At 71.9% G+C, this 57,671-nt stretch carries 45 protein-coding genes, 3 tRNA genes and 1 pseudogene (2 of these 49 only partly in view); 19 read left to right on the top strand and 30 right to left on the bottom strand.

Annotated elements, in window-relative coordinates:
- Positions 1-187 carry the end of a pyruvate, phosphate dikinase gene (gene ppdK / locus ACWD5F_RS13060; RefSeq protein ID WP_451253814.1) on the top strand. The gene continues 2,534 nt to the left of window position 1, outside the view, so only the last 187 of its 2,721 coding nucleotides appear in the window; its start codon lies off the left edge, out of view; its stop codon occupies positions 185-187.
- A 189-nt stretch (positions 188-376) separates the two neighbouring features.
- Here the strand turns inward: ppdK and ACWD5F_RS13055 are convergent, their stop codons facing one another.
- The 4 genes from ACWD5F_RS13055 to nirB all read right to left on the bottom strand — a co-directional run bounded on the left by ACWD5F_RS13055 (position 377) and on the right by nirB (position 4,844).
- Positions 377-1,165, bottom strand: a complete 789-nt coding sequence (locus ACWD5F_RS13055) for an SDR family NAD(P)-dependent oxidoreductase (protein ID WP_451253812.1) — start codon at positions 1,163-1,165, stop codon at positions 377-379.
- Between the two features lie 81 nt (positions 1,166-1,246).
- The gene (locus ACWD5F_RS13050) at positions 1,247-1,831 is read right to left on the bottom strand and encodes a TetR/AcrR family transcriptional regulator (protein WP_451253810.1); all 585 of its coding nucleotides are present in this window, start codon (positions 1,829-1,831) and stop codon (positions 1,247-1,249) included.
- Positions 1,832-1,899: 68 nt separating this feature from the next.
- Positions 1,900-2,250, bottom strand: a complete 351-nt coding sequence (gene nirD, locus ACWD5F_RS13045; RefSeq protein ID WP_451253808.1) for a nitrite reductase small subunit NirD — start codon at positions 2,248-2,250, stop codon at positions 1,900-1,902.
- The gene (gene nirB / locus ACWD5F_RS13040) at positions 2,247-4,844 is read right to left on the bottom strand and encodes a nitrite reductase large subunit NirB (protein ID WP_451253806.1); all 2,598 of its coding nucleotides are present in this window, start codon (positions 4,842-4,844) and stop codon (positions 2,247-2,249) included. The genes nirD and nirB overlap by 4 nt, the downstream gene beginning before the upstream one ends.
- 224 nt (positions 4,845-5,068) lie before the next feature.
- Between nirB and ACWD5F_RS13035 the strand changes: the two genes are divergently transcribed.
- From ACWD5F_RS13035 to ACWD5F_RS13025, 3 genes are all read left to right on the top strand, one after another.
- Entirely contained in the window at positions 5,069-5,611 is a 543-nt protein-coding gene (locus ACWD5F_RS13035; RefSeq protein WP_451253804.1) for a hypothetical protein, read from the top strand.
- A gap of 10 nt (positions 5,612-5,621) precedes the next feature.
- The gene (locus ACWD5F_RS13030) at positions 5,622-6,938 is read left to right on the top strand and encodes a sensor histidine kinase (protein WP_451253803.1); all 1,317 of its coding nucleotides are present in this window, start codon (positions 5,622-5,624) and stop codon (positions 6,936-6,938) included.
- A 64-nt stretch (positions 6,939-7,002) separates the two neighbouring features.
- A complete protein-coding gene (locus ACWD5F_RS13025) occupies positions 7,003-7,650 on the top strand; it encodes a LuxR C-terminal-related transcriptional regulator (RefSeq protein WP_451253801.1) in 648 nt (215 codons plus the stop codon).
- 50 nt (positions 7,651-7,700) lie between these two features.
- Here ACWD5F_RS13025 and ACWD5F_RS13020 read toward each other — a convergent pair whose 3' ends face one another.
- Together ACWD5F_RS13020 and ACWD5F_RS13015 are read right to left on the bottom strand one after the other, a co-directional pair.
- The gene (locus ACWD5F_RS13020; RefSeq protein ID WP_451253799.1) at positions 7,701-8,333 is read right to left on the bottom strand and encodes a class F sortase; all 633 of its coding nucleotides are present in this window, start codon (positions 8,331-8,333) and stop codon (positions 7,701-7,703) included.
- Between the two features lie 199 nt (positions 8,334-8,532).
- Positions 8,533-9,054, bottom strand: a complete 522-nt coding sequence (locus tag ACWD5F_RS13015) for a hypothetical protein (RefSeq protein WP_401729900.1) — start codon at positions 9,052-9,054, stop codon at positions 8,533-8,535.
- 290 nt (positions 9,055-9,344) lie between these two features.
- On the opposite strand from ACWD5F_RS13015, the gene ACWD5F_RS13010 reads away from it, so the two are divergent.
- On the top strand, positions 9,345-9,974 hold the full coding sequence (locus tag ACWD5F_RS13010) for an NADPH-dependent FMN reductase (protein WP_451253797.1): 630 nt from the start codon (positions 9,345-9,347) through the stop codon (positions 9,972-9,974).
- 90 nt (positions 9,975-10,064) lie between these two features.
- Here the strand turns inward: ACWD5F_RS13010 and ACWD5F_RS13005 are convergent, their stop codons facing one another.
- Entirely contained in the window at positions 10,065-11,714 is a 1,650-nt protein-coding gene (locus ACWD5F_RS13005; protein WP_451253795.1) for a M4 family metallopeptidase, read from the bottom strand.
- A gap of 145 nt (positions 11,715-11,859) precedes the next feature.
- Here ACWD5F_RS13005 and ACWD5F_RS13000 point away from each other — a divergent pair, with 145 nt between their 5' ends.
- On the top strand, positions 11,860-12,279 hold the full coding sequence (locus tag ACWD5F_RS13000) for a gamma-glutamylcyclotransferase family protein (protein WP_451253793.1): 420 nt from the start codon (positions 11,860-11,862) through the stop codon (positions 12,277-12,279).
- Here ACWD5F_RS13000 and ACWD5F_RS12995 read toward each other — a convergent pair.
- On the bottom strand, positions 12,272-14,383 hold the full coding sequence (locus ACWD5F_RS12995; RefSeq protein ID WP_451253791.1) for a glycoside hydrolase family 36 protein: 2,112 nt from the start codon (positions 14,381-14,383) through the stop codon (positions 12,272-12,274). The two genes, ACWD5F_RS13000 and ACWD5F_RS12995, sit on opposite strands and share 8 nt — an antisense overlap.
- Before the next feature lie 22 nt (positions 14,384-14,405).
- Positions 14,406-15,092 carry a SanA/YdcF family protein gene (locus ACWD5F_RS12990; protein WP_451253789.1) on the bottom strand — a complete coding sequence of 229 codons (687 nt, stop codon included), beginning with the start codon at positions 15,090-15,092 and terminating at the stop codon, positions 14,406-14,408.
- A 212-nt stretch (positions 15,093-15,304) separates the two neighbouring features.
- Here ACWD5F_RS12990 and ACWD5F_RS12985 point away from each other — a divergent pair, with 212 nt between their 5' ends.
- The 4 genes from ACWD5F_RS12985 to dnaG all read left to right on the top strand — a co-directional run bounded on the left by ACWD5F_RS12985 (position 15,305) and on the right by dnaG (position 20,902).
- A complete protein-coding gene (locus ACWD5F_RS12985; RefSeq protein ID WP_451253787.1) occupies positions 15,305-16,222 on the top strand; it encodes a sirohydrochlorin chelatase in 918 nt (305 codons plus the stop codon).
- Between the two features lie 61 nt (positions 16,223-16,283).
- On the top strand, positions 16,284-17,573 hold the full coding sequence (locus ACWD5F_RS12980; RefSeq protein ID WP_451253786.1) for a deoxyguanosinetriphosphate triphosphohydrolase: 1,290 nt from the start codon (positions 16,284-16,286) through the stop codon (positions 17,571-17,573).
- Between the two features lie 129 nt (positions 17,574-17,702).
- Positions 17,703-18,968, top strand: coding sequence for an NAD(P)/FAD-dependent oxidoreductase (locus ACWD5F_RS12975; protein WP_451253784.1), 1,266 nt, complete (start codon positions 17,703-17,705; stop codon positions 18,966-18,968).
- Between the two features lie 29 nt (positions 18,969-18,997).
- Complete coding sequence (gene dnaG / locus ACWD5F_RS12970; RefSeq protein ID WP_451253782.1) at positions 18,998-20,902, top strand: DNA primase; 1,905 nt, start codon at positions 18,998-19,000, stop codon at positions 20,900-20,902.
- Here the strand turns inward: dnaG and ACWD5F_RS12965 are convergent.
- Together ACWD5F_RS12965 and ACWD5F_RS12960 are read right to left on the bottom strand one after the other, a co-directional pair.
- Positions 20,873-21,895, bottom strand: a complete 1,023-nt coding sequence (locus tag ACWD5F_RS12965; RefSeq protein ID WP_451253780.1) for a nucleotidyl transferase AbiEii/AbiGii toxin family protein — start codon at positions 21,893-21,895, stop codon at positions 20,873-20,875. The two genes, dnaG and ACWD5F_RS12965, sit on opposite strands and share 30 nt — an antisense overlap.
- Positions 21,892-22,524: a hypothetical protein gene (locus ACWD5F_RS12960; protein ID WP_451253778.1), complete on the bottom strand. Its 633-nt coding sequence runs from the start codon at positions 22,522-22,524 to the stop codon at positions 21,892-21,894. Before ACWD5F_RS12960 ends, ACWD5F_RS12965 begins: the two co-directional genes overlap by 4 nt.
- 138 nt (positions 22,525-22,662) lie before the next feature.
- Between ACWD5F_RS12960 and ACWD5F_RS12955 the strand changes: the two genes are divergently transcribed.
- Positions 22,663-23,961, top strand: a complete 1,299-nt coding sequence (locus ACWD5F_RS12955) for an RNA polymerase sigma factor (protein WP_451253776.1) — start codon at positions 22,663-22,665, stop codon at positions 23,959-23,961.
- Positions 23,962-24,001: 40 nt separating this feature from the next.
- On the opposite strand, the gene ACWD5F_RS12950 is transcribed toward ACWD5F_RS12955, so the two are convergent.
- The 4 genes from ACWD5F_RS12950 to ACWD5F_RS12935 all read right to left on the bottom strand — a co-directional run bounded on the left by ACWD5F_RS12950 (position 24,002) and on the right by ACWD5F_RS12935 (position 29,722).
- Positions 24,002-25,930: an ABC transporter ATP-binding protein gene (locus ACWD5F_RS12950; RefSeq protein WP_451253774.1), complete on the bottom strand. Its 1,929-nt coding sequence runs from the start codon at positions 25,928-25,930 to the stop codon at positions 24,002-24,004.
- Positions 25,930-27,663 (bottom strand): ABC transporter ATP-binding protein, encoded by a 1,734-nt coding sequence (locus ACWD5F_RS12945; RefSeq protein WP_451253773.1) that lies wholly within the window; start codon positions 27,661-27,663, stop codon positions 25,930-25,932. Before ACWD5F_RS12945 ends, ACWD5F_RS12950 begins: the two co-directional genes overlap by 1 nt.
- A 152-nt stretch (positions 27,664-27,815) precedes the next feature.
- Positions 27,816-29,267, bottom strand: coding sequence for an FGGY family carbohydrate kinase (locus ACWD5F_RS12940; RefSeq protein WP_401729922.1), 1,452 nt, complete (start codon positions 29,265-29,267; stop codon positions 27,816-27,818).
- Positions 29,268-29,416: 149 nt separating this feature from the next.
- Positions 29,417-29,722 (bottom strand): YtxH domain-containing protein, encoded by a 306-nt coding sequence (locus ACWD5F_RS12935; RefSeq protein ID WP_401729924.1) that lies wholly within the window; start codon positions 29,720-29,722, stop codon positions 29,417-29,419.
- A gap of 158 nt (positions 29,723-29,880) precedes the next feature.
- Between ACWD5F_RS12935 and ACWD5F_RS12930 the strand changes: the two genes are divergently transcribed.
- The 3 genes from ACWD5F_RS12930 (at position 29,881) to ACWD5F_RS12920 (ending at position 30,288) form a co-directional block, all read left to right on the top strand.
- Positions 29,881-29,953: transfer RNA gene (locus tag ACWD5F_RS12930), tRNA-Asn, on the top strand.
- 6 nt (positions 29,954-29,959) lie between these two features.
- Positions 29,960-30,035, top strand: a tRNA-Asn gene (locus tag ACWD5F_RS12925).
- Between the two features lie 176 nt (positions 30,036-30,211).
- Positions 30,212-30,288, top strand: a tRNA-Ile gene (locus ACWD5F_RS12920).
- Between the two features lie 76 nt (positions 30,289-30,364).
- Here the strand turns inward: ACWD5F_RS12920 and ACWD5F_RS12915 are convergent.
- Positions 30,365-31,213, bottom strand: a complete 849-nt coding sequence (locus tag ACWD5F_RS12915; RefSeq protein WP_451253770.1) for a tetratricopeptide repeat protein — start codon at positions 31,211-31,213, stop codon at positions 30,365-30,367.
- A gap of 127 nt (positions 31,214-31,340) precedes the next feature.
- Positions 31,341-32,384, bottom strand: coding sequence for an NAD(P)-dependent alcohol dehydrogenase (locus ACWD5F_RS12910; protein ID WP_451253768.1), 1,044 nt, complete (start codon positions 32,382-32,384; stop codon positions 31,341-31,343).
- A 148-nt stretch (positions 32,385-32,532) separates the two neighbouring features.
- Here ACWD5F_RS12910 and ACWD5F_RS12905 point away from each other — a divergent pair, with 148 nt between their 5' ends.
- On the top strand, positions 32,533-33,201 hold the full coding sequence (locus ACWD5F_RS12905) for a TetR/AcrR family transcriptional regulator (protein WP_451253766.1): 669 nt from the start codon (positions 32,533-32,535) through the stop codon (positions 33,199-33,201).
- Here the strand turns inward: ACWD5F_RS12905 and ACWD5F_RS12900 are convergent.
- The 3 genes from ACWD5F_RS12900 to ACWD5F_RS12890 form a co-directional block, all read right to left on the bottom strand.
- On the bottom strand, positions 33,173-34,339 hold the full coding sequence (locus ACWD5F_RS12900; RefSeq protein WP_451253764.1) for a PucR family transcriptional regulator: 1,167 nt from the start codon (positions 34,337-34,339) through the stop codon (positions 33,173-33,175). The two genes, ACWD5F_RS12905 and ACWD5F_RS12900, sit on opposite strands and share 29 nt — an antisense overlap.
- An 88-nt stretch (positions 34,340-34,427) precedes the next feature.
- Entirely contained in the window at positions 34,428-34,880 is a 453-nt protein-coding gene (locus tag ACWD5F_RS12895; RefSeq protein ID WP_451253762.1) for a hypothetical protein, read from the bottom strand.
- Between the two features lie 52 nt (positions 34,881-34,932).
- The gene (locus ACWD5F_RS12890; protein ID WP_451253761.1) at positions 34,933-36,474 is read right to left on the bottom strand and encodes a carotenoid oxygenase family protein; all 1,542 of its coding nucleotides are present in this window, start codon (positions 36,472-36,474) and stop codon (positions 34,933-34,935) included.
- 205 nt (positions 36,475-36,679) lie between these two features.
- Here ACWD5F_RS12890 and ACWD5F_RS12885 point away from each other — a divergent pair, with 205 nt between their 5' ends.
- Positions 36,680-36,808, top strand: coding sequence for a hypothetical protein (locus tag ACWD5F_RS12885; protein ID WP_280876486.1), 129 nt, complete (start codon positions 36,680-36,682; stop codon positions 36,806-36,808).
- Between the two features lie 70 nt (positions 36,809-36,878).
- Here ACWD5F_RS12885 and ACWD5F_RS12880 read toward each other — a convergent pair.
- Positions 36,879-37,154 (bottom strand): annotated as a pseudogene (locus ACWD5F_RS12880) (ANTAR domain-containing protein); the annotation flags it as partial.
- Positions 37,155-37,430: 276 nt separating this feature from the next.
- Here ACWD5F_RS12880 and ACWD5F_RS12875 point away from each other — a divergent pair.
- Positions 37,431-38,426 (top strand): anti-sigma factor RsbA family regulatory protein, encoded by a 996-nt coding sequence (locus ACWD5F_RS12875; protein ID WP_451253759.1) that lies wholly within the window; start codon positions 37,431-37,433, stop codon positions 38,424-38,426.
- Positions 38,427-38,465: 39 nt separating this feature from the next.
- Here the strand turns inward: ACWD5F_RS12875 and ACWD5F_RS12870 are convergent, their stop codons facing one another.
- From ACWD5F_RS12870 to ACWD5F_RS12845, 6 genes are all read right to left on the bottom strand, one after another.
- Positions 38,466-39,878: a GAF domain-containing protein gene (locus tag ACWD5F_RS12870; protein WP_451253757.1), complete on the bottom strand. Its 1,413-nt coding sequence runs from the start codon at positions 39,876-39,878 to the stop codon at positions 38,466-38,468.
- A 48-nt stretch (positions 39,879-39,926) separates the two neighbouring features.
- Positions 39,927-40,964, bottom strand: a complete 1,038-nt coding sequence (locus ACWD5F_RS12865; RefSeq protein WP_123999669.1) for a rod shape-determining protein — start codon at positions 40,962-40,964, stop codon at positions 39,927-39,929.
- 206 nt (positions 40,965-41,170) lie between these two features.
- Positions 41,171-45,853 carry an SAV_2336 N-terminal domain-related protein gene (locus ACWD5F_RS12860; protein WP_451253755.1) on the bottom strand — a complete coding sequence of 1,561 codons (4,683 nt, stop codon included), beginning with the start codon at positions 45,851-45,853 and terminating at the stop codon, positions 41,171-41,173.
- Entirely contained in the window at positions 45,843-46,862 is a 1,020-nt protein-coding gene (locus ACWD5F_RS12855; RefSeq protein ID WP_451253753.1) for an AAA family ATPase, read from the bottom strand. The genes ACWD5F_RS12860 and ACWD5F_RS12855 overlap by 11 nt, the downstream gene beginning before the upstream one ends.
- A gap of 69 nt (positions 46,863-46,931) precedes the next feature.
- On the bottom strand, positions 46,932-48,896 hold the full coding sequence (locus tag ACWD5F_RS12850) for a VMAP-C domain-containing protein (protein WP_451253751.1): 1,965 nt from the start codon (positions 48,894-48,896) through the stop codon (positions 46,932-46,934).
- A complete protein-coding gene (locus ACWD5F_RS12845; RefSeq protein WP_401727826.1) occupies positions 48,794-49,201 on the bottom strand; it encodes a CU044_2847 family protein in 408 nt (135 codons plus the stop codon). The genes ACWD5F_RS12850 and ACWD5F_RS12845 overlap by 103 nt, the downstream gene beginning before the upstream one ends.
- Before the next feature lie 217 nt (positions 49,202-49,418).
- Between ACWD5F_RS12845 and ACWD5F_RS12840 the strand changes: the two genes are divergently transcribed.
- Positions 49,419-53,045 carry a S8 family serine peptidase gene (locus tag ACWD5F_RS12840; protein ID WP_451253749.1) on the top strand — a complete coding sequence of 1,209 codons (3,627 nt, stop codon included), beginning with the start codon at positions 49,419-49,421 and terminating at the stop codon, positions 53,043-53,045.
- Positions 53,046-53,062: 17 nt separating this feature from the next.
- On the opposite strand, the gene ACWD5F_RS12835 is transcribed toward ACWD5F_RS12840, so the two are convergent.
- From ACWD5F_RS12835 to ACWD5F_RS12825, 3 genes are read right to left on the bottom strand one after another with little or no spacing between them, the layout of a single operon-like run.
- Positions 53,063-54,409, bottom strand: coding sequence for a carboxyl transferase domain-containing protein (locus ACWD5F_RS12835; RefSeq protein ID WP_451253747.1), 1,347 nt, complete (start codon positions 54,407-54,409; stop codon positions 53,063-53,065).
- Positions 54,402-55,871 carry an acyl-CoA synthetase gene (locus ACWD5F_RS12830; RefSeq protein WP_451253745.1) on the bottom strand — a complete coding sequence of 490 codons (1,470 nt, stop codon included), beginning with the start codon at positions 55,869-55,871 and terminating at the stop codon, positions 54,402-54,404. The genes ACWD5F_RS12835 and ACWD5F_RS12830 overlap by 8 nt, the downstream gene beginning before the upstream one ends.
- Before the next feature lie 40 nt (positions 55,872-55,911).
- Positions 55,912-56,973, bottom strand: a complete 1,062-nt coding sequence (locus ACWD5F_RS12825; protein WP_451254124.1) for a MerR family transcriptional regulator — start codon at positions 56,971-56,973, stop codon at positions 55,912-55,914.
- 158 nt (positions 56,974-57,131) lie between these two features.
- Between ACWD5F_RS12825 and ACWD5F_RS12820 the strand changes: the two genes are divergently transcribed.
- Positions 57,132-57,671, top strand: the 5' portion of a protein-coding gene (locus tag ACWD5F_RS12820) for an ATP-grasp domain-containing protein (protein ID WP_451253743.1). It continues 333 nt past the right edge of the window; only the first 540 of its 873 coding nucleotides appear in the window; its start codon is at positions 57,132-57,134; its stop codon lies beyond the right edge, outside the window.

Below are 57,671 nucleotides of genomic sequence, written 5' to 3'. Positions count from 1 at the left end.
CGGCCGCGCCACCCGCCCCGACCTCAAGCTCGGCGTCTGCGGCGAACACGGCGGCGACCCCGAGTCCGTCCACTTCTTCCACGAGGTCGGCCTGGACTACGTCTCCTGCTCGCCGTTCCGGATCCCGGTGGCGCGGCTGGAGGCGGGACGGGCGGCGACGCAGTCGACGGGGAGTGATCACCGGTGACGGCGGTGAGCGGCGAACGCCGTTGACGTCGGCGGACGTTGACGACCGCTGGGCCGGACGGCCACTGAACCCCGGAACCGCCACCTGTCCCCGACCCTCAACCGATGGGCGGCGGTTCCGGATCACGAAGGAGGGGCGGCACCCTGTGCGGGGGTGCCGCCCCTCTGGCGTGCCCTGCCACCCGGGCGGTCAGGCCGTCGCGCCGCTGTCCACCACCAGGTCCGTGCCGACGACGGACGCCGCGTCGTCCGAGGCCAAGTAGAGGACGGCGGCGGCCACTTCGGCGGTCTCCGAGATACGGCCCAGGGGGAGGGTGGCCCGGGCACGCTCGGCCCGGTCGGTCTCCGTCTCGCCGGGGCGGAAGGACATGGGGGTGGCGGTGGCGCCGGGGCTGACCGCGTTGATGCGGACGCCCTCGTGGATGTGGTCGAGGGCGGCGCCCCTGGTGAGGACGGAGACGGCGGCCTTGGTGGCGGAGTAGGCGGCGGCGCCGGGGCGACGGGCGTGGACGCCGAAGACGGAGGCGATGTTCACGATCGCGCCGCCGGACGGCTGGGTCCGCATCTGCCGGATCTCCGCCCGGAGCGCCAGGAACACGCCGGTGACATTGGCGTCCAGTTGAGCCTGCCAGTCCTCCTCGGACAGGTCGGCGAGCGGGGCGCCGCCCCGGTAGACGCCCGCGTTGTTGACCGCCACATCGAGGGAGCCGAAGCGGTCGACGGCGGCGCGGACCAGAGCCTCGGTGTCGCGCGCGTTCGACACGTCGGCGGTCACGGCGAGGGCCTTGCCGCCGGCCGCTTCCACCAACCGGACGGTCTCGTCGAGGGGTTCGCGGCGTCGCCCGGCCACGACGACGTTCGCTCCCTCGGCGGCGAACGCGAGGGCGACGCTACGGCCGATTCCGGAGCCGGCGCCGGTGACGAGGGCCGTCCGGCCGGTGAAGCGGGCCGTCCTGCCGGTGAGGTGGGTGGTGGTCATGATCTCCCCTGTTTCTTGACCGATCGGTTCAGTATGTGGGCGCAGGAAAGGCCCCTCCGGGCAAGAGGCCGGTGGTGTGGATCAGTCCAGCAACCGCAGCGCCTGTTCCGCCGCGTCCCGCACCCGGGCCGGGTCCGCCGACGCCTTGCCGACCACCCGCAGCCCCTGCATCAGCACCAGCAGCATGCGGGCGAGGGTGAGCGGGTCGCGGTCGGCGGGCAGTTCGTCCTGGGCCTGGGCGCGGACGAGTGCCGAGTGCAGTACGGTCTCCAGCTGGTCCCAGTTGCGCTCCACGCGCCGGGCCGCGACCGGGTCGTGCGGGGCGAGTTCGGCCGCCGTGTTGGTCACCAGGCAGCCGTTCAGGCGCAGTTGCTCGTCGCCGGCCTCCGCCGCGTACCGCCGTACGACCGCTCGCACGGCCGGCAGCGCGGGGCCCGGCTGGGCCAACTCCCGCACGATCGGCGGAAGTCCGGCCCGGTCGTAGCGGTCCAGCGCCTTCAGGTACAGCTCGTGCTTGCTGCCGAAGGTGGCGTAGAGGCTGGCTCGGCCGATGCCCAGGTACTCGACCAGGTCGGACATCGACGTGGCCTCGTAGCCGCGCCGCCAGAACAGTTCCAGGGCGGACTGGAGTGCGGCGTCGGGGTCGAATTCCTTGGTCCTGGCCATGGGGGGAGGGTAGGACCATGCGGAACGATCGGTCAAGAAAGATTCGGCCGACCTCGGCCCTTCTCCCGTCAGGTCGTCCGTACCTCGTACGTCGCCACCCGCACCGACTCGTCGTCCAGGCAGCGCCCGCTCAGCAGGTCGAACCGCTGTTTCAGCAGGGGGGAGGCGACGAACGGGCGGCTCTGGTGGGTGCCGGTGAGGCCGCGGGAGAGGACCGCCGCGCCGTTGAACGGGTCGCGGTTGTCGATCGCGTACAGGGTGCCGTTGCGGTCGCGGAAGAGGGCCACCTGGCGGCCGTCGGGGAGGAGGGCCGCCACCCCGCGGCCCGGGGTCAGCGCGGTGAGGTCGCAGACCGTGAACCAGTCGGTGTCCAGCCGGAGTTGGACCTTCAGGTCGGTCGTCTCGGGTGCCAGGGTCATCGCTGGGCGCTTCCTTCCAAGGGACGGTGGCCGATGGTGAGCAGCGGCAGGTCGGGCTTGATCTGGTCACGCTCGGGGACGAAGCCGACGACCGGGTCCGGGGTGTCGGGGGCGTTCACGAAGGACACGAACCGGCCCAGCTTCTCGGGGTCGTTGATGGTGGTCGCCCACTCGTCGGCGTAGTTCGAGACGTGGGCCGCCATCAGCGACTCCAACTCCTCGCAGATGCCGAGCGAGTCCTCCACGACCACCTCGCGGATGTGGTCCAGGCCGCCCGGGATCCGCTCCAGCCACACGCTCGTGCGCTCCAGGCGGTCGGCGGTGCGGATGTAGAGCATCAGGAAGCGGTCGATCAGGCGGATCAGCTCGGTGTCGGTCAGGTCCTGTGCCAGCAGGTCCGCGTGGCGCGGGGTCGCGCCGCCGTTGCCGCCGACGTAGAGGTTCCAGCCGCTCGCGGTGGCGATCACGCCGAAGTCCTTCGACTGGGCCTCCGCGCACTCGCGGGCGCAGCCGGAGACCGCCGACTTGAGCTTGTGCGGGGAGCGCAGGCCCCGGTAGCGCAGCTCCAGGTCGATCGCCATGCGGACCGAGTCCTGGACGCCGTAGCGGCACCAGGTCTGGCCGACGCAGGACTTCACCGTGCGCAGGGCCTTTCCGTAGGCGTGCCCCGACTCGAAGCCGGCGTCCACCAACCGGGCCCAGATCAGCGGGAGTTGCTCGACCCGCGCGCCGAACAGGTCGATCCGCTGGCCGCCGGTGATCTTCGTGTAGAGCCCGAAGTCCCGGGCCACCTCGCCGATCACGATGAGCTTCTCGGGGGTGATCTCACCGCCGGGGATACGCGGTACGACCGAGTACGAGCCGTTCTTCTGGAGGTTGGCGAGGAAGTGGTCGTTGCTGTCCTGGAGGGCCGCCTGTTCGCCGTCCAGGACGTAGCCGCTCGCGCCGATCGTCGGGGCGAGGGACGCGATGATCGAGGCGACGGTCGGCTTGCAGGTCTCGCAGCCGTCGCCGCCCCGGGCGCCCTCGCGGCCGTAGCGGTCGAGCAGGTCCTGGAATGAGTTGACGCGCAGGGCGAGGACGATCTCGTAGAGCTCCTCGCGGGTCTGGGCGAAGCAGCCGCACAGGCCCTTGTCGACCTCGACGCCGCTCGCCTCCAGTTCGGCGGTGACGAGCTGGCCGAGCACCTTGACGCAACTCCCGCAGCCCGTACCGGCCTTGGTGCACTTCTTCACCTCGGGCACGGTCGTGCACGAGTGTTCCGTCACCGCGCCCCGGATCGTGCCCTTGGAGACGTTGTGGCAGGAGCAGACGATCGCCTCGTCCGGCAGTGCGGACGGGCCGAGTTGGACCGACTCGCCGGCGCCGGCCGGCAGGACCAGCGACTCGGGGGCGACCGGCGGGACCGAGCCGGTGAACGCGCGCAGGGTGCCGTACGCGTCCGCGTCGCCGATCAGGATGCCGCCGAGCAGCGTGCCGTCCCGGGCGATGACCAGCTTCTTGTACAGGCCCGCGCGGGCGTCGGAGTACACGACGTCCAGGCAGTCCTCGGCGGTGCCGTGCGCGTCTCCGAAGGACGCCACGTCCACGCCGAGCAGCTTCAGCTTGGTGGACAAGTCGGCCCCGGTGAACGCCGATTCGTCCCGCGCGATGGTCGCCGCGACCGTCTCCGCCTGCTCGTAACCGGGCGCCACCAGGCCGTACACCCGGCCGTCCGCCGCCAGCGCGCACTCGCCGATCGCGAAGACGTGCGGGTCGGCGACCGTACGGCACTGCTCGTCGACCGTGATGCCACCGCGCTCGCCGACCGTCAGACCGCAGTCCCGGGCGAGCTGGTCGCGGGGACGGACACCGGCGCTGAACACCACCAGGTCCGTGGCGAGTTCGGAACCGTCGGACAGCTTCATGCCGGTGACCGCGCCGTCCGCGTCGGTCACGATCTCCTGCGTGCCCACACCCGTGTGGACGGTCAGGCCCATGTCCTCGATGGTGCGCAGGAGCGCGGCACCGCCGCCCTCGTCGACCTGCACCGGCATCAGGCGCGGCGCGAACTCCACGATGTGGCTGGTGAGTCCGAGCCCCTTCAGCGCGCCCGCGGCCTCCAGGCCCAGCAGACCACCGCCGACCACCGCACCGGTCGTCGCCCTCGACTTCGCGTACGCCTCGATCGCGAGCAGATCCTCGATCGTGCGGTAGACGAAGCAGCCTTCGGCATCCTTGTTGGGCACGGGAGGCACGAACGGATACGAGCCGGTGGCGAGGACGAGCGTGTCGTACTCAACTGTCAGCCCGGAGCGGGCGGTTACCGTCCTGGCCGCCCGGTCGATCGTCTGCGCCGGGTCGCCGACGTACAGCTCGATCCCGTGGTCCCTGATGAACTCCGCGTCCGTGAGCGACAGGTCCTCGGGCGTGCGGCCCGAGAAGTACGAGGTGAGCTGGACGCGGTCGTACGCCGGACGCGGTTCCTCGCACAGCACGACCACGCGGTGCGTGGCGGTCAGGCCGCGCTCGGCGAGCGCTTCGAGGAAGCGCTGACCGACCATGCCATGGCCGACCAGCACGATGGTGGGCACCACACGCGGATTCGAGGTCATGCCAGGAGCCTGCGACGCCGGTGTTACCCGACCGCATCACACCTGTTTCCCGCGAGGAACGCTGCCCTCAGCGGGGGCGGGGGGAGGGTGTGAGGGTTCGGGGGTGGGGCGGGGGCGTGCTGTGAGGCGGGCACGCACGAGGCGCCGGGGTGGGGCTGGCCGAACCCCCGGGTTCCGTACTCGCACCATCGCCGGCGACCAGGGCGGCGGCGAGCCTTGATGCCATGACCACCACCCGTGAGATCCCGCCCCGCACCACCCCCGACCGCACCCGCACCTCCGCCGAAATCCGCGTCCGGCGCGTCCTCCGTGAGCCCTTCACCGCCGGCACCTGGCGCCGCTTCGCCTATGGCGTGGTGGCCCTGCCGATGAGCCTGGCGAGCATCCCGCTCGCCTTGGTCGGGGCGCCGGCGGGACGGTGGCAGCGGGCGGTGATGCGGCGGGTGCTGAGGGAGGACACGGAGGGGACCGTAAGCGATGTGCGCGGCGGAGCCAGGAGCGGGCTCGTCCACGCCCTCGTCTCGTTGCCGCTGAACCTGCTCACCCTCTTCGTCACCGTCTACGGCTGGCTCATCGTCCCCATGAACCTCGGCTGGCCCCTGCGCGCGGGCGACGACTACTCGGGGGCGTGGGGCGGCCCCACCTTCGCCGGCGCGTGGGCGTTCCACGCGCTCCTCGGCGGGATCGGCTTCCTGCTGCTCATGCCGTGGATCGGACGCGGCCTGACCGCCCTCCAGCTCCGGCTCGCCCACCGCTTCCTCGCCTAGGTTGAACGCCGTGAACCGCCTCTACGACAGAGTCCGCCCCCGCCACCCCTTCCGCACCCTCGCCTCCCTCGCCGCCGCCACCTTCGGCCGCCGCGCTCTCGCCGCCGTCCTCTACGGCGTCATCGCCTTCCCGCTCGCGCTGGTCGGCTTCGTGCTGACGCTGTTCGGGCTCGCGGTGGGCGGGGTGCTGTCGGTGACGACGCTGGGGCTGTGGCTGGTGGCCGGGACCGTGCGGGGTGCGCTGGTGCTGGGAGCGGTGCAGCGGGGGCTCGCCCGGCGGCTGCTCGGGGTGGAGATCGAGGAGCCGCCGGTGGAGCGGGGCGGTGGGGTGTTCGCGTGGCGGCGGGCGCTGCTGGGGGAGCGGTCGGGGTGGCGGGCCGTGGGCTGCGCCCTGTTGACTCCGTTCACAGGCGTTTTGGCGTACGTCGCCGTCGTCATCGGATACGTCTACGGCGTCCTGCTCACACTCCACCCGGTCCTGAGCCGCCTGAACTACAACACTGTCCACCACCCCGACGGCACCGTGACCCACGTATCGCTGGAATTCTTCGGTTACCAGGTCGACAGCTGGCCGCGCTGGTTGATCCCGTTCACACTCGGTCTGCTGCTGCTCGCCGTCGCCCCGCATCTCCTGCGACACGCGCTCACACCGCACCGCGCCCTGTTGACCGCGCTTCTCGGCACCGACGCCGCCGACCGCCGCATCCGCACCCTGGAGGAGACCCGCGCCCAGGCCGTCGACGACGCCGCCGCGACCCTGCGCCGCATCGAGCGCGACCTGCACGACGGCACCCAGGCCCGGCTGGTCGGCCTCGCCATGCACCTCACCATCATCCGCGAACTGATCAGCGCGGACGCGGCCCCCGACCGGGTCCTCACCGTCGTCGACACCGCGCAGGGCAACGCCACCCAGGCCATCGCCGACCTGCGCCACCTGGTCAAGGGCATCCATCCCCCCGTACTCGACCAGGGCCTCCCGGCGGCCCTCGCCGGCCTCGTCGCCGACACCGCGCTCCCCGTCGACCTCACCACCGACGTCCCCGCCCGCCCGAGCCAGGCCGTCGAGTCCATCGCCTACTTCTGCGCCGCCGAACTCCTCACCAACGCCGCCAAGCACAGCCACGCGGACGCGGTCGGCGTGACCGTCACTGCCCACGACGGCCTGCTGCGGCTGCGCGTCACCGACGACGGCCGGGGCGGCGCGGTGATCGGCGCAGGCTCAGGACTCGCCGGCCTGCTCGCCCGCGTCCGTACCGTGGACGGCACGCTGACCTGCGACAGCCCGCCCGGAGGGCCTACGGTGGTCACGGTCGAACTGCCCATGTGAGCCGGGTGAAGCGAGTTGCCCACGTGAACCGGGTATGCCGAGTTGCCCATGTGACGGGAGTGGAATGCGCGTCGTCATCGCCGAGGACTCGGCCCTGCTGCGCGACGGGCTGGCGCAGTTGCTGGAGCTGCGCGGGGTCGAGGTGGCCGCGGCCGTCGGGGACGCCGAGACCCTCCTCGTCGCCGTCGCCGAACACACCCCCGACGTCGCCGTCGTCGACATCCGCCTGCCGCCCACCCAGACCGACGAGGGCGTACGAGCGGCCGTACGCATCCGAACGGAGCGCCCCGGCACGGGAGTTCTCCTCTTCTCCCAGTACGTGGAGACGGCGCACGCGACCCAACTGCTCACGAACCCGGCCGGGTTCGGCTACCTCCTCAAGGAACGGGTCGCCGACATCGGGGAGTTCGTGGACGCCCTGGAGCGCATCAAGGCCGGCGGCACCGCGCTGGACCCCGAGGTCGTCGCCCAGCTCTTCGGCGCGAGCCGCCGCACCACGGCCCTGGACACCCTCACCCCACGAGAGCGCGAGGTCCTGGCTCTGATGGCGGAGGGCCGCACCAATCACGCCGTGGCCACGACCCTCACGGTCTCCGAACGCGCCGTCGAGAAACACGTGGCCAACATCTTCTCCAAGCTGGACCTGCCACCGTCGGACACGGGGCATCGGCGGGTGCTGGCGGTACTGCGGTACTTGGAGAGCACGTCGTGAGGGAGTGACCGAGTGACCGAGGCCCGCGCTACTGGTGACCGCGGCCCGCGCTACTGGTGACTGCCGGTCAGATGGGCGAACACGACCACGTTGCCCTGATATCCCGTACTCCGCGAGTACCCGCCCCCGCAGGTGATGACCCGCAGTTCGGGGCGCGCGGCGGCGCCGTACACCTTCTCGTCGGGGAAGTTCTTCGCCTCGTAGACCTCCACCGCGTCCACCGTGAACACGGCCACGCTCCCGTCGCGCCGGTCCACCTCGACGGTGCCGCCCTTCTTCAGGGCGCCCAGGTCGTAGAAGACGGCGGGACCGTCGGCGTTGTCGACGTGGCCGGCGACGACGGCCGTACCGCGTTCACCGGGGGCGGTGCCGGCCTCGTACCAACCCGCGAGATTCGGCTTCTCGGCGGGCGGTACGTCGAGGCTGCCGGTCGGGGTGAGGGCGAGGCCCATGAGGGGGGCGTCCACGCGGATCGACGGGATGCGGATGCGGTCGGGCGGGGAGGGCGGCAGCGCGGGCGCGGCGGCCCGTTGGCCCTGCTGGCCGGTGCGCGCGGCGTGGCCCTGCGCGGCCGACGGCTGCGGCGGGGCGTTGGTGCCGGTGCCGCTGTCGAGCAGCCACGCGCCCGTGCAGAGCGCGACCACGGTGACGGTCCCTATGAGGGCGTTGCTGAACCTGCGCACGCGAGCCTCCTGCCTGCCGGAGCGGTCTCCTGCCCGGTGGGGCGACCTGCCGACCGCTGCCTGCGGGCCGATGCGCGGCCGCCGCGGGAGCGGGCTTCTGCCTGGATGGGACCCCGGTCCCCCTCCGGGCCGCGAGGGGCGTCGGACCCGGAGGGGGAGGGACTTGCGGTACCGGCGAACGGACAGCGGAGGGTGTCCGTCAGATCCCGTCGCCTCTCGCCCGGCGATGCAGGAGCCAGGTACCGCCCGCGGCGGCGACGGCGAGAGCCGCCACGCCGGCCGCGGTCTGCACGGGATCGGGGCCCAGTGCGCCGCCGACCCCCGTCTTGACGCTTCCTCTCGGGTGCACCTGCCCCCGGACCGGGGTCAGCGTGACCACCAGGTCGCCCGAGACCTGCCGCCCGTCCTCCGCACACTCCGCGACGATCTCGTACGTCCCCTGCTGCGCGCTCGGCGGCACCCTGAACTGCCCGATCGCGTCGCCCTCGTGCGCGCTCGGCGCCAGCGTGAAGGCACCGGCGCCCACCGCGCTGGCGTCGCCCGCCGCGGTACCGCCCTCGCCGCAGGCCGCGGTGTTGACGGTGACCTGATCGCCCGGCACGGCCGAGGAGGGGTACACCTCCAGGCTGCCGCCGCCGACGCCGTGGGCCGGCGCGGCGACGAGACCGGCGGCCGCGACGGCGAGCGCGGTACCGGTCAGCAGTCGGGCGGTACGTCGCATCGGTGCTCCCTAGAGCTTCTTCGGTGTCCCCTGCCCTTTCGAGGTAAGTGCCAGCGGGCCGAGCGCGCTTCCTGAGGGTGTGTCAGAAATGCGGTGAATGGGTGGTGAAGAGGTGTAAAGCGGGCCTGGCTGCCTGGCATTTCAGCAGGTCACCGAGGTAGCGCGGGGGCGGGACGGAAGAGAACCCGAAGGGCGCAGAGCGCGCGTGTGAACGGGTGACCCGACGCGCAGGCGCCTTCGCGACCACGTCCGCTTGACCTCAACATTGATTGAGGTACGAGGCTCTCCACATGCAGACCACAGAGACACGACCCAGCACCGAGCCCCTCACCGCCCACCCCTCATCCGACGCCTCCCCCCTCGCCGTCACCCTCGTCCTGGGCAGCAACCGCCACGGCCGCTTCGGCCCGGTCGTCGCCGACTGGCTCCTGGACCGCATGCGCGACCACGACGACCTGGACCCCGAGGTCATGGACGTGGCGGAGGCCGATCTGCCCACGACCTTCGAACCCAGCGCCGCGGCGCTCGCCGCCCGCTCCTCGGTCACCCCGAGGCTGGCGGCCGCCGACGCGTTCGTCGTCCTCACCCCCGAGTACAACCACTCCTTCCCGGCCGGCCTCAAGAACCTCATCGACTGGCACTACACCGAGTGGCGCGCCAAGCCCGTCGCCCTCGTCTCCTACGGCGGCCTCGCGGGCGGCCTCCGCGCCGCCGAACACCTCCGCCAGGTCTTCGCCGAACTCCACGCCGTGACGATCCGAGACACCGTCTCCTTCCACAACGCGGGCACGTCCTTCGACGAGGGCCGCCTCAAGGACCCGGCGGGCCCGGACGCCGCCGCCAAGGTGATGCTGGATCAACTGGTGTGGTGGGGGCGGGCGTTGAGGGAGGCGCGGGCGGTGCGGCCGTACGCCGGATAGCTCCGGATCGTTCGGGCTCGCCCGAGCGAGGGCGATGCGAAAAGGCCGGTGCCCACGTGGGGAGGCACCGGCCTTTTCACCTGTGCGGCCTCAGTTCACGTTCACCGCACTCCAAGCCGCCCCCACAGCCGCGTACTCCGAACTCCCCACCCCATAGAGATCCTTCGCCGCGTTCAGCGTGGCCGTCCTCGCCCCCGCGTAGTTCGTCGACGACGTCATGTAGACCGTCAACGCCCGGTACCAGATCGCGCCGACCTTGTCGTGGCCGATGCCCGTGAGGGTGGAGCCGTTGGAGGTCGGGGAGTTGTAGTCGACGCCGTTGATGGTCTTCGCGCCGCTGCCCTCCGCCAGGAGGTACGCGAAGTGGTTGGCGACGCCCGAGGAGTAGTGGACGTCGAGGTTGCCGACCGAACTGCTCCAGGAGTCCGCCGAGTTGCCGTCCTTCGACGGCTTGTCCATGAAGCGCAGGGCCGCCTTGCCGAAGCCGGAGCGGACGATCTTCTCGCCGATCAGGTAGTCGCCCTTGTCGGAGGGGTTGTTGGCGTACCACTCGACCATCGTGCCGAGGATGTCGGACGTGGCCTCGTTCAGCCCGCCGGACTCGCCCGAGTACGTCAGCGCGGCGGTCTTGGACGTGACGCCGTGGGTCATCTCGTGGCCGGCCACGTCCAGCGCCACCAGCGGCCCGAACGTCGTCCCGTCACCGTCGCCGTACGTCATGCAGAAGCAACTGTCGTCCCAGAACGCGTTGTTGTAGTTGGTGCCGTAGTGCACCCGGTTGTACGAGCCCTTGCCGTCGCCCGCGATGCCGTTACGGCCGTGGACGTTCTTGTAGTAGTCCCAGGTCTCGTTGGTCCCGTACTGCGCGTCCACCGCCGCCGACGCGCGGTCCGAAGTCGCCCCCGTACCCCAGTGGTTGTCCGCGTCGGTGAAGACCGTGGACGGCGCCCGCACGATGCAGATGCCGAAGATGCACAGGTCGGTCTTGTTCGCCGCGTCCCCGGTGTACGTGTTCCCGCGGTTGGGGTCCTTGAGCTGGTACGTCGTCCCGGACACCGTCGTCTCCAACGGCACCGTCCCGCCGTACAGCGACTGCCCGTCCCCGCTCGCCGTCTCGATGCTGTCCCACGCGTCGATCTGCGCGCCGCTGCGCGCGTCGGTGATCACCGTACGGGCGACGGGGTTGCCGAGGGAGTCCAGGGCCACCACGTTGGTGCGCCAGGCCAGTTTCGGCGTGCCGTGCAGGGCGTCGACCACCAGCTGGGGCTTGGCCGTCAGCTTCTTCAGCGCCTCGCCCAGGTTCGCGGCGCGCAGGGCGTTCGTCGCGAGATCGGCGGCCTTCGGGGCGGACACCGAGGGGGTGATCGAGGGCAGTGATATTCGGCTCTTCGTCGCCCGGTTGGCGCTGCGGTACGTCCCGTCCGCCGCCAGGTGGACCACGAAGTCGCCGCCCAGGACCGGGAGCTGACGGTACGTCCGGTCGTAACGAACGTGCTGCGTGCCGTCCTTGTCGACGATCACGTCCCGGACCGACGTGCTCTGCGTCGAGTCGAGTCCGAGCGCCGACGCGTGCGCGACGAGCGCGGACACGGCGTTGTCGATCGCGGTGGCCCTGGTCGGTCTGTCGGCCGCCTCGGCGCCGGGGGAGAGCGCGGCGGCCAGAAGGGTCGCGGTGGTGACCGCCACTCCGGCGGTGGCGAGACGACGGGAACCTCGGAGGTGCTGGCGTATCGGGCTCATCGATCTCCTCGGGAAGGCGCCAACGGGCGCGTGTGGGGGAGGTGCGCGCTGGTGCTGACCAAGATTTAAGAAGCCCGGGGATGTCATGTCCATACCGCGTCTGCGGAAGAATGTGAGGAAGTGCGTGGGGAGAGAGAATCTTTCTGTGAGCCTCCCCTTCTTCGTCTACGGCACCCTGCGCCCCGGCGAGGTCAACCACGACCTGTTCCTGCGCGCCCGCACCCGCTCCGAGACCCCCGCCCGCCTGACCGGCGCGGTCCTCTACGACGGCCCCGGCTACCCGTACGCCGTGGAGGCGCCGGGCGGGGTCGTGTACGGGGAGTTGGTGACCGCCCTGCCGGACCACTACGAGGAACTGCTCGCCGCCCTGGACCGGTTGGAGGAGTACGCGCCGGGCGACCCGAGCAACCTCTACGAGCGCGTGGCCCGCGAGGTGCGGTGCGAGGAAGAGGGCGGGGGAGGGGGCGGGGTCCTGGCCTGGGTGTACGTCGCCGCACCACCGGTCGCCGACAACCTGCGCACCCACGGCAAGTTGATCGAAAGCGGGGACTGGCGGATCAGATGAGCCGGACCAGTGCCATCGCCGGTGCCGACTCCATCGTCACCCGAAGGCCCGCCCCCTCGTCCCACGCCACGGCCACCCCGGTGTCGGTCGCGTGCAGAACCTCGGCCCGGACGTCCGCCCGCCCCGCCAAATGCCCGACCGGAAGCACCAGTTCGACCTCGTCTTCGCCCCCGTCACCCCTGCGCCACACCGACACATACGCGGCCCCCTCCACCGGCGCCCGCAACCCCACCGCGATCCACTCGTCCGTCCAACCCGGCAGCCCCAGCGGCCAGAACGGCACCGCCGTGCGCAGGTCGCCCCGAATCGCCTTGTACGTCGCCACCGCCTCCCGCACCAGCCCCAGTTGACGCTCCGTCATCCGGTCCAGGTGGCCGGACAGATGGACCCGCCCCAGCATCGCCGTGCCGAGCGTGAAGCCGATCTCCGCGTCGGAGAAGGACGGTTGCGGGTACGCCCACACCGCCCCCTGCTCCGGAGGCACCACCGTCGGCGCCGCCGCCGCGATCGGCGGGTAGCGGACCGGATCCTGCTGGTCGGAGGTCGACTGGAGCTGGGTGACGGACAGGGACGCGCCGTCCATGCGCATGCCGCCGGACGCGCAGTTCTCGATGACCAGGGACGGGTACCGGTCCAGCACGGACGCCAACCAGGCCCGCCACGCCCGCGTGTGATCCAGCAGCCCCGGCGCCGACGTCGTGATGTTGTAGTCCAGCTTCAGATAGCCCACGCCCCACTCGCCGACGATCCGGTCGACGGCGGCGTCCAGATGGGCCCGGGCCGCGGGGTGGGTCAAGTCCAGCTGATGACGGCCCTGTTCGGTGACGCGACTGCCGTCGGCGTGACGAAGGAACGCGGCATCCGGCAACGCCCCCGCCCCGGCCTCCGAACCCGCCGCTGCCTCCGAGCCTGCCCCCGCCACAGGACTCCGTACACCCACCACCTCCGGCTCCAGCCACACCCCCGCCACCATCCCGCGCTCCCGAATCCGCCCCAGCACCTCCTGGATGCCCCCGGGAAAGCGCCGCCCCGACGGCTGCCAGGCCCCCACGCTGTCCCACCAACCACCGTCGGCCGAGTCGTCGTACCAGCCGGCGTCCACGCAGAAGTACTCCGCGCCCGCCGAGGCCGCCGCGTCGATCAGCGGGAGCAGCTTCTCGGTGGTGGGGTCGCCCATCAGGGTGTTCATGTAGTCGTTGAAGACGACCGGGAGCCGGTCGTGATCCGGATGCGGTCGGCGCACCCGGCGGCGGTACTCCGTCAGCGCGCCCAGCGCCCCGTCGAACCCGTCCCCCAACGCGAGCGCCGCGTACTCCGACGCGAACTCCTCGCCCGGGCACAGCACTTGACTCCAGCCATGCTCGTCGTACGTCGGCCCGCTCAGCCCCACGTACGTACGCCCGGCCGGTGCCTCGCCCGCGTCCCACGCCCAGCCCGCCGCCGACTCCACCTGCCACAGCCAACACCGCCCGTCCGTACGGTCGGTGAGCGCGCCCATCGCCAGATGGCCGTCGGTCGGCCAGCTGCCCCGCCCGGTCAGCCGCAGCGCGGCCCGCGAGTCGTGCTCGTGCACGTCCCGCCCGATGTCCGGCACCGACGCCCGCAACGGCTCGGCGTACCAACGGCATTCGGCGAGCCAGTCGTTGCGGGCCCGATGCGCGTCCAACACGTCGGGGGAGGGCAGTCCGCCGAGCAGCAGACTGCCGACGGAACGGACCGTCACCGCCGCGTCGCCCTCATTGCGCACCCGTACCCGCGAGCGCAGCACCGCCACCCCGTCCGGCGACGCGTACTCGGCGAACACCCTCAACCCGCCCTGCGGATCGCCCAGTTCGACGGTCAGGTGATGCCACCCGTCACCGTAGGTCGCCCGGTGCCCGCGATACCGCAGCCGCGCCCCCGGCGCCGTGCCCCTGAAACGCGGCCCCGACCAGCCGGTGCCCGCGCCCATGAGGGTCACGTCGACGAGCGGGAGGCCCGTCACGGTCGGCGTCGGGTCACCGGGTCGGGACACCCGCAGCAACGCGCTCGACTCCTCGCCGAAGTCGAGGTCGAGGAGGAGCGCGGAATGGCCCCAGCGGTAACCGAACTCGTGATCGTTCACCCCGCAAAGCCTAGAGCGCGGCTCACCGGGCCTCGGTCAACGCCCGCTTCACCCCGGCCTCCTTCGGCCCGAGAAACCGCGGATCCGGCTCGAACACCGCGTCCAGGGCCGCCTTCCCGGCCGCGAGGATCTCCCTTGTCCCGCCGTAGTACCAGGTCACGTCGTGCTTGGCGTCCACGCCGACGCCGTACGACGTCACGCCCGCCGCCTGGCAGAGCGCGACCGCCCGCCGGATGTGGAAGCCCTGGCTGATCAGTACCGCCTTGTCCACGCCGAAGATCTTCTTGGCACGGACGCAGGAGTCCCAGGTGTCGAAACCGGCGTAGTCGCTGACGATCCGCCCATCGGGCACGCCGTGCTCCGTCAGGTACGTCCGCATGGCGTCGGGCTCGTCGTAGTCCTTGCGGCTGTTGTCGCCGGTGACGAGGACGACCTCGATGCGGCCCGCGCGGTACAGCTTCGCCGCCGCGTCGAGGCGGTGGGCGAGGTACGGCGACGGCTCGCCGTCCCACAGGCCCGCGCCGAAGACGACCGCGACCTCGGTGCGGGGCACGTCCGCGATCGTGCGCAGCCGGTCGCCCGTCACGACGTACATCCAGGTCGACGGGAGCAGCGCCAGTACGCACCCGGCCATCACGGCCTGCACCAGCCGCCGCTGCCCGGCACGCGTGCGTGGCAGACGTGGACGGCGGAGCTTCGGTCGGCGCATCGCACGGCCCCTTTCCGGTCGGTCGCTCGACACTCAGAGACGTCCTGTCAGGCCGTACGGTTCGGCACCCGGCACGTGACCAGGTTCACTACGGAGGCGAAACTCCAGGTCACGTCACCTCACAGACCCCCTGCACCCCACCGTGAACGGCCCGAAAAGACGCGTCATTCCGGTGCAACGGGGCGGCAACCTCGTACCGCCACCATCGGTCCATGACGCCGTCGAACCCTCAGCGCGACGAGTCCACGCCCGCCCACCTCGACAGTACGGCGCACCTCATGAACCGGATCGGCAGCCAACTCGCCAGCCAGCTCAGCCTCGTCACGCTCGACGGCAGCCGGCGCCCCCGCCCCCCGGTCCCGGCGCTCGTCGTCGTGGCGCACGGCAGCCGCGACCCGCGTGCGCTGAGCACCGTACGCACGCTCCTGGACCGCGTCCGCGCCCTGCGCCCGGGCCTGTCAGTCCACCTCGGCCACATCGAACTGAACGAGCCCCTGCTCCCCGATACCCTCGCCGCCCTCGGCGCCGCGCGGGCGGTCCTCGTCCCGCTCCTCCTCAGCCGCGGCTACCACGTCAAGCGGGACATCCCCGAGATGGCCGCCGAAGCAGAGGCACGCACGCGCGTGGCCGCGCCCCTCGGCCCGCACCCCCTCCTGGTGGACGCCCTCCAGGCCCGCCTGGTCGAGGCGGGCTGGCGCATGCGCATGGACGCGGCCACTCGTCGGGGGAGCGCCGTGATCCTCGCCGCGGCCGGCTCCCGCGACCCGGACTCCCAGACCGACACGAACCACACGGCCGCGCTGCTGTCCGACCGCCTGGGCGTCCCCGTCCTCCCCGCCTACGCGAGCACGGCGACCCCGACGATCCCGGATGCTCTGGCGACGCTGGCCGCCCAGGGCCGCCACCGAGTAGCCGTAGCGTCGTACTTCACGGCCCCGGGCCGCTTCGCGAGGGAGTGCGCGGAGAGGGCCCCCTGGATCGCGTCGGCCCCTTTGGGCACTCACCCAGCGATGGCAAGCCTCTTGCTCCACCGCTACGACCAGACTCTCTCGACCGACGTGAGGTTGGCTGACGTCAGGGGCGCGGGGAACTGCGCGACCAGCCACACACAACCCGCACTCGCCATATAACCGCACCCGGCAGACGAAAAGCCGCACCCCATTTGTCACTCCCTCCGCTTACTGTCGAGTCATGGAAGGCAACAACGACACCCCACCCCCCGGCTACGACCCGACGTCAGTCGCCCGCTGGGCCGCAGAGCCCGACAAACGCCAAGGCCGAACCGCCTTCCAACGCGACCGCGCACGCGTACTGCACTCCTCGGCCCTGAGAAGACTCGCCGGCAAGACCCAGGTCGTCACACCGGGCGAGCGCAACTCGTCCGCCTGGGACGCCAGCCCCCGCACCCGCCTCACCCACTCCCTGGAGTGCGCCCAGGTAGGCCGAGAGCTGGGCGCAGCCCTCGGCTGCGACCCGGACCTGGTCGAAGCCGCCTGCCTCTCCCACGACCTCGGCCACCCCCCGTTCGGCCACAACGGCGAACAGGCACTGAACGAGTTCGCCGACGACTGCGGCGGCTTCGAGGGCAACGCCCAGTCCCTGCGCCTGCTCACCCGCATCGAACCCAAGAGGTTCACCCCGGAGGGCTCCGTCGGCCTCAACCTCACCCGCGCCACCCTGGACGCGGCGACCAAGTACCCCTGGCCGCGCGGCGCCCGCCCGGACGACCCCAAGTCGCCCAAGTTCGGCGTCTACGAGGACGACCGGCCCGTCTTCGACTGGGTCCGCGAGGAAGCCCCCGGCACCCGGATCACGTTCGAGGCCCAGGTCATGGACTGGGCGGACGACGTGGCGTACTCCGTGCACGACGTCGAGGACGGCCTGCACGCGGGCCACATCGACCCCAACTGCCTGCACGCGGAGCCGGAGCGGCAGGCGGTCTTCGCGGTCGCCATAGGGCGGTACGTGCCCGCGGACACCGACCCCGCCGAGCTGGCCGCCGCCCTCGACCGGCTCCAGGACGCGGAGTGGTGGCCGCACGGCTACGACGGCTCGGCCGTCGCGCAGGCCCGCCTCAAGGACGCCACCAGCCAGCTCATCGGCCGCTTCTGCACGGCCGCCGAGTCCGCCACGCGCGCGGCGTACGGCACCGGGCGGCTGACGAGATACGGCGCCGAACTCGTCGTACCCCACGAGACACGGCTGGAGTGCGCGGTCCTCAAGGCGGTCGCCGACCGGTACGTGATGCAGCGGGCCGAGCAGGAACGGCTGCGGGCCGATCAGCGGATCGTGGTGGCCGAACTGGCGCAGGCGCTCACCGCGCGCGCTCCCGACGGCCTGGATCCGCAGTTCCGCGCCCTGTTCGACCGGGCTGTCGACGACCGCGCCCGCAAACGGGTGATCGTCGACCAGATCGCCTCCCTGACCGACGCCTCGGCCCGCTCGCTTCACGCGCGTCTGACGGGGCACCAGAGAGACTGACGAGAAAAGGGTGACGTGAAACGCGCCCGAATGTGACCCTCCGTGGCCTGATCGGGCCACTCCCTCTTCCCCCATCACACTCCGTGCGGGACGCTCGCATGTGGCGGCACCGTTACGAGGAGGCATCAAGTGGTCGACGCGGATCAGACATTCGTCATCGTCGGAGGCGGGCTCGCCGGCGCGAAGGCGGCCGAGACGCTCCGAGCGGAGGGCTTCACCGGCCGGGTGATACTGATCTGCGACGAACGCGACCACCCCTACGAGCGCCCGCCGCTCTCCAAGGGCTATCTCCTCGGTAAAGAGGAGCGCGACAGCGTCTTCGTGCACGAGCCCGCGTGGTATGCGCAGAACGACATCGAGCTGCACCTCGGCGAGCCCGTCGACACCATCGACCGCACCGCCAAGACGGTCCGCTTCGGCGGCGACGGCACCCTCGTGCGCTACGACAAGCTGCTGCTCGCCACCGGCGCCGAGCCGCGCCGCCTCGACATCCCGGGCACCGACCTGGCCGGCGTGCACCACCTGCGCCGGCTCGCGCACGCCGAGCGCCTCAAGGGCGTCCTGGCCGCCCTCGGCCGGGACAACGGCCACCTCGTGATCGCCGGCGCCGGCTGGATCGGCCTGGAAGTCGCCGCGGCGGCCCGGGAGTACGGCGCCGAGGTCACCGTCATCGAGCACGGGCCGACCCCGCTGCACGGCGTGCTCGGCCCCGAACTGGGCAACCTCTTCGCCGAGCTGCACCGCGAGCACGGGGTGCGCTTCCACTTCGGCGCGAGCCTCACCGAGATCGTCGGCCAGGACGGCATGGTCCTGGCGGCCCGTACGGACGACGGCGAGGAGCACCCCGCGCACGACGTCCTCGCCGCGATCGGCGCGGCCCCGCGCACCGGCCTCGCGGAGGCGGCGGGCCTGGAGATCGCCGACCGCGCGCACGGCGGCGGCATCGCGGTCGACGAACGGCTGCGCACCTCCGACCCCGACATCCACGCGGCCGGCGACGTGGCCGCCTTCCACCACGCCCTGTTCGACACCACGCTGCGTGTCGAGCACTGGGCCAACGCCCTCAACGGCGGCCCGGCGGCGGCCCGCGCGATGCTCGGCAAGGACGTCACCTACGACCGCGTGCCCTATTTCTTCTCCGACCAGTACGACCTCGGCATGGAGTACTCCGGCTGGGCGCCCCCGGGCTCCTACGACGAAGTCGTGATCCGGGGGGACGCGGGGAAGCGTGAGTTCATCGCGTTCTGGGTCAAGGAGGGCCGTGTGCTGGCCGGGATGAACGTGAACGTGTGGGACGTCACAGACCCGATCCAGCAGCTGATCCGCTCGAAGACCCAGGTGAACACCGAGTCGTTGGCGGACCCGCACGTTCCGCTCGAAAGCCTCGTCCCTTGAGTGTCAGTCCATCCCCGTAGAATTCACGCGTGGCAGGACGGATCAACGACGAGGACGTGAAGGCGGTTCGGGACGCGGTCCCGATCGACGCCGTGGTGTCCGAGTACCTCCAGCTGCGCAACGCGGGCGGTGGCAACCTCAAGGGCCTGTGCCCCTTCCACGACGAGAAGTCGCCGTCCTTCCAGGTCAGCCCGAGCAAGGGACTCTTCCACTGCTTCGGCTGCCAGGAGGGCGGCGACACCATCACGTTCGTGATGAAGGTCGACCACCTCACCTTCTCGGAGTCGGTCGAGCGTCTGGCCGCGCAGGCCGGCATCACCCTGCGCTACGAGGAGGGCGGCTACAACCCCGCCCACCAGCGCGGCGAGCGCATCCGCCTGGTCGAGGCCCACAAGATCGCCGCCGACTGGTACATGGAGCAGCTGGCCACCAGTCCGGAGGCGGACGCCGGCCGGTCGTTCCTCGCCGAGCGCGGCTTCGACCAGGCCGCCGCCGCGCACTTCTCCGTCGGCTACAGCCCTCAGGGCTGGGACCACCTCACCCGCTTCCTGCGCGGCAAGGGCTTCACCGACAAGGAGATCCTCCTGTCCGGCCTCGCCCAGGAGGGCCGGCGCGGTCCCATCGACCGGTTCCGCGGCCGCCTGATGTGGCCGATCCGCGACATCGGCGGCGAGGTCGTCGGCTTCGGCGCCCGCAAGCTCTACGAGTCGGACAACGGCCCGAAGTACCTCAACACGCCCGACACCGCGATCTACAAGAAGTCCCAGGTCCTCTACGGCATCGACCTCGCCAAGAAGGACATCGCCAAGGTGTCCCGCGCGGTCGTCGTCGAGGGCTACACGGACGTCATGGCCTGCCACCTGGCCGGCGTCACCACGGCCATCGCGACCTGCGGCACGGCCTTCGGCACCGACCACATCAAGATCCTGCGCCGGCTCCTGATGGACAACGGCAGCGCGCGCGTGATCTTCACCTTCGACGGTGACGCGGCCGGCCAGAAGGCGGCCCTGCGCGCCTTCGAGGACGACCAGAAGTTCGCCGCCGAGACGTACATCGCCATCGCGCCGGACAACATGGACCCCTGCGAACTGCGCCTGGCCAAGGGCGACGAGGCGGTCGCCGACCTGGTCGAACCCCGCACCCCGCTCTTCGAGTTCGCGCTGCGCCAGATCGTCGTCCGCTACGACCTCGACACCCCCGCGGGCCGCGCGGCCGCCCTGGACGAGGCCGCCCCCGTCGTCGCCCGCATCAAGAACACCGGCGCCCAGCACGAGGTGGCCGTCCAGCTCGCCGGCATGCTCGGCATCCTCGACACCCAGTTCGTCGTCAAGCGGATCGCCCAGCTGGCCCGTTGGGCCCGCGACCGCGGCGGCCAGGGCCCGGCGCCGGACCGGGGCCGGCAGCAGCAGTACGAGTCGACGCCCCGCGCCGCCGCGCCCGGCGGCCCGGCCCTCAACCTCCGCAACCCGGTCTACGCGACCGAACGCGAACTCCTCAAACTCGCCCTGCAACGCCCCGAGCTGGTCTCCCCGGCCTTCGACGCGTACGGCATCGACGAGTTCACCGCCGTCCCCTACGCGGCCGTCCGCCAGGCCGTGATGGACGCGGGCGGCGCCGAGTACGGCATGCAGGACGGCCAGGAGTACCTGGTCCGCGTCCGCGAGGCGGCTCCCGACGACGCCGTCCGCGCGATGGTGACGGAGCTGGCCGTCGAGGCGATCATGCGCCGCACGGTCGACGAGAACTACGCGGGCGAGCAGCTCGTCTGGGTCCGCCGCCGAGCCGTCGAACGCCGGATCCGCGACATCCAGTCCCAGATGGCCCGCCTCTCCGCCGGCGGCGACCCGGCCCAGCTGGCCGCCGTACAGAACGAGCTGTGGGTGCTCCAGCAGTACGACCAGGCGCTAAGGGAGAAGGGGGCCGGGGCGCTCTGAGCGGTCGGCGAACGTCGGCGTCAGCGCCCGGACCAGCCGGTCGGCGAACTCGCCGTCGCGGTGCGCGAATCCCGGGTACTCGCTGACGAAGTGATCCCACTCGGCGTATCCCGCGGCCTCCGAGACGTCGGCCAGGGTGATCTCCGCGCGGTGCCGGCCGGCGAGGGTGTCGCTGCCCGAGAGACAGAAGACACGCAGCAGCAGGTCGTAGGGGAGCGCGTGGTGCTCGGCGAGGAGGACCGCGTCGTAGAGGTCCTTGCCCTGCGGATAGGCGTCGTCGATCAGCCACATGACCTTCCAGGCCAGCGAGAGCGCGGGTGAGGCCGCCAACAGCACCGTGCCATCCGCCAGTTCGGTCGGCTCCGGCTCCTCGGCCAGCTCCTCGTTGAAGACGAAGTCGAGCTGGACGTGACCGCCCGGCAGGCCGGGTGCGGACCAGGGCAGCACCATGCGGCGGCCCGGCACCCGGTCGTAGGTCCAGATGTCCTCCAGTACCGCCTCCCGCGCGACAAAGGACACTCCCGCACCGCGCGCCCCGGCCAGGGCCTGTGCCGCCCGCGCGACACCCTCGAACAGCCGGGCCGTCCGCGTCTCGTCGATCCGCCACGAGCGCGGCACCAAGACGAAGTCCAGGTCACCCGGCTCCCGCGCGGCCGCCCCGAACCACGCCGCAAGCAGCACGCTGCCACGCAGCACCAGCGCGTCCACCCACTCGGAATCGGCGATCGCGGCGAGTACGAGGTCCAGGGCCCGGCGCCGGCCCGACCGCCACGCCTCGCCCTTCACCGGGTCGGTGAAGACCGGGTCCGTCGCCCGGTACGCGTTCTCGTACTGCTTCAGGGCCGGCTCGAAGACCAGCCGCTGTACAAGGCCTTCGCCCGCCGTCGTCCGCAGCGTGCTGGGCAGCCGCTGGGCCACGCGCGTCTTGTCGTCCAGTTCGTCCTGCGGCACCGGGAAACCCGACCACACCGGCTCCTGCCACGTCCCGCTCATCCCCGCGCCCCTCGCACGTCCACCCGCTCCTCGATCCAGCCCTCGTCGATCGACACATCACTGTCGTGGAGCACGAACTCCTGCTCCACATCCACCACTTCGAACCCGGCCAGCTCCGACAGCAACGCCTCCAGCGCGCGCCTCGCCTCCTGCGCATCCACACCGTGGCACCGCTGGGTCACGAACCGCTCCTGCCGGCGTCCGCCCTCCCGCACCCGCCGCGCGTTCCACGACACATGCGCGCCGTGCGGTGCCACCCGTGCCGTGAGCGCGGCCAGGTCGGCGTCCGCGGCCAGCCGAAGCTTCACGTGGTGCTCGAAGTAGCGGCCGTCGTCGCACGGCAGGCGAGGCACCTCCGGGGCCCACGGCGTCGACTCGGTCTTCACCCGTACCGGTACGAAACCGTCCGCCCGCAGTCGCGCCACCACATCCCGCGCCCGGGCCGATTCGGCGGCGTAGGAAGGGGCACCCGACAAAGTGAGCATGGGCTGCTCGCGCATCCGGCCCCGAGCCAGCACGATGTGCGTCAGCTTGAGATCCGCGGCCGCCGCCCACCGGCGCAACCGCTCCGATTCGCGCGCGTCTGCACAGCGAACGGTCACGTGGGTCTCGTAAAAGAATGCGGACACACGCGGATCGTCCCAGATCAGGGCGGTCGCGGGCAGCCGAGTTTTCCGCGACGGTAACCACGCGGTCACGGACCGGACTCAAAAAGTCACCGCACGCCCCTCGTGGCGGTGATGTGTCGTACTCCACACTGGGTTCCGGTGCCTGAGTCCTCGGAGCGCGGCCGATCCGTCCCATACGGGTCCCAGACCCCCGCGGTTCCGCTCATCGAGTACGGGACGGACAACGGCGAGGCCGTCGACTCCGCCCCCGAAGAACCGCTGCCGTACCCCCTGGCAGCGATCATCCTGGAGGTCGCCCCCGTGCAGACCCAGACCCTCACACAGACCGAGAGCACAGACGGCACAGAGCCGGACGCGGAGACCGACCAACTCGTCGCCGTCCCCCCGCAGACGCGTGTCGCGCACCACCCCGAGACCGAGACCGCGGAACCCGCCGAGCCGCCCGCCGAGGCGCTGGAGAGCCCTGAGGCCGCCGAACCGGTCGAAGTACCCGAGCCGCCCCGCAGCAGCCGCGCCGACACCAGTGGGCCGTCCTCGGACCTGTTCCGCCAGTACCTGCGGGAGATCGGCCGGATCTCCCTGCTCACCGCGGCCGAGGAGGTCGACCTCGCGCGCCGGGTCGAGGCCGGGCTGTTCGCCGAGGAGAGGCTCAGCACCGCCGTCGACCTGGACAGTCAACTCGCCCTGGACCTGGACCGCTTGGTCGTGCTCGGCCGGATGGCCAAGCGCCGCCTCATCGAGGCCAACCTCCGACTCGTCGTCTCCGTCGCCAAGCGTTACGTCGGCCGCGGACTGACCATGCTCGACCTCGTCCAGGAGGGCAACCTCGGCCTGATCAGGGCGGTCGAGAAGTTCGACTACGCCCGTGGCTACAAGTTCTCGACGTACGCCACCTGGTGGATCCGGCAGGCCATGTCCCGCGCCCTCGCCGACCAGGCCCGCACCATCCGCGTCCCCGTCCACGTCGTCGAACTCATCAACCGCGTCGTCCGCGTCCAGCGCCGCATGCTCCAGGAGCGCGGTTACGAGCCGACGCCGGAGGAGGTGGCCGACCACCTCGACCTCGCGCCGGAGCGCGTCAGCGAGGTGCTGCGGCTCGCCCAGGAGCCGGTGTCGTTGCACGCGCCGGTGGGTGAGGAGGACGACGTCGCCCTCGGTGACCTCATCGAGGACGGCGACGCGGCGTCCCCCGTCGAGTCGGCCGCGTTCCTGTTGCTCAGGGAGCATCTGGAGGCCGTGCTCTCGACGTTGGGGGAGCGGGAGCGGAAGGTTGTTCAGCTGCGGTACGGGCTTGTCGATGGCCGGCCGCGGACGTTGGAGGAGATCGGGCGGATCTTCGGCGTCACCCGGGAACGGATCAGGCAGATCGAGTCCAAGACCCTTAACAAGCTGAGGGATCACGCATTCGCGGATCAGCTGAGGGGATACCTGGACTGAGGTCAGGGTGCCGCGCGGCGGCACCCTGACACCAGGAGATTCAGTCCACCTCCGCCACCGCCTGCGCGAACTGCGCCTTGTACAGCCGTGCGTACGCCCCGTCCGCCGCCAACAGGTCCGCGTGCGCGCCCTGTTCGACGATCGCGCCGTTCTCCATGACGAGGATCGTGTCCGCGTCGCGGATCGTGGAGAGCCGGTGCGCGATCACGAACGACGTGCGGCCATGGGCCAGTTTGGCCATCGCCTTCTGGATCAGCACCTCCGTACGGGTGTCGACCGACGACGTCGCCTCGTCCAGGACCAGGATCGTCGGGTCGGACAGGAACGCCCGCGCGATGGTGATCAGTTGCTTCTCACCGGCGCTGACACCCGTGCCCTCGTCGTCGATCACGGTGTCGTACCCGTCGGGCAGCGTCCGCACGAACCGGTCGGCGTGCGCCGCCCGTGCCGCTTCCTCGATCTCGCCGCGCGTGACCTCGCGGGCGGACCCGTACGCGATGTTCTCCGCGATCGTGCCGCCGAACAGCCAGGTGTCCTGGAGCACCATGCCGATGCCGGCGCGCAGGTCGTCCCGGGACATCGTGGCGATGTCCACGCCGTCGAGGGTGATGCGCCCGCCGGAGACCTCGTAGAACCGCATGAGGAGGTTGACCAGCGTGGTCTTGCCGGCGCCGGTCGGGCCGACGATCGCGACCGTGTGGCCGGGTTCGACCTTGAGGGAGAGGTCGTCGATGAGCGGCTTGTCGGGGTCGTAGCGGAACGACACGTGCTCAAGGGCGACCCGTCCGCGCAGCTCCGCCGGCTTGGCGCCCGGCATCGGGTCGGCCTCCTGCTCGTCCGCGTCGAGGAGTTCGAAGATCCGCTCGGCCGAGGCGACGCCGGACTGCACCAGGTTCGCCATCGACGCGACCTGCGTCAGCGGCATCGAGAACTGGCGCGAGTACTGGATGAAGGCCTGCACGTCACCGATGGACAGCGCGCCGGAGGCGACCCGCAGGCCGCCGACCACGGCCACCAGCACGTAGTTGAGGTTCGACACGAACATCATCAGCGGCTGCATGACACCGCTGTTGAACTGCGCCTTGAACCCGGCCTCGTACAGCGCGTCGTTCTGCTCGGCGAACTGCTGCGCCGACTCGTCCTGCCGGCCGAACACCTTCACCAGGGTGTGCCCGGTGTACATCTCCTCGACGTGGGCGTTGAGCTTGCCCGTGGTGCGCCACTGCTGCACGAAGTGCGGCTGCGAGCGCTTGCCGATCCGGGTGGCGATCAGGAACGACAGCGGCACCGTCACCAGCGCCACCAGCGCCAGCAGCCACGACACCCAGAACATCACCGCGAGGACGCCGATGATCGTGAGCACCGAGTTGATGAGCTGGCCCATCGACTGCTGGAGGGTCTGCCCGATGTTGTCGATGTCGTTGGTCGCCCGGCTCAGCACCTCACCGCGCTGCCGCTTGTCGAAGTACGACAGCGGGAGCCGCGACAGCTTCGCCTGGACGTCCTCGCGCAGCCGGAACATCGTCCGGTTGACGGCCCGGTTGACCAGCCGGGTCGCCACCGCCATCAGCAGGCCCGCCACCAGGAACGTACAGAGGGCGAGCAGCAGCACCCGGCCCACGGCGTCGAAGTCGATGCCCTGGCCCGGGGTGAAGTCGGTGGAGCGGAGCATGTCGGCGACCGTGCCCTGGCCGCGCTCCCGCATCGAGGCGAGGACCTGCGCCTTGGTCTCCCCGGCCGGCATCTCCCGGCCGATGATCCCGGCGAAGACCAGGTCGGTGGCCTGACCGAGGATCTTGGGACCGATCACGTTCAGGCTGACGCTGATGACCACACAGGTCAACAGCGCGTAGATGGTGAGCCGTTCCGGTTTGAACTGGGCGATCAGGCGTTTGCCCGACACCTTGAAATCCATCGAGCGCGAATCGGGGCCGCCCCCGGCCATCATCCGCCCCATCGGCCCGGCCATCAGGCAGCCTCCGCTTCCGTGAGCTGGGAGAGGACGATCTCCCGGTAGGTCTCGTTGTCGGCCATCAGCTCGTGATGGCGGCCGGTCCCGACGACCCGGCCCTCGTCGAGGACCACGATCCGGTCGGCGTCCCGGATGGTCGCCACGCGCTGGGCGACGATCACGACGGTCGCCTCGGCGGTCTCCTGCGACAGCGCCGCGCGCAGGTTCGCGTCGGTGGCGTAGTCGAGGGCCGAGAAGGAGTCGTCGAAGAGGTAGATCTCCGGGCGCTGGACGAGCGTACGGGCGATCGCGAGGCGCTGGCGCTGGCCGCCGGAGACGTTCGTGCCGCCCTGTGCGATGGGTGCGTCGAGGCGGCCTTCGAGGGCGGACACGAAGTCCTTGGCCTGCGCCACCTCCAGCGCGTGCCACAACTCCTCGTCGGTGGCGTCGGGATTGCCGTAGCGCAGGTTCGTGGCGACCGTGCCCGCGAACAGGTACGGCCGCTGCGGCACCAGGCTGACCGTCTTGGCCAGCAGCACCGGGTCGATCGTCGCCACGTCGACACCGTCGACGAGGACCTGGCCGTCGGTCGCGTCAACCAGCCGGGGGATCAGACTCAGAAGGGTGGACTTTCCGCTGCCGGTCGAGCCGATGACGGCGGTCGTCTCACCCGGCCGTGCCACCAGGTCGACGGACTTCAGCACGGGTTCCTCGGCACCCGGGTAGCAGAAGCCGACCCCGCGGAGTTCCAGATGGCCGTGCCGGCGCAGTTCGGTGACGGGCGCGAGCGGCGGCACGACACTGGACTCCGTGTCGAGGACCTCCTCGATGCGCTCGGCGCAGACCTCCGCGCGCGGCACCATCATGAACATGAAGGTGGCCATCATCACGGACATCACGATCTGCATCAGATAGGCGAGGAACGCGGTCAGGTCGCCGATCTGCATCCCGCCGCTGTCGATGCGATGCGCGCCGAACCAGACCACCGCGATCGACGACAGGTTCACCGTGGTCATGACCACCGGGAACATCAGCGCGAGCAGGTTGCCGGTCTTCAGCTGCATCTCGGTCAGGTCGGTGTTGGCCTTCCTGAACCGGTCCTTCTCGTACTCGTCGCGCACGAAGGCCCTGATCACACGGTTGCCGGTGATCTGCTCGCGCAGCACCCGGTTCACCGTGTCCAGGCGCGTCTGCATCGCCCGGAACAGCGGCCGCAGCCGCCGCACGATCAACGTCACGCAGATGGTCAGCGTGGGCACGACCGCGATCAGCACCCCGGACAGCGGTACGTCCAGGCCGAGCGCCAGCACGATGCCGCCCACGCACATGATCGGCGCCGACACCATCAGCGTGAACGTCATCAGGGCCAGCATCTGGACCTGCTGCACGTCGTTCGTCGTACGGGTGATCAGCGAGGGCGCGCCGAAGTGGCCCACCTCTCGGGCGGAGAACGACTGCACCCGGTCGAAGACGGCCGCCCGGATGTCCCGGCCGAGCGCCGACGCGGTCCGGGCGCCGTAGTACACGGCCCCGATGTTGCACACGACCTGCACCAGCGAGATGCCGATCATCAAGGCGCCGAAGGAGAGGATGTAACCGGTGTCACCCTTGACGACACCGTTGTCGATGATGTGCGCGTTCAGCGTGGGCAGGTAGAGGGTGGCGCAGGTCTGCAGGAACTGCAGCAGCACCAGCAGAGCGATGGGTTTCCTGTAGGGCCTGAGATAGGTCCGCAGAAGTCGTATGAGCACGCTACGTCTCTCGGATCGGCGGGTGGGGCGGGGCGGGCTTCGTGCCCCAGGCTCCTATCGTCGAACACTCCACCCGCGTTACCTCAACCGATTAAGCCGACAGCAGGGCGCTTTACCGCCTTATGGGCGGTGTCCTTTGCCGACTCGTGAAGTCATGAGCGGAAAGCGTTCGGGTGCGTCTGCTCGCGGACCGACATGTACTGCTGGCGCACGGCCTGTCCCACAGCCAGATCCTCGCCGGGATCGAGCACCTGCGCCGCCGCGCCCTGCCACATGGGCGGGTTGCGCCGGTCGAGCGTGCCCTGGGTGACCCCGAGCGCCCAGGCGGCCTGCCGGGCGGCACCGAGCGCCGCGTAGTCCGCGGGCTGCGGGACGACGACCTGCGCGCCGAACAGCGACGGCGCCGCGACCTGCACGGCCGGCAGCTCGGCCGCCGCCCCCAGCAGGAAGATCCGCCGTACGTCGACACCCCGCCCGCGCAGCACGTCGAGCGCGTCGGCGAGCCCGCACAGCATGCCCTCGAAGGCGGCCCGGGCGAGGTGTTCTGCACGCATAGATTCGCGCCGCAGACCGGTCAAAGTTCCCGCGGTGTGCGGCAGGTTCGGCGTCCGCTCGCCCTCCAAATAGGGCAGCAGCACCAGCCCGTGCGAGCCCGGCGTCGACTTCATCGCCAGCTCCGACAGGCTCTCCAGATCCGGCAGCCCGAGCAGCTCGGCGGTCCCGCGCAGGGCCCGTACCGCGTTCAGCGTGGTGACGACCGGCAGGTGCATGCCGGTCGCGTCGGCCAGCGAGGTGATCATCCCGCTCTGATCGACCAGCGCCTCACCGTGTACGGCCATCACGGACCCGGAGGCCCCGAGCGACACGACGGCGTCGCCGAGCCCGATCCCGAGCCCGAAGGCGGCGGCCATGGTCTCGCCGGTCCCGGCGGAGATCAACAGCCCCTCCGGCGTCGTACCGGCCGCCTCCGCCGGCCCGATCACCTCGGGCAGCATGACCTGGTGACCGAGCGCCAGCTCGACCAGATCGGGCCGGTACGCGCCGGTGGCCGCCGACCAGTACCCGGTCCCGGAGGCCCCGCCACGATCGGTGGTACGGCGCACCGGGCGCCCGAGCAACTGCCATACGAGCCAGTCGTGCGCCTGCATGAGGACGGCGGTGCGCAGGGCGTTGTCCGGCTCGGTCTTGTTCAGCCAGCGCAGCTTGGTCACCGGTTGGGCGGCCTGCGGCACGGAGCCCACGGCCTGCGCCCACGCCTCGCGGCCGCCGAGCGCGTCGATCAGATCGGCCGCCGCGACCTGCGCGCGCTTGTCGCCGCCGACCATCGCGGGTCTGACGGTGTTGCCCTGCGAGTCCAGCGGGACCACGGCGTTCTGCTGGGCCGACACGCCGATGGCCTGCACGCCTTCGAGCAGCCCGCCACCGGCGGCCTCACCGAGGGACAGCAGCCACGCCTGTGGATCGATGTCGGAGGGCCGCGTGCCCTCGGCGCCGTCTACCGGATGCGGGGCATACCCCTGCCTGAGTACGGCTCCCGTGTCTGCGTCGCAGACGACGATGCGAGTGAAATCGGGCGAACTGTCCAACCCGGCGACTATCCCCATGGCCAAAATTCTGCCGCATCGCTCCGCCGGGTTTGGCCGTGGAGGCGTGGGGGTGCCTGTGAATCGGCGGGTGCGGGTCCGTTGTGGCTGGTCGCACAGTTCCCCGCGCCCCTCAGGGCGTGCACTGGCCCTCCTGCTGAAATCGGCCGTTATGTATTGCTCGTACCCCAGTCGTCACCAGTTGCGCCGTTGGTGTTGCGGTCCCTCAGGGAGCGCACGCGCTCCGCGACCGAGTCGGGGACGCGGTCGCCGACCTTGTCGCTGACCGCGTGGTACGCCTTGCCGGCGAACTGGCGGCCCTGTTGGGCGGCGGACTCGGCGGTGTTGCGGACGGCGGGGTTCTGCGCGACCTGGCGAGCGGACTTCATCAACTGTTCGTAACGCTCGCGCCCGGCCCGCGTGCCCAGCACGTAGCCCAGCGTCAGCCCGGCGACGAACGTGAGCTTGTAGCGCATGGCGGCCACCCTTCCCTCGTGTGGATCTCTGGTGCGGCGTAGGTGCCGGGGAGTATCGATTGGCGGAGCACCCCCCTGCTTGCGCTAATGTATGTGTCGCAGCGAGCGCCCGCCCCCTGGCGAATACCCAGGTAGCTACGTTCGATGCAACGAGGCATTCCTCCGTAGCTCAATTGGCAGAGCAGCCGGCTGTTAACCGGCAGGTTACTGGTTCGAGTCCAGTCGGGGGAGCTTCGATCTTCCGTAGCTCAATTGGCAGAGCAGCCGGCTGTTAACCGGCAGGTTACTGGTTCGAGTCCAGTCGGGAGAGCCACCTGGAAGCCACGTGAACGAGGACCCCGATGGGGTCCTTTTTCATGTCCGCAGGAACCGTGCAGGTCACAGCGGAGTCCTCAAGGGCATGCGAAGTCGACCATCCGAAGCAGGAGATCGTATGAGCGGCTATGCTGCGGCAGACGGTGCGTACACGTGTGCGCGACACGCCGCTATGGGGCGGTAGCTCAGCCGGTTAGAGCAGCGGACTCATAATCCGCCGGCCGTGGGTTCGAGTCCCACCCGCCCCACCATGCACTGTGGTCGAAGAATCGTTCTGGCCCACGTTCTTGCCGGCCGAGGGTGAGTCGTTGCGGGGGCGGGAGAGGGTCAGTTCTCTTCGCGTGCCCCGAGGACCCGCAGTGCGTGTCGTGCGTTCGTGTCTCCCAGGTCGGCGGCCTTGCGGAACCAGTCGAGGGCCTCGGGCGACCGGTCCAGGCCGACGAGCAGGCGGCCCAAGGCGTACATGCCGCCGACGTTCCCGGCGTCGGCCGCTTCGCGGAGCCAGTTCTCGGCCTCCGCCATGTGCTGTTGGCCCTCGTACATCAGCCCCAGGTTCACCGCCGCGCCGCTGAAGCCCGCGGTGTGGGAGCGCACGTAGAGTGCGGCGGCCCGGTCGGTGTCGCCCGCGTCCCGGGCCAGGTCGGCCATGAAGCTGAGTGCCCCGGGGTGGTCCTTGTCCGCTGCCCGGCGCAGGATCTCCTCGGCCTCCCGCCGGCGGCCCCGGCCGAGCCACAGGCCGGCCAGGGACACCTCCGCGTCCAAGTGCCCCTTCTTCGCAGCCTGTTCGAAGTGGCGCTCGGCGAGGGGGAGTTCACCCGTCGCCTGGTAGTGGAGACCCAGGTTGTACTGCGATGGCGCGTGACCGCGCGCGGACGCCTCGGAGTACCAGTGCAGGGTCTCGCCGGTCACCTTCCGGTCCCCGTCGGCGAGTTGCAGCGCGAGGCTGTGCATGGCGCCGGTGTCTCCCGCGGCGGCGGCCCGGCGGAACCACAGGATCGCGTTGTCGCGGTCGCCGAGGTCGATGTAGAGGAGTCCGAGGTTGTACTGGGCGTTGACGGAGTTCGCCTCCGCCGCACGGAGGTACGCGTCGCGTGCTTCCTCCAGTTTTCCCTGCGCCGCGAGGGCGACCCCCTGCTGGAACCACTTCCGACCGCTGAACCAACCGCGTCTGCTCAAGACATCCCCGCCCTCGCCCCACGGATCAAGGACACAGAGTGGCACAAACGTGCGAAACCTCGAAAGGGTGCGCGGCGTGCAATGCCGTGGTGTGGGTGGCGTGAGTGGGGCGAGGCCTCGGGTGGCGTCACTCGGCGGTCGTCGTGAGCGCCAACTTGCCCGTCACGCGGCCTTCGAGGAGGTGGCGGACGGCCGCGGCGGTCTCGGTGAGGGGGTAGACGTGGTCCACGACGGGGTGGAGTCCGCCCGTGTTGATGAGGGTGGTCACGTCGCGCAGGCCGTCGGCGTGTTCGGATGCGATGAAGGTGCCCAGGTGGTGGGCGGTGAACGGGGACAGCAGCTGGGCGCGGAGCTGGCGGTCGGTGCCGCCGAGCCATCTGCCGTCCGTCTCGCCGCCGGTGATGATCAGTCTGCCGCGCGGGGTGAGGGCGCGGCGGAGGTCCCGCAGGGTGCGGTTGCCCGCGATGTCGATGATCGCGTCGTAGCGACGCGGGCCGGCCAGGAAGTCCTCGCGGGTGTAGTCGATCACGTGGCCGGCGCCCAACGCCCGTACGGTGGCGCGCTTTCGCGTGCTCGCCACCGCCGTGACCTCGGCGCCGAAGGTGTGGGCGAGCTGGACCGCGAAGGTGCCCACGCCGCCCGCTGCTCCCGTGATCAGGACCTGCTGCCCTTCCTGGACCTTGGCCTGGTCGCGGACCGCTTGTAGTGCGGTGAGCGCGCTGACGGGGACCGTCGCCGCCTCCTCGAAGGTGAGCCCGGCCGGCATGGGCGCGATCCGGTCGGGACGGGCGGCGGCGTAGTCGGCGAACGCGGCGGCCGCCGTGCCGTACACCTCGTCGCCGGGGGCGAAGCCGGTCACGGCGGAGCCGACCTTCTCGACGACACCGGCGACGCAGCGGCCGGGGTTGGGCAGCTTCGGCCTGCGCGGGCCGCTCACCGCCCGGACCGGGTACGGCAGGCCTGCCATCAGGTGCCAGGTTCCCCGGTCCACGCTGGAGGCACGCACGCGGACCAGCACCTCGTCCGGTCCGATCGCCGGGCGGGCGAGCCGCGCGGTGCGCAGCACGGCCTCGGGCTCGGTGCCGTACCGCTCCTGTACGACGGCCGTCATCGTCCCGCCGGTCCCGCCGTTCCCCTCGGCGGTGGTGATCGGCTCGCTCGTGTTCGGCATCGTCGCTGCTCCCGGTTCCGGTCCGCAGGTGCGGCCACTTACGGCGTAAGTATCTACTTACGCCGTAAGTACAGCACTTACGGCGTAAGGTCGTCAACGCCCGGAGACCGAGAGGCTCGGAGACCGCGAGAGGGAGAGAACGGCCGCCATGCCCCGACGTACCGCCGCCCCACAGTCGGCCCGTGAACCGCTCTCCCGGCAGCGGGTGCTGCGGGCCGCCGTCGAACTCGCCGACGCCGGCGGCCTGGAGACGCTCAGCATGCGCAAGCTCGGTGAGGCCGTCGGGGTCGAGGCGATGTCCCTCTACAACCACGTGGCCGGCAAGGAGGACCTGCTCGACGGCATGGTCGACCTGGTCTTCGGCGAGGTCGAACTGCCCGCGCCGGGCGAGGACTGGCGGCAGGCGATGAGGCAGCGCGCGGCCTCCATGCGCCGCGTGCTGTCCGGGCACCGCTGGGCGATCGGGCTGATGGAGTCACGGTCCCGGCCCGGACCCGCCACCCTGCGGCACCACGACGCCGTGCTCGGATGTCTGCGCCAGGGCGGGCTCTCTCTCCCCATGACCGCCCACGCCGTGTCGGTCATCGACAGCTACATCTACGGGTTCGCCCTCCAGGAGAAGGCGCTGCCCTTCGAATCCCCGGACGAGACAGCCGAGTTGGCGGAGTCCATCATGAGCGGATTCGGCGAGGGCGAGTACCCGTACCTGACCGAGATCGCGACCGATCACGTCATGCGGCCCGGGTACGACTACGGCGACGAGTTCGCGTTCGGGCTCGAGCTGATCCTCAACGGGCTTCAGCGGACGGCGGGTTGACCCACTCCAGGGCGAACCACAGCTCCATCCGTACTCCGGGGTCCTGAAGGTCGACGTCCAGGACCTCCGCGACCCGGGACAGGCGGTGGCGCACGGTGTTGCGGTGGACGTGCAGGGCCGCAGCGGTACGGTCCCAACTGCCGTGCAGGGTCAGCCAGGTGCGCAGGGTGTCCAGGAGGACCGGGGCGCCCGGCGGGCCGGCCTCGTCGAGCGGGGCGAAGCGGGTACGGGCCAAGTCCCGGGCTGCGGCGGGCGGGACGAGTCCGTGCACGGTGAGCGGGTCCTCGACGTGGACGACGGCCGGTACCCGGGCGGCGATCGCGCGCTGGAGGGCACGGGCCGCCTGCCGATCGGCGTGCGGCAGGTCCGCGGCCGCCGCGGGAGCACTGAAACCGAGCGTCCAGCCCAAGTCGGCGGCCTGCGCGGGTACTTCGGGGCGGGCGTCCGGTGTCCCGGGGATCAGGGCCGTCAGCTCGGAGCCGTCGACGTGCAGGTACGGGGTGCCGAAGGCGGTGCCCAGAGTGGCGAGTTGGGCCGGGTCGTCGCCCGGGTGAGGTGCCGGTGCGGAGCGTGCCGGGGCGTGCCGGCCATGGACCACGATCCAGTGCTGCTCGGTTCTCTTCGTGTCGGCGGGGGAGAGGGCGGGGGCCACGTCGGCCGGGGTGGCCCCGAGCATCAGACGTACGAGGGCGCCGGCGCTGTGGGTGTCGGTGCCGAGGGCGTGCCGGGGGCTGGTGAGCAGGGCCAGCAGGACGGTCGCCGTGCTGGTGATCTGGCGGTGGACCAGGGTCGGGGGCGTGGTGGCGGCCTGGCCGAGGGCGAGCGTCGTGGTGGCGCCGTCGGCCGCGGGCAGGGTGTGGACGGTCAGGTGGATGCCGCCCTGGTGGTCGGCCGCCGCGGACGGTGCGGATCGGGTGGCGGGGATGGTGCCGGTGCCGGTGCCGGTGCCGGTGCCGGTGCCGGTGCGGGTGTGGGTGCGGGCGGCGGCGCCTGCGCCGGTTCGCGCGGTGGTGCGCAGTACGAGGTCGCGTACGCGGTCCGGGGTGGGGGAGTCGGGGCGCGGGCCGGCGTGGAAGAGCTCGTTGCCCTGGGCGTCGTAGAGGACCGCCCAGGCGCCGGTGTCATGCCCGATGAGCATGCCTCCGACTCGTCGAGCGCGTCGCCCCCGACTACAAGGACTGACGCCCAACGGCAAGGATCGACCCCCGACTACAAGGACTGGCCCGTCAACGGACCTCGGCCCGCAGCCCGTCCCGCAGTCGCCGCAGATCGTCCGCGCGCCGGCCCAGCCCGTTGAGGCGGAGCCGGGCCGCCTCGGTGCGGGCGTCGCGGTGGACGGTGAAGGCGAGGTCCAGGGATTCGCGCAGCATCCACAGGTCGTAGGAGAGCAGCCGGGCCGCCTGGGCCTGGGCCAGTACCAGGTCCGGGTCGGTGAGCCGGAGGTCCTGCAGCCGGGTGCGCAGGCGGTGCAGGGCGATGCTCTGCAGGCCGCAGTCCCGCGCGGTCTGGCAGGACACGGGCCCCGGCTCGCCGCACGCGGCCACCGCCTCGTCGGCCGGGCGCTGCGCCGCGACCGCGTCGTCCAGGACGGCGACCAGCGCCCGTACCTGCGCGGACCGGGGCGGACCGGCCGGGACGGGCGGAGTGGCTGGGCGAGGGAGGCGTAGGGGAATGCGCATGGCTCCTCCTGGTCGTCCTCCAGTGTGCGCCCGCCGGGGGCGGCGGGCGCCGCTAACCGCGCGTGAAGACGCCGTGGAAGCCGAAAGGGACCGGCTGCGGGACCCGGGCGCGGGCCAGTTCCGTGAAGGTCGTCGCGTCCAGGACCAGGAGATATGAGGACTGCGCGGCGGAATCCAGGACGACGGACAGGATGACGCCGCTGTCTTCGGCGCTGTCCTCGCCGGTGATGGTCTCCTCGGCGTTCCCGGCGGCGTCCTTGTCCGTCACCCTCGGTGCCGCCACGAACACCGGCTCCCCGGGATAGCTGCCCGGCTCGTGCCAGGTGAGCGTCTCGCCGGAGCTCACGTCCAGTTTGACCAGCTGGTCGAAGAAGTCGTCGCCCCCGTGGTCGCGTGCGCCGACTCCGTACGTGTACCGGTACGGGTGGCCGTTGTGGCGGCGGTAGTCGATGCGGGGGAGTTCGAGGGGCTCGTCGGAGAGGCGGGTGACCGTGACCCGGCCGGTCCCGCGGTCCACGCGCAGGCGGGTCGGAAGGGCCTGCGGGACCGGGCCGACCGTGCGGAGTCGGTCCAGGTAGAGGGCCTGGATGATCTCGGGGTCGGGATAGGCGCAGAGGTCGAGGACGACCGTGCCGCCGGCTCCGCCCGTACCGCCGTCCGCGCCCTCCACCTCCGCCGCCTCCTCCTCGTACGCGTTGATGTGGTGGAAGGCGAACATCGCCGGTGCCTCGAACTCCCCGGCCACGCTGCCGTCGGTGAGGGAGAAGAGGGTGATCCGGGTGGGGTCGTCGGGCCGCCAGCGGTAGTTCTCGATGAACGGGCGGCCGCTCAGCAGCAGCGCCAACGGGTTGACGCGGTAGGGGAATTCGACGAGCACGGCGTACGAGGGCGTGATCGCGAAGCTGTGCATGTACGACGGGTGGGTGACCTGTCTCTCGGCCACGACCTCACGCAGTGCGGCGGACTCGGTGCGCTGACGGTGGATCAGGTAGTGGCTGGTACGCCCGAAGCGGATCGAGTAGTTGACCAAGTGGTCGGCGCCCGGCTCCAGATGGGGGTGGGCCGTGGTGACCGGGGTGCTGCCGAGGTGGTCCTCGTAGCCTCGGACACCCAGGGTCTCCAGCGTGGCGGGGTCGAACTCGACCGGCAGCGGCGTCTCCGTCAGCGCCAGGGTCCGCTCGCCGAACCGGACTATGTTCACGTTGGTGTTGCCCGAGGCCGGCGGCGGGGAGAAGAGCGTGAACAGCCGCTGGAAGATCGAGCGGCACGGGTCCGTCGCGAACTCCCCGTACGAGATACGGCCGTTGGCGAGTGAGGCGGTACGGGCCGGGGTGGCGAGGTAGCGGTTCGTGTACGACACCCCGGCGGCGGCGATGTGGAAGCGGTGGATCATCGCCTGGCCGTCGAACCAGTGCCGGAAGCTGCGGTCGCCGACCTCGAAGCGGGCGGGCCCGTTGCGCAGCAGTGTCCCCGACAGCCAGGGCGGCAGTGTGCCCTCGACGGGCAGCGCGACGTCGTCGTACTCGCGCGCCGGGGTCCGCAGACCGGCGGCGTAGGGCGCCTGGTTCCCGTCCGTGCCCTGCTCACCGACCATGCCCGCCCTCTGCCCCTGTCGTCCGCGGGACAAACGCTCCCGCGTGAGGAGTAGGGGTGATCTCATTCCCCGGGAGTAGCGGGCGTGGCGCGGGGTAGTGCTGGAGGGGCAGGTCAGGAGCCTCCGAAGGCACGATGTGCCGGTGGGGTACAGGGACCAGGCTGGTGGGTATCAGGCAGGAGCCGGTGAGTCCGAGGAGGGTGTCATGAATCGCCAGATCCGTGTGCGCGTCAGCCGCCGTCCGGGGTCCGCGACGTCCTCCAGGGACTCCAGGGACGCCCGGGACCAGCAGATCGACCGCAGGACTCCGTCGGGGCGGATCCTGCCGTACTGAGTTCGCGTCGAGTCGAGTCCCGCCGTACGGACTTCGCGTCGAGTCCCGCCGTACTTGACGCAGTCCGGGCTCAGACCGGGCGGCGGGCGAGTGCCGTGCGCAGGGCGCCGCGTACCTCGGGCGGCAGGGGCGGGCCCCCGGTCCTGGCACCGGCCGTGACCGCTTCCGCGACCGTGCGCAGCTTGGTGTTGGACAGTTGGGAGGCCTCCCGCAGGATCTCCCACGCATCCTCCGAGGAGCACGCGTGCGTGGCCATCAGGACGCCTCTTGCCTGGTCGATGACCGGTCGGGAGGCGATGGCCCTGCGGAGCTGTTCGACCTCCTGGCGCAGCAGGTGAAGTTGCTCGACGCCGGTGCGGTCCGGTAACTCGGACCGCGCCCTGGTCGGGCTGTTCGGCAGCCCCGCGATAGATGCGTGTGCCACTGTGATCATGTCCCCCCTCGCCGCTTTCGACGGTCGGCACGACGTTGAAGTGCTGGAACTGCGCCTGCCCTTCGAACGGCGGGCTACACCAGGTCTCCGGGATTGACCGGCCGAGTCCGGGGTAGGCGCGCTGTCGTCCAGGTATCGGTAGGGAGGCCGTCCAGACATCAGCGTCCGGAGCATCAGTGGGGAGACGGTGTGGACAGCGGCGTTCGAGACGACGGCGACCGGAGATTCCCGGCCGGGCCGCGCGAGCCTCCCGAACCCCCCGACCCGCCCGGCCCGTTCGCGCATCTCGCCCTGCTCTACCGGGACGAACGCGAGTACCTCGACGGCGTCCTGCCCTTCGTCCGGGGCGCGCTCGCGGCCGGTGAGCCCGTCGCGGTGGCGGTGCCCACCGAGAGACTCCGGCTGATCCAGGACGAGTTCGGCACCGACCCCGCGCTGCGCCTCGTCGACATGCGGGAGGCCGGCCGCAACCCCGGCCGGATCATCCCCGGCATACTGCGCGCCTTCGCCGACACCCAGCCCCCCGGCACGCAGGTGCGGATCGTCGGAGAGCCGGTCTGGGCCGAACGCACGGCGACCGAGTACGCGGCCTGCGTCCAGCACGAGGCGCTGATCAACCTCTCCTTCCTGGGCCGCAGAGCCACCGTCCTGTGCCCGTACGACATGCGGCACCTCGCCCCGCAGGCCGGTGCCGACATCCGCGCCACCCACCCGGTGATCCTCGACGCCGGATCCGGACGGGCCCGGGACAGCGACAGCTACGCCCCCGACGCCGCGCTCGCCCGCTACAACCAGCCCCTCCCGCCCGTGCCGGACGTCCTGGCCCTCGCCTTCGACGCCGAGGCGCTCAGCGAGACCCGGCACCTGGCCACCGACGAGGGCGCCCGGCTCGGCCTGCCGCCCGCCCGACTGCCCGACCTGGCCCTGGCCATCGCCGAACTGACCACCAACAGCGTGGTGCACGGCGGGGGTTCGGGCGCGCTGCGGCTGTGGGCCGAGGACGGGTTCGTGGTCTGCGAGGTACGCGACAAGGGCCACCTCACCGACCCCCTGGCCGGCCGCCGCCCCGCTCCGCGGGCTCGACGCGGCGGACGGGGGCTGCTGCTGGTGAACCTGCTGGCGGATCTCGTACGGCTGCACACGGGGCCCGGGGGGACCACTGTGCGATGTTGGTTCCGCCGCTGACGGAGTTTCATGGCCGATGGCGTCTGCGGGACCGGGAGTTCACAACGGTGCCTGCCAACTCACCGTCGTCCCCGTACTCCCGTCCTTCGTCGTCCCGTCGTCGGAGACGGTCAGGCGTACGGCGTCCCGGCCGTCCGGGAGTTTGGTCGTCACGTCGATCACGACCTCCACGTGGGTGACGCCGGGGCGTTGGGTGGCGGCGGTGAGGGCGCGGCGCAGGGCGGTGAGGAGGTGGCCGGCGGTGCGGTCCGGGACGCGGCTGTCCACCGGTCCCGTGAACCGGGTGGAGGGGCTGCGGCCGAGCACGGCGGCGGAGGCGGACGTTTCGCGAAGCACCTTGCCCCTTAGGCCTGTCGGGGCTTCCGCGGGGGGTTGCTGGAGGGCGAAGATCGCGGTGCGGACCTCCTGGATCGTCGACTGGAGTTCGTCGACGGCCCGGCCGAGGGTCGCGTGCACCGCGTCGACGGGCCCCTTGCGCTGGGTGGACTCCAGCATCATGCCGGTGGCGAACAGCCGTTGGACGACCAGGTCGTGCAGATCGCGGGCGATACGGTCGCGGTCCTCGTAGACGGCCAGGCGGGCGCGCCGGTACTGGGCGTCGGCCAGGACCAGGGCGAGCGCGGCCTGGGAGGCGAACTGGGTGGCCAGCAGCCGCTCGACGGAGGTGTACGGGCGGTCGCCGCGCGCGCGGGGCAGGGCCAGGGTGCCGATCAGCCGGTCCTCCGCCCGCAGCGGCAGCATCATGCTGGGCCCGAACCGGTGCCGTACATGCGTGGTCATCCTCGGGTCGGTCGCCGAGTCGTCGATGAACACCGGTTCCCCGCCCAGGAGTTGGACCAAGACCGGACTGCCGGGCTCGATGGTGGTGCCGAGGATGTCGCCCGGGTCCTGCCGGGTCGAGGCGGCCACGATCTCCATGCCGCCGTCCTCGGTGGGTTCCAGGATGATCCCCGCGGAGGCGTCGGCGAGGATGCGGGCGCGCTCGGCGACCGTCTCCAGCGCGTCCGCCGCCTGTTCGCCGGTGAGCAGCGCGGTGGTGACGGCCGCGGCCCCCTCGATCCAGCGTTCGCGCTGCCGGGCCGCCTCGTACAGCCGGGCGTTGCCGATCGCGATACCGGCCTGCGCGGCGAGCACGTGCAGCAGTTGCTCGTCCTCCGCGCTGAACGGCACCTCGCCCCGCTTGCCGGCGAGGTGCAACTCGCCGAAGGTCTCCTCGTGCACGTGGATGGGCACGCTGAGGGCCGGGGCGCCGGGGGAGCGCGGGACGGCGGCGCCCGGCGTACGGATCTCGGTCAGACCGTCCTGCCCGGGATCCGTGGTGCCGAGCGCCGCGTACCGCGCACCGGTCAGTTCGGCCGCGCTGTCCACGATGTGCTGGAGGGTGGTGCGCAGTTCGAGGTCGGTACCCACGCCCAGGACGGCCTCCAGCAGCGGTGGCAGGTGGTCGGTCATGCCGGGTGCCCGGTCGGGGGTGTCTCGTACGGGAGTCTCGTACGGTGCTCAGGTGGCCAGCGGGTCGAGCACCAGCGGCTCGATCTTGCCCTCCAGCATGGCGCCGAGGCCCTGTACGGCACAGACGTCGGGGCGTTCGGCGATGTGCACCGGCATGCCGGTGGCGTGCCGGAGCATCTGGTCGAGACCGGGGAGCAGGGCGCTGCCGCCGACCATCATGATGCCGCGGTCGGCGAGGTCGGCGACCAGGTCGGGCGGGCAGTTGCGCAGCACCCGGCCGATGCCGTCGAGCACCGCGGTCAGCGGCGTCTCGATCGCGTCCCGCACGGCGGCGGTGTCGACCTGGACGGAACGGGCCAGGCCGGTGGCGACGTCCCGGCCGTGGATCTCGGTGGACGCCGGGCCCTGGGCGGTGAGGCCGTTGCCGGAGAGGGCGAGCTGGAGCGGCCGTACGGACTGGCTCGGGAGCATCAACTCGTGCTCGTGGCGCAGGTGTTGGACGATCGCGTGGTCGACGGCCTCGCCGCCGACGGGGATGCGCTCTGCGGTGACGATCGAGCCGAGGGAGAGCACGGCGACCTGGGTCGCCGCCGCCCCGCACACCATGATCATGGTGGCCTCGGGCCGCTCGACGGGCAGTCCGCAGCCGACGGCGGCGGCGATGAGCGTGTCGACGAGCTCGACGCGGCGCGCGCCGAGCCCGACCAGGGTCTCGATCGCGGCCCGCTGGGCCAGCGGATCGGCGTCGTGCGGGGTGCAGGCCGCGGCCCGCAGGCGGGGCTTGCGGCGCAGATTGCGGCGGATCTTGTCGCCGAGCAGGTGCCGCAGCATGCGCTGCGCCATCTCGATGTCGACGACGGTGCCGCCGGAGACGGGGCGGACGACGCGGATGTAGTCCGGGGTGCGGCCGGTCATCTTCTCGGCGAACTCGCCCACGGCGATCAGGGCGCCGGTGCGGGTGTTGATGGCGGCGGCGGAGGGCTGGTCCACGACGAGTCCGGCGCCCTTCACATAGACGCGGGTCCGGGCCGCCCCCAGGTCGACGGCGAAATGGCAGCGGCGCAACTGCTCCAGACTGGCGGTCATGGCTAGGTCCTCCCGAGAGCGCAGACCGTGGGCCGCCGCGGGATGGCGGACCTCGTTCCGTGGGCCGCACCGGGTGGCGGGCCTCACTCGCATCGTGCGGGGGTGGGGGTGGGGGCGCCTTTTGTGGGGGGCCGGGTGGGGTGCGGCTGAATGGGGGGTTTTGTCACATATGCCCGATGTAAATGTACCGTAAAGACGGGGGTGACTCAGAGGTATCTGGCGGCTTCCCGGAGGGGTTCGAGGCTCGGGACCATTGTCTCGCAGCCCGCCTGGCGCAGTCGCCGTTCCACGGACGTGGTGCCCGCGAGGCCGATGAACGACAGGCCGAGCCGCTGGGCGGCGGCGAGTTCGGCGACCGACGAGCCGATCACGAGGCTGGTGGGGGCCTGGACACCCGAGGTGCGCAGGGCGCGTGTCAGACAGTCGGGGTGCGGCAGCAGCCGGCGCGGGTCCGGGCCACGGCCGTGCACACCGGCCAGGGGCAGACTCTGCGGGCCGAGGTGGCGGTGGATCGCCGCCTCGCACACGTCCGAGACCACGTGGATCTGTCGGTCGGCCGCGTGCAGGGCACGGACGAGGCCAGCGGACTCGTAGTTGTCGGGGGCCACTGCGGCGGCGCGCAGTTCGAGCAGGTCCAGGCGCTCGCTCAGGGCGGGGGCGAGCCCGCTGTCCGCGAAGGCCCGCAGCACGTCCAGCGGATGGATGTACGCCTCCTGCCCGGCGACCGGACTCCCGCCGGTGCCGGTGAGGGGGCGCCCGCGGAGGGCGTCCTCGACATTGCGGTGCTCGGCCACCACACCGAGCAGGTCAAGGGCCGCCTTGCGGGCGTCTCGCGTCGAGAAAAGCCTGGTCAGGACGCCGTCGAAGCCGATCAGTACGGTCTGCGCGTTCCGCAGGAGGCCGGCCGGTGAGTCGTCCGCCTCCGCCGGCCGGCTTCGAGGCGGCTGCTGGTCGCCCTCCGGGGACAGGCTCGCCGCGAACGACACCGAGAGGCCCGGCACCGGCCACCTGCGCAGCCCGGCGCGCACGGCCTGCTGGGCCGCGCCCGCGCGCCGCAAGGGGTGGCGCCGGCTGATGCGGGAGGCCTCCTTGAGGAAGTGGTCGAGCAGGAGCGCGGAGACGTTGGCGGTCTCGCCGAGGAAGAAGGCGAGCGGGTCGTCCACGTGCCAGGACAGCTCGACCGCCGTGGTGAACGTCCCGCCGCCCGAACTCGGCAGTGGGACCTCGTACTCGGCCTGCTGGGTGGTGAGGTCGATCTCGTAGTACGTGGTGAGGCGGGGAGGGCGGCTGCCCCAGGGCTGGTTCGGGTTGAGGAGTGTGATCGGGCCATCCGGACGCGTGTGGACGATGGCCGTGCGGGCCGCGTCGGGCGGTTCGAGGCGGGCGATGTCGGGGGTCGTGAACGGGCCGCTGACCAGGTCCCGGGGCTCGGGTTCCGGCTCCGGTTCGGGTGTCGGCAGGTGCAACGGGCGGTACCAGGACAGGGGTTGGGAGTTCGGGGCGCCCATGCGGAAAGGCTCGAAGAGGGGGGCGGCGGAGGTGCGCGAGAACTCCTCGTGCAGGACGGGCGAGACGACGACCAGGATGTCGGCCTCGTGGCGGGCGAGGACGGTCGCCAGGTGGCTCGGCATGCCGGACTGGTCTGAGCTGGTGAACCACGGACCGTGCCAGAAGACCACCCGGAACGGCGGCGGGTCCTCCAAGTCGCCGAGTGCATTCGGGAGTTCACGCAGAACCGCATCGAGGAGAGGCAGGATGTCCGCCTCGGGTTCGGCCAGGACGACATAGCCGTCGGTGCGGGCCGTCACGTCGTACTCGTGCGGGGTGAGGTCCGGCGACGAGAGCAGCCCGGTCACCGCACGGCCCAAGGTGTGCCGGGCCTGCGGGTGTTCGCTCAGACCGGGCGCGTCGAAGACGATCGTGGGCCGGCCCCGCTCGGGCGAGGCCCGAAGCTCCTGGTACAGCTCGTGCAGGGCGGGGTCGATGGGGTCGCCGTGCTGCCGGGCCCTGACCTCCGCGTAGGACTCGTACGACTCGATGGCCTCCGCGATCCGGCCCATGCCCTTCAGCGCCAGGATGTGCAGCCAGCGGAAGTCCTCCCGGTCCGGGTGCTCCTGGAGGAGGGACGCGAGGTCGCCGGCCGCCTGCTCGAAGTCGCTGAGGTCCAGGTCGAGTTGGGCGCGGGTGGCGCACAGGGTGAGGCGCAGGGTGTGCAGGTGGGCGCGGGTCGCCTTGGCGGCGGGGCCGGGGATGCCGTCGAGTGGCTCGCCGTACCAGAGGTCCAAGGCCTCCTGGATCAGGGCGCGTTCGGTGCGGGGGTCCTGTTCGGGGGAGCGGCGGGCGAGGAGTTGCTCGCAGTGGAGTACGTCGATGTGGGCGTCCGGAACATGCACGGCGTAACCGTCGGCGAGGGTGGCGACGGTGCCCGGGCCGAGGATCTGCGGCAGATCCCATGCGACTGAGCGGACCCGGTGTGTGGCTTCGATTCCCGAGGGGGGCTGCTCCCACAGTCCCTCGGCCAGTTCGGCGAGGGGCACGCGGCGCCCCTGCTTGAGGAGCAGCAGGCACAACAGGGCCTGCTGCTCCGGGGAGAGCGGGCTGAGGGGCCGGTCGCCCAGGCCGATACGCAGGGGGCCGAGCATGGTGACGCTCAGCCGGTCGGCAGGCGCGTTCGTCGGCGCGAAGGTGGGCGACGACGCGAGCAGACGTACGGCATCGGTCAGATCCCCGCTCCGCGTCAGTTGGTCGCGAGCCTGCCGGAACCGGGGGTCGTGCGAGCGGTTCGCGGCGGCCAAGTCCCTGAGAAGCGCGCCGAACACCAGGAAGTCGGCGAACGCGTCGTGGCCTTCCGACTGCTCGCCCAGCGCGAACCGACTGAGTATCACCGTGCCGTCGGACCGCAACAGCAGACCGTCCCAACCGGCCTGTCCACGCACCAGGCCGCGCTCGTGCAGGGCGTCCAGCGCCGGGACCACGTCGCTCAGCAAGTGGGTGAACACCCCGAAGGAAACCGACGGTCCGCTCCCTATCTGGAGTTCGGCCATGGTCACGCCGTCCACGAACTCCACGACCAGATAAGGCCTTTGCCCCTCCACACCGAAGTCCAGCACGGGCACCACGTTCGGATGGCGCAGCTCGGCGAGTGCCTGTGCCTCCCGAAGGAACCGCTCCTGCGGGGCCACCTGGTCGGGGTACCTGTGCACCACCACCGGCCGGTCGGTCCGCACATCCACGGCCGACCACATGCGGCGACTCTGCCCTCGTTGCCCGAGGAGCCGATACCGCCCCGCGACCAGTCCGGCAACCTCCTGCCCTCCCAACCGCCGAACCGTCTCCTCCCGAACCGTCGCGATCGCCTCGGCCTCCCGCCCCCCGGCCCGCGCCCGGAACTCCCCGGCCGTCAGCCCCGCCCGCTCGTCGATCAACCCGCCCACCCGGGCCAGGAATTCACGCGTCCGCCCCCGGGCCGTGCGCGGCAGGGACCGCAGCAGCAGATCCCGTACGCCGGGACGGAAGTCGTAGGACCCCGGCGGACCCGGGATCGTGGTGAGCATGCCGCTGAGGATGATCTCGGCGAGGTGCTGGGGGCGCGGGCTGGATTCCAGGGCGTGTTGGACCAGGCGCATCACCGGCAGGGACGGGTCGGCCAGGGCGAGGTGGCTGGCCAGGCGGAAGGCCGCCGGGGACGCCGTCGAGCGGAAGTGCAGGACCAGGTCGCGGGGCGGGAGTTCGGCGATGTCGGAGGCCGCGGGCTCGGCCGGTGACGCGGGACGGGCGGGCAGTCGGGCCGCCGCGCCCGGGGTGTGGGCGCCGCCCGGGGACGCGACCAGGGCGGCCCAGTTGGCGAGCCAGGACGGGCCTGCCTCCAACACCGGGAGGACGGTGTCCCTTTGGGGGCCGCGAGGGCTGTCCGGGTCGAAGGGCGTGAAAGCGAGCCGTGCCGCGGGAGCGACCGCCGTCGCGGCGGCGAGCAGGCCCGGCTCGGCGGGCAAGGCCGTTGTGGGCCACAGGTGTTCGGGCAGTGGCTGGAGCACGGACACCGGCATCCGGTCCGCCCACCGGTGCAGGGCCCGGTACCAGCGGTCGCCCGCCGGGCCCGGGCGCCACTGCGGGCCCATGCAGTCGCTGACGACGAGGGTGACCGTGCGGCCGTCAGCGGGGTCGGGCACATGGCGGGCCCGGCCGTCGGGGCCGACCGGGTGCAGGGCGACCGCGCGGAAGATCCCGGACTGGGCGAGCGCGGTGTGCAGTTCACGCACCAGAGGGCGCCAGACCGGCATCGTCGGACCGGTGTCGTGGACGAGGTTGAGCCGCAGCCAGCGGTCGGGCGCCGGGCGCAGCACGGGCAACCAGGCCTCGGGACGCGCCCCGAGCCGGGCGATGCGGTCGGCGGTGGCGTACTCGTCGAGGACCCGGGCACGGCGCGCGGGCACCTTGCGCTTGAGGGGACGCAGGGCGCGTTGCAGGGCGAGCGGATGGTGGAGCATCGGCGGCGCGGGGGCGAGGAAGAGCCCGTCGGCCGTGATGTCCGGGGTGGGGGAAGGGGCCGAAGTCGGTGGCGTGGCCGGCGGTTTGGGGAGGTGCAGGGGGACTCGGCCGTCGGGGGTCGGGGCGGGTGGTGACGGCTTGGGGGACGCCGGGGGTACGGCGGTGGGAGCGGGACGGGGTGCGGTCGGAGGGCGTGAGGGCGCGGTCGGTACCGGGTCCTCACGGTCGGTGCCGTCCCTCTCGGCCGATCCGGCCGGCGCCAACTGCCGTGCCAGCCACAGCAGTTCCGCCAGCTCGCGCGGTGTCGGGGTCGTGCCGTCGGGGCCTGCGGCCGTGGCGAGCAGGGCCGTCAGCCGGTCGGTGGCGGAGGCGTGGGCGTTCGGCGCCGGATCAGACGCCATCGCCGTCCGCCGCCGCGCTGAGGTATGGCATCAACTGCTCGGCCAGTTCCTCCGGTGAGCCCGCGTCGAGACCCGCCACGCCGGTCAGGTAGATCGCGTTGAGGAGTTGGTCGGTGGCGAGTTCGCCGCGGCCCGAGCGCCGTAGGAAGTCCTCGATCAGGGACACGGCACGGTCGTCCGGGTCGCCGAGGTGGGCGCGGACGATCTCGGTGAGCTGCCCCCGCTCGGGGCGGCGCAGCTTCAGCCGGACGCAACGGCGCAGGAAGGCGGGCGGGAACTCGCGTTCGCCGTTGCTGGTCAGTACGACGAACGGGAACGCGCGGCAGCGGACGAGCCCGTGGTCCACGGTGACCGCCGACTCCGTGCCGTCCGCGAGGACTTCGGCCGTGCCGTCGGCGGAGTGGCGGGCGGCGCGGACCAGTTCGGGGATCTCGTACTGGCCCTCCTCCAGGACGTTCAGCAGGTCGTTGGGCAGGTCGAGGTCGCTCTTGTCGATCTCGTCGACGAGGAGGGCGCGGGGGCGGTCGTAGGGGAGGAGCGCGGTGCCGAGCGGGCCGAGCCGCAGGTGGTCCTCGACCCCGCCGCGCGGCTGCCCGTCGGCCTCCGGGCCGGGGCGGGCCGCGTACAGCCGGGACAGCGGGTCGTACTGGTAGAGGCCGTCGGCGAGGGTGCTGCGGCTGGTGATGTTCCAGCGCAGGACCGGACCGAGGCGCAGCTCGCGCGCCACCGCGTACGCCAGCGAGGACTTGCCGGTGCCGGGCGGTCCCGTGACCAGCAGCGGGCGGCGCAGACACAGCGCCGCGTTGACCAACTGGACGCTCTCCGGGGTCGCCACGTACGTCCGTGCCCGGTGCACCCTGTCCGGAGAGATCGCCGCCGCGTCGTCCCGCTCGCCGGGCGGCGGCAGCGCGGGGCCGCCGTCGAACGCGCGCCACGGCGGCGGGGCGGGCAACTCGGCGATCCCGTCGTGCGGTTCGCTGCTGCCGGTGTAGACGGACCAGTGCGGCATGGGGCGGATCTCCGGTCTGCGGGCGGGAGTTGCGGCGTTCGGTTCGGTTCAGGACGGTCGGGGTGGTGGTCAGGCCAGGGGGGACCTGGTGTGTACGGCTCCGGCGTGCTCGTCGGTGAAGCAGTGCGGGTCGTCCCACAGCAGTTGGATGTCCCGCGCCCAGTGGTCGTCCTCGGTGTCGGCCTCCTCGCGCAACTCCAGGACCGCACGCGGGAGTTCGACGGGGGAGACGTGCGAGAGGTGGGCATCGACCACGTCCAGGAACGCCGTGCCGGAACAGTCGCCCGAGCCCGCGCAGCCCGCCTCCCCCGCCGCCGCCTCGCAGCCCCGGCGCGACCACACGATCATCGGGGCCGGCGCGGTGACCGACTCCTCGAAGTGCGCGCGGGTGCGGGCCGTCGGGGACGCGGCGGCGAACCCCGCGAGACAGGCGTCGGGTTGGCGCATCCGCCGGCGGAGTTTCATGGGGTTGTCGGGACAGTCGCACGCCACGCGCTGCACGGGCGCGTCCTCGTAGGAGCGCAGTCGGTCCCACACCCGGGTCAGGACGTGCCGTTTGCCGCCCGCGCGCCGGGCGTGGTCGGTCACGACGACGGGGTACGTACGGCCGAGCGGGGTCGGGTCGTCCGGGGCGCTGCCCCAGCGGTCCACCGGCAGATCGAGCCGGTCGCGGGGCAGCGCGAACGCGATCAACTCGTCGGCGCCGGGCCGCAGATACGGGAACGCCTCCTCGACGTGGTCCTGCACATAGGCGGGCAGCCGGTCCTCCGCGACCGTGCCCGAGGCGACGAGATGGCGGCGCCGGCCGCTGTACGCGGACACCTCGACCCGGAACACGTCGTTGCCGGCGCCGCTGGGCCGTACCTCCACCAGGATCGGCGACCAGTCGGGCGTCTCGTCGGCCCGGACCGGCACGGTCAGCAGCGTGTCCAGCCGGTCGGCGAACCGCGTGGACGTCCGCGGATCGTCGACCTCGCACAGCACGAACCAGGCCGCCGCCCACAGCGACGCGAACCCCTCGGCCGGCGGCTCGGGGTCGAACTCCCCGGCCGCGTCCCGGTAGAGCCGCACCGGATCGCAGTCCAGGCCGGCCCGGGCGGCCTTCTCCACGAGCCCGCGGAGCCGTGCGCGGGAGGCGTGCGCCGGGATTTCGGCGGGGTCGAGGTCGGCCGGGGTGAGGTCGTCGAGGGAGGCGCGGTCGGTGTGAGCGGGAGCATTGCCATTGCCATTGCCATTGCCATCGGCCTTGGTCGAGTTGAGCCGTGCCCCGGCCCGTGCCCCGGCCCGCGTCCCGGCATTCGGCCAGTGACCTGCCACCCCGATCCCCTCCCGGAAGGGCACGAGGTCGCTGAGGTCGGGCCAGTAGCGGGCGATGACATGGGTGGGCATCATGCGGCCGGTGCGTACGTCCCGGGCGCGGTCCGCGGCCGTGACCATGCCGACGACCTCGCCGGTCTCCACGAGGATGACCGCGGCGCCGCTGAACCCGGCGACCAGCGGCTGGCCGTGCCCGCTCCACGCCACCAGCTGGATCCACTCGTCCATGACCGGGAAGGGCCCCGCCGTGCGGTACTCGGCGAGCGTGCCGTCGTCGTCGTACCCCTGCGGGAATCCGTACGCCACCAGCCGGCGGTCGCCGTGCGCCGCGTCGGTCGGGGCGAGCACCGCCGGGGCGATGGCGACCTCGCTCGCCAACTGGAGGACGGCCAAGTCGCCCCGGTCGGCGCGGAGTCCGGGCCAGCCGCCCCGCGCGACGACCCGCGCGGGGACCGGGTCCGCGCCCGGGTGCTGCGGGAAGGACACGGTCACCGGTGCCCGGTCGCCGTCCTGGACGACGTGCGCGCAGGTCAGCACCTTGTCCGCGGTCACCAGGAAGCCCGCGCCGGCCAGTCGGCCGCCGCACTCCACGCGGGCCTGCCACTCACCGGGGATCACGCGGACCCACCGACCTCCCGGTCGGGCGAGGGCGATGGCGAAGGCACCCGCGAGGGCGCGGGAGTCGGCGAGGGCGCGGGCGACTGCGACGGCGACCACGTCAGCTTGACCACCAGATGCCCCTCGGCCGTCCCCTTGGCGATGAACGCGCCCGCCTCGGCGGACAACTTCACGCCGAACTCGATCTCCACGCCGTCGGGTTGGAGCGCGCCGTCCCGGAACACCCGCAGCGCCGACTCGGCCGCCGAGCGCACTCCGTCCAGCGCGCCCTCGAAGGTGCGCGCCGCCTGGATCGTGCCGTCCTCGCGCCGGCGGCCGATCAGCCGGGACCCGCGCTCCTCCTCCATGGCCTCGACCGCGACCACGGCGCCGTCGTCCATCTTGAACTCGACCAAACCATCCACGACGCCCCCGTAGTCCACGGCGAACCGATCAACCTCATTGTCCCGGACGGCGTTCGGAGTTGCCCCGGTTTCGACACCCCGTTCGTGCCACCGAGCCCGCTGGCGGAAACCCGCCACCGCGCCAACCCGCCACCCCCGCACAACCCTCCCGCACCACAAGCCCCCCGACACTCTTCGCAGCACTCGACGGCGCTCGACGAGACAAAGCGAGGCGTGGATGAGCAGAGGACCAGTCGGACGCGGGGCGACCCTCCTGTCGGCGGGGCTCGTGCTGGCGCTGCTACCGACAGCACCGGCGACCGCACGGGACGGCACCCCGGGCGCCGGTACGGCGGCGGAGGCCGGTTCGGCGGCAGGCGCCGCCCGCACCGTCACCCTCGTGACCGGCGACAAGGTCACCGTCACCGACCTCGGCGGCGGCCGGAAGACGGTCACCGTCGAGCGGCCCAGGGGCGCCACCGGAGCCGTGCGCACCCAGACCGCCGACGGCGAGATCACCGTCGTGCCGGACGAGGCGCTGCCGTATCTGCGGGCCGGGACGCTCGATCAACGGCTGTTCGACGTCAGCGAGTTGATGCGGCAGGGGCTCACCGACCGGCAGACCGGTGAGCTCCCGTTGATCATGACGTACAAGAAGGGGACCCGCGCCGTCGTCCCGCGGAGCGCCACGCGGACGCGGGTGCTCGACAGTGTGCGCGGGGCCGCCGTCGAGGCCGACAAGGGGCGGGAGTTCTGGCGGGAGTTCACCCGGCAGGACGGGGTGCGGGGGCTGTGGCTCGACGGGCGGGTCCGTGCCGACATGGCCGAGAGCAACGCGCAGATCGGTACGCCGCAGGCGTGGGCGGCCGGGCTGACCGGCAAGGGCGTCACCGTCGCGGTGCTGGACACGGGGGTCGACGTCGGCCATCCCGACCTCGCCGGGCGGGTCTCCGTCAGCAGGAGCTTCATCGAGGGCGAGGAGGTCGCCGACCGCAACGGCCATGGCACGCACGTCACTTCGACCGTCGGCGGCGACGGAGCCGCCTCCGACGGCAAGGAGAAGGGCGTCGCCCCGGACGCCACCCTCGCCGTCGGCAAGGTGCTCAGCGACCAGGGCTCGGGCAGCGAGTCCCAGATCATCGCGGGCATGGAGTGGGCCGCGCGGGACGTGCACGCCAGGATCGTCTCCATGAGTCTGGGGTCCACCGAGCCCAGTGACGGCACCGATCCCATGGCCCAGGCCGTGAACACGCTCACCGAGGAGACCGGCGCCCTCTTCGTCGTCGCGGCCGGCAACACCGGCGCCCCCTCGTCCATCGGCTCGCCCGGCGCCGCCGACTCCGCGCTCACGGTGGGCGCCGTCGACGCGGCCGACCAGGCCGCCTACTTCACCAGCGCGGGCCCGCGTTACGGAGACAACGCCCTCAAGCCCGACCTCTCGGCCCCGGGCGTCGACATCCTCGCCGCCCGCTCCCAACTCGTCGACGGCAACGGCTTCTACACATCCATGAGCGGTACGTCCATGGCGACGCCCCATGTCGCCGGCGTGGCCGCCCTGCTCGCCCAGGAACACCCCGACTGGACCGGCGCGCAGCTCAAGGACGCGCTGATGTCGACGTCCGCGCAACTCGACTCGTCCGCCTATCAGTTGGGTGCCGGGCGGGTGAGTGTCCCGGCGGCCGTCGAGGCGGACGTCACCGCCACCGGGAGCGCCGATCTCGGCTTCTACAGCTGGCCGTACGAGGACGACGAGCCGGTGAGCAGGGTCGTCACCTACACCAACTCCTCCGGGTCCGCCGTCGAGTTGAGCCTCGCCGTGCAGGGCGCCCCGGACGGTGTCGCCACGCTCGCCGACACCCGCCTCACCGTGCCCGCGCACGGCATCGCGTCGACCACCGTGACCGGCGACGGAGCGAAGGCGCCGGTCGGCAACACCAGCGGGCGGATCGTGGCGTCCGTCGCCGGAACTCCCGTCGCGCACACGGCGTTCGGGCTGGTCAAGGAGGAGGAGCGGTACACGCTCACCGTCCACGTCAAGGACCGGGCCGGCGCGGCCACCGCCGCCGACCTCGTGGTGCAGCGGCTCGCCCAGGGCGCGGACCCGTCCTCGGCGTCCGTCGACGACACCGGCACACTGAAGCTGCGGCTCCAGCCGGGGACGTACAGCATCACCTCCTTCCTCGACGTGCGGGGCAGCCGCGGCGCCGACTCGCTCGGCCTCGGTTTCCTCGCGGCGCCCGAGATCACGCTGGACCAGGACCGTGAAGTGACCCTCGACGGACGGGCGTTGCGGGAGATCAGGGCCGAGGTCGACCGGCGTACCGAGACCCGGCAACTGCTCATGGAGTACGACCGCAACGCCGGTGGATCCGATCTCTTCGGGGCGGTCCAGGTGCCCGTGAAGTACGACAGCGTCTTCGCGGCGCCCACGAAGAAGGTCACCCAGGGAGGCTTCGAGTACCGGACCGTGTGGCGGCTCGGGAAGCCGTCGCTGGAGGTCAAGGGCGTGCGCGAGGCCGTCGTGCAGCCGGGCGGCACGCTGATGGAGGGACGTACGCGGCTGCCGCTCGTGGAGGTCGGGGACGGTCCGATGACAGGTGCGGTGCGGGGCCGGGCGGTGCTCGCGCGGCTCGCCGACGGGGGCGATCCGGTCGCCCTCGCCCGGGCCGCGCAGGACGCGGGCGCCAAGGCGCTGTTCGTGACCGACGACCGACCCGGGCGGCTCAACGCCTGGTGGGGCGACGACGACGGGGACCGGGCGTTGCAGATCGCCACAGTCGACGCGGCCGATGCGGCCCGGCTCCGCGCGGCCGGGCGGGTCGACATGACCGGGACGCGCAACACGCCCTATATGTACGACCTTTCGCAGGGGCACGCGGGGGCGATCCCGAACCGCGATCTGACGTACGCGCCGAGCGGGCGTGAACTCGCCGCCGTGGGAGTGAAGTTCCATGCCGCCGAGCCGGTGGGCGGGAGTGAGTTCCGGTACTCGATCACCGGGACCTTCCCCATCGGCATCGGGTTCCAGGAGCGGATCGACTATCCGGCCGAGCGGACCGACTACGTGTCCACCGGGCCCGGGCAGCTGTGGCACGAGTCCGTCACCGCGGCCGACGGGGCGTTGGAGGAGCGGAGCGGGTTGGTGCGGTACCGGGGCGGCTCGCGTCCCGCGCTGGACTGGTTCAAGCCGGTCTGGCATCCGTGGCTCGGCACCGGGCTCGGCTGGGGTCAGCAACGCTCGGGCAATCAGCTGCAGTTCAACACGCCCGGCTGGGGCGACTCCGGGCCCGACCACACCGGGTTCGGGGACGTGTGGAGCACGGAGACCGGCATGTCCCAGTACACGGAGGTGTATCTGGACGGCGAGTTGGTCGACCGACGGCAGAGTTCGGGAGCGTACGCCTGGGACGCGCCCGCCGACGAGCACACGTACAAGGTCGTCACCGACACCGCGCTCGACGCCGACCGTTGGCGGTTGTCCACGAAGGGCCATGCCGAGTGGACCTTCCGCTCAGCGGCCACCCCCGACGACCGCTGGACCTTCCTGCCGCTGATCAACCTCGCCTTCGACGTCGACACCGACCTCGCGGGCGATGTGCGGGGCGGGGCGCGGCTGCCCGTCGGGATCCGGGCGGAGTACGTGAAGGGCGCCCCGGACGCCGGGACCATCGGCGACGAGAAGCTCGAAGTGTCGTACGACGACGGGAAGTCGTGGCGGCCGGTACGACTCACCGGCACCGGCACCGGCCACGGCACGCTGACCGTGCCCCGAGATGCCTCCTACATCTCTCTGCGGGCCGCCGCGAGCGACGACCGGGGCGGCTCGGTGACGCAGGAGGTCATTCGGGCGGTGGGGGTGAAGTAGGCAGGGGGAGGCAGGTTCTACGGTGCGGGGCGAGTCGGGACCACGCCCCGCACCACTCCCAGCTCCACCAAGTCCTGCGGACGGAGCCGGAGTTGATCGGCGGTGGCCTCCGCCTGGTCGGCCGGGCGTTTGAGGATGGCGGCCGCCATCTCCGGGGCGATGACGGAGAAGTAACTGTCCGGCGTGGCCCAGGTGTTGCCGGGCGCGGCCAGCGCCAGTGCCCCGCCCGAGCCGCCCTCGCCGATCACCAGCGTGGTGACCGGCGTCCGCGCCGACGCCACCGCCGCGAACACCTCGGCGATCGCGGCCCCGGCCCCCTGCCGCTCCGCCTCCGCGTCGTTGGCGGCACCCGGGGTGTCCACCAGCGTCAGCACGGGGATACCGAGCCGGCCGGCGAGCCCGATCAGCCGAGCGGCGGTCCGATAGCCCGCCGGACGCGTCGCCGTACCGGTCTGCGCGGCATACGCGACGGTACGCCCCGCCCGCTCACCGAAGCCGCACAGCATCCCGGGGTCGGTACCACCGCAACGGTCACCGGAGAGGTCGGCGCGGTGGGTGAAGTAGGCGTCCAAGTAGGCCTGGGCTCGCGGGCGTTGAGGGGAACGGGCGGCCTGGACGGCGTCTCTGCCGGTGGCGGGAAGCTCGGGGGAGCCGAGGGCGGTGGGCGGGGATGCCGCCTCCGATGTCGCTGATGTCAGCAGCCGCAGCCACACCCCCAGCCGCTCCCGAAGGTTCTCCGGCGGCACGATCTCGTCCAGCGCGCCCGCCGTCAGCTGGGCCTCCGCCGTGTAGGCCGTCGGGTCGGCGTCCGGCGGGCGGACCCGGGAGCCGGCGAAACCGACCTGCGCGCCCGGTACGGCGAGGATCAGGTCCGAGTCCGCGCCCAGCGTGGCCCAGCCGCCGCCCGTGGTGGGGTCGCGCAGGACGGCGATCTGGGGGAGGCCGGCTGCCCTCGTGAGCGCCGACTGGTGGGCCACGCGCTGGAGTTGGGTGAGGGCGAGCATGCCCTCCTGCATGCGGCTGCCGCCCGTGGCGACCAGGGGGACGACCGGGAGGCGGTGGGCGCGGGCGTGGACGTACGCCGACTCGATGCGGTCGCCGGTGCGTTCGCCGAGCGAGCCGCCGAGGAAGCCGAACTCGAACGCGATCAGCACGGCCGGCGTGCCCGCGACGCGCGCGGTGCCGCACACCACGGACTCCTGCTCGCCGGTGCGCTCGGCGGCGCGGGCGCGCGAGGCGTCGTAGCCCTGCCAGCCGAGGGGGCCGTCGGGCTTGGACTCCCTTGGTGCGGAGGGGAGTTCGGTGAAGGTCGTGGTGTCGGTGACCAGGGCGAGGATCTCCCGGGCCGAGCGGCGGTCAGTCACGGGCCAGCGCCCGCTTCATGATCTTCCCCATGTCGTTGCGGGGGAGGGCGGAAAGGTGGTGCACCACCCTGGGCCGCTTGTGCGGGGCGAGCCGGCGGGACACGTGGTCGGCCAACTCGCTGTCGCTGGGCGGATCGCGGGGATCGGCCGGCACGATCCACGCCACGATCCGCTCGCCCAGGTCCTCGTCCGGCTCCCCGGTCACCGCCGCCTCCCGCACCCCCGGATGCTCGAGGAGCGCGTTCTCGATCTCGCCCGCCCCGATCTTGTAACCCCCGCTCTTGATCAGGTCGGTGGCCTTGCGGCCGACGATCCGCACGTACCCGTCGGGTTCGCGCACCGCCATGTCGCCGGTGCGGAACCAGCCGTCGGCCGTGAACGCGGCCTCCGTCGCGTCGGGCCGGTTGAGGTAGCCGGTGAAGAGATTGGGGCCGCGCACCTGGATCTCGCCGACGGTCTCCCCGTCGTACGCGGTGAGTTCGGTCCCGTCCTCCTCCACCAGCCGCAGCTCCACACCCGGCAGCGGCACGCCGACCGTCCCGGCCCGTGCCTCACCGTCCGCCCGCACGCTGGTGTTCATCAGCGTCTCCGTCATCCCGTACCGCTCGACGACCCGGCGTCCGGTCGCCGCCTTGATGCGCTCGTGGTCGTGCACGGGCAGCGCGGCCGAGCCGGAGACCAGCAGCCGCGCCCGCCTCAGCGCCTTCGCCAACTCCGGTTCCTCGGACAGCGCTTGGGCGATGCGGTGGTACATCGTCGGCACCCCGAACAGCATGGTGGCGCCGTCGCTCAGCTCCCTCGCCACGCCCTCCGTGTCGAACCTGCCCAGATGCCGGACGCTGCCGCCGCGCCGCAACGGTCCCAGGATGCCGAGCACCAGCCCGTGCACATGGAACAGCGGCAGCCCGTGCACCAGGACGTCGTCGCCGGTCCACTGCCAGGCGTCGGCGAGCGCGTCGAGGGTGGACGAGATCGCCCGGCGGGGGAGGACCGCGCCCTTGGGCGGGCCGGTGGTGCCGGACGTGTAGACGATCAGGGCCGGTTCCTCGTCGCCGGGTTCCTCGTGGACCTCCGTCCGATCACCGACGGTGCCCCGCACGTCGACGTCGATGCGTTCCAAGTCCCGTAGCGCCGAGGGAAGTTCGTCACCGGGCGCGGCCAGTACCAGCGCGGGCGCGCTGTCCCCCAGGATGTGGCCCAGTTCCTTCTCCCCCGACTTCGGGTTGAGCGGCACCGCGGCGATCCCGGCCCGCAGCGCCGCCACGACCGCGACGGCCGTCTCCAGCGTCGGGGTGGCCCAGACGGCGACCCGGACGGTGGAGGCCCGGTCGCCGCCCGTGATCCGGGCCGCCAGGGCGTCCGTCGCCGCCGCCAGTTCCTGGTACGTCAGGGTTCGCTCGCCGAAGGACAGGGCGACCCCGTCATCGGGGGCGGCCAGGGCGGGGAAGAGGGGGGAAGTCACGCGGGGCACTCCTGGGCGGTCGGGGGCATCACCCCCGTTCCTACACCACGTCCGCCACCACACAGCTGATGTTGTCCGGACCGCCGGCCTCGTTCGCCGCGTCGACCAGGGCCCGTACCGCCTCCTCCGGGTCCGCCTGCGCGGTGAGGAGTTCGCGGATCCGGTGCTCGGCGACGACCGCGGTCAGACCGTCGGAGCACAGCAGGTAGCGGTCGCCGCGGTGGGCGTCGTGGAGTTTCAGGTCGGGGGCGCCGGTCGTCAACGCCTTGAGGAGCAGGGCGCGTTGCGGATGGGCGCCGGCCTCCTCCGGTGTCAGCCGGCCCTCGTCGATCAGCGACTGGACCACCGAGTGGTCGTGCGTGATCCGGAAGAGCCCGCCGTCGCGCAACAGATACGCGCGGGAGTCGCCGATGTGGACCAGGGCCAGCTTCGAGCCCGTCCACAGCATCGCGGTCAGGGTGGTGCCGTTCTCGTCGGGGTCGGCCACGTCACGGACCGCCTCGGTCGCGCCGCGTACCGCCTCCTCCAGGAGGTTGAGCACATTGCCCGCCGGGACCTCCTCGGTGTCCAGGAAGCGCAGCGCCTCCACGGCCGCGCCGCTCGCGGGGGCGCCCGCCGGGCCGAACCCGTCGGCGACCGCGAGCAGGCGGGTGCCCGCGTACGCGGTGTCCTGGTTGGCGGGGCGGACCCGGCCGCGGTCGGAGTGGGCGGAGTAACGGAGTTCCAGCATGGTGGTGTCCTTCACGGTGACGTCCCTCGCGGACTGTTCCGACAGGTGGTGGACCAGGAACGCGGCGAGGTCCCGCCGTACCGCCGTCTGCGCCTCGATCTCCGCCCAGTACGCGCGGATCTCCCGCGCGGCGGCCGCCGGTTCGAGGGCGCACACCTCGCGGATCCGCGCCAGCGGCATGCCGAGCCGGCGCAGCCACGCGACCAGCCGCGCCCGCTCCAGCTGCGCGACCGCGTAGTAGCGGTAGCCCGTGTCGGGGTCCACCCGCGCCGGCCGCAGCAGCTCCAGCTCGTCGTAGAGCCGCAGCGCCTTCGGCGACAGCCTGCACGCCCGCGCGAAGGCCCCGATCGTCAGCATGTCCGTGCCGTTCATGCGCACCTCGACCTCTTCCGGTTCCGTCACCGATGCTGGGGCTTCACCGAAGGGGAAGGTCAAATGGGTTGCCGCGGTTGCGGGGACCGCGGTTAGCCTGCGCGGACGCGCCCTCGCACAGGACCAGGGGCGTCCCGCAACCGGAACGGAGTGCCACCGTGCCCCGCATCGCCCTCGTCACCTTCGACCCCAGCCCCGAACCCAGCCCCGACCGGGACCTCCCGGTGCTGCTGGCGGCGCTGCGCGAGACCGGGGCCGAGGCGGAGGCGGTGTTCTGGGACGACGCCGACGCCGACTGGGCCGGCTACGACCTCGCGGTGATCCGCTCCACCTGGGACTACAGCCGGCGGGCCGCCGAGTACCAGGCCTGGGCCGAGCGCTGCGGCAAGGCCACCCGGCTGGCGAACCCGGCCGAGGTGGTCCGCTGGAACACCGACAAGCGGTACGTCGGCGACCTCGCCGCGGCCGGCGTGCCCGTCATCCCCACCCGCTACCTCGCGCCGGGCGACGCCCCCGACCTCCCGGAGGACCACGAGTACGTCGTCAAGCCGACGTCCGGCGCGGGCTCCCGCTACGCCGCGCGCTACGCGCCGGAGGACCGCGACCGGGCGCTGGGGCACCTCGCGCGCATGCACGAGGAGGGCCTGACGGCGATGGTGCAGCCGTACATGCGGGGCATCGACGCGGCCGGCGAGCGG

It is taken from the genome of Streptomyces sp. NPDC002499 (assembly GCF_053595415.1).
This window is presented reverse-complemented; position numbering and strand designations above follow the sequence as displayed.

Bases quoted from the DNA above. Each gene is read 5' to 3' on its own strand.
- ACWD5F_RS12965 (WP_451253780.1), bottom strand. From the start codon at position 21,895: ATGAGCGGGACGTGGCAGGAGCCGGTGTGGTCGGGTTTCCCGGTGCCG.
- ACWD5F_RS12990 (WP_451253789.1), bottom strand. From the start codon at position 15,092: ATGCGCCGACCGAAGCTCCGCCGTCCACGTCTGCCACGCACGCGTGCC.
- ACWD5F_RS12940 (WP_401729922.1), bottom strand. From the start codon at position 29,267: ATGGGGATAGTCGCCGGGTTGGACAGTTCGCCCGATTTCACTCGCATC.
- ACWD5F_RS13005 (WP_451253795.1), bottom strand. From the start codon at position 11,714: ATGAGCCCGATACGCCAGCACCTCCGAGGTTCCCGTCGTCTCGCCACC.
- ACWD5F_RS12905 (WP_451253766.1), top strand. From the start codon at position 32,533: ATGCCCCGACGTACCGCCGCCCCACAGTCGGCCCGTGAACCGCTCTCC.
- ACWD5F_RS12900 (WP_451253764.1), bottom strand. From the start codon at position 34,339: ATGCTCATCGGGCATGACACCGGCGCCTGGGCGGTCCTCTACGACGCC.
- nirD (WP_451253808.1), bottom strand. From the start codon at position 2,250: ATGACCCTGGCACCCGAGACGACCGACCTGAAGGTCCAACTCCGGCTG.
- ACWD5F_RS12865 (WP_123999669.1), bottom strand. From the start codon at position 40,964: ATGACCGCCAGTCTGGAGCAGTTGCGCCGCTGCCATTTCGCCGTCGAC.
- ACWD5F_RS13050 (WP_451253810.1), bottom strand. From the start codon at position 1,831: ATGGCCAGGACCAAGGAATTCGACCCCGACGCCGCACTCCAGTCCGCC.
- ACWD5F_RS12860 (WP_451253755.1), bottom strand. From the start codon at position 45,853: ATGGCGTCTGATCCGGCGCCGAACGCCCACGCCTCCGCCACCGACCGG.
- ACWD5F_RS13015 (WP_401729900.1), bottom strand. From the start codon at position 9,054: ATGCGACGTACCGCCCGACTGCTGACCGGTACCGCGCTCGCCGTCGCG.
- ACWD5F_RS13035 (WP_451253804.1), top strand. From the start codon at position 5,069: ATGACCACCACCCGTGAGATCCCGCCCCGCACCACCCCCGACCGCACC.
- ACWD5F_RS12825 (WP_451254124.1), bottom strand. From the start codon at position 56,973: ATGAACGGCACGGACATGCTGACGATCGGGGCCTTCGCGCGGGCGTGC.
- ACWD5F_RS12985 (WP_451253787.1), top strand. From the start codon at position 15,305: ATGACGCCGTCGAACCCTCAGCGCGACGAGTCCACGCCCGCCCACCTC.
- ACWD5F_RS12885 (WP_280876486.1), top strand. From the start codon at position 36,680: ATGAATCGCCAGATCCGTGTGCGCGTCAGCCGCCGTCCGGGGTCCGCG.
- ACWD5F_RS12890 (WP_451253761.1), bottom strand. From the start codon at position 36,474: ATGGTCGGTGAGCAGGGCACGGACGGGAACCAGGCGCCCTACGCCGCC.
- ACWD5F_RS12935 (WP_401729924.1), bottom strand. From the start codon at position 29,722: ATGCGCTACAAGCTCACGTTCGTCGCCGGGCTGACGCTGGGCTACGTG.
- ACWD5F_RS12910 (WP_451253768.1), bottom strand. From the start codon at position 32,384: ATGCCGAACACGAGCGAGCCGATCACCACCGCCGAGGGGAACGGCGGG.
- ACWD5F_RS13010 (WP_451253797.1), top strand. From the start codon at position 9,345: ATGCAGACCACAGAGACACGACCCAGCACCGAGCCCCTCACCGCCCAC.
- ACWD5F_RS12840 (WP_451253749.1), top strand. From the start codon at position 49,419: ATGAGCAGAGGACCAGTCGGACGCGGGGCGACCCTCCTGTCGGCGGGG.
- ACWD5F_RS12855 (WP_451253753.1), bottom strand. From the start codon at position 46,862: ATGCCGCACTGGTCCGTCTACACCGGCAGCAGCGAACCGCACGACGGG.
- ACWD5F_RS12980 (WP_451253786.1), top strand. From the start codon at position 16,284: ATGGAAGGCAACAACGACACCCCACCCCCCGGCTACGACCCGACGTCA.
- ACWD5F_RS12950 (WP_451253774.1), bottom strand. From the start codon at position 25,930: ATGGCCGGGCCGATGGGGCGGATGATGGCCGGGGGCGGCCCCGATTCG.
- ACWD5F_RS12895 (WP_451253762.1), bottom strand. From the start codon at position 34,880: ATGCGCATTCCCCTACGCCTCCCTCGCCCAGCCACTCCGCCCGTCCCG.
- ACWD5F_RS13055 (WP_451253812.1), bottom strand. From the start codon at position 1,165: ATGACCACCACCCACCTCACCGGCAGGACGGCCCGCTTCACCGGCCGG.
- ACWD5F_RS13025 (WP_451253801.1), top strand. From the start codon at position 7,003: ATGCGCGTCGTCATCGCCGAGGACTCGGCCCTGCTGCGCGACGGGCTG.
- nirB (WP_451253806.1), bottom strand. From the start codon at position 4,844: ATGACCTCGAATCCGCGTGTGGTGCCCACCATCGTGCTGGTCGGCCAT.
- ACWD5F_RS12870 (WP_451253757.1), bottom strand. From the start codon at position 39,878: ATGACCGACCACCTGCCACCGCTGCTGGAGGCCGTCCTGGGCGTGGGT.